At 41.2% G+C, this 57,671-nt stretch carries 56 protein-coding genes (1 of these 56 running past the window's edge); 47 read left to right on the forward strand and 9 right to left on the reverse strand.

Translation table 11 applies throughout. The annotated features are described in order from the left end of the window. Positions 1–161: 161 nt before the first annotated feature. Positions 162–527 carry a rhodanese-like domain-containing protein gene (locus tag WFH04_RS06125; protein ID WP_381479908.1) on the reverse strand — a complete coding sequence of 122 codons (366 nt, stop codon included), beginning with the start codon at positions 525–527 and terminating at the stop codon, positions 162–164. A gap of 290 nt (positions 528–817) precedes the next feature. Between WFH04_RS06125 and WFH04_RS06130 the strand changes: the two genes are divergently transcribed. The 3 genes from WFH04_RS06130 (at position 818) to WFH04_RS06140 (ending at position 5,572) form a co-directional block, all read left to right on the forward strand. Beyond that, the gene (locus WFH04_RS06130; protein ID WP_336823182.1) at positions 818–1,654 is read left to right on the forward strand and encodes a lipoate--protein ligase family protein; all 837 of its coding nucleotides are present in this window, start codon (positions 818–820) and stop codon (positions 1,652–1,654) included. Positions 1,655–1,835: 181 nt separating this feature from the next. Continuing rightward, positions 1,836–4,403: a vitamin B12-dependent ribonucleotide reductase gene (locus WFH04_RS06135; RefSeq protein WP_336823183.1), complete on the forward strand. Its 2,568-nt coding sequence runs from the start codon at positions 1,836–1,838 to the stop codon at positions 4,401–4,403. Positions 4,404–4,531: 128 nt separating this feature from the next. Beyond that, entirely contained in the window at positions 4,532–5,572 is a 1,041-nt protein-coding gene (locus tag WFH04_RS06140) for a serine hydrolase domain-containing protein (protein ID WP_336823184.1), read from the forward strand. A 129-nt stretch (positions 5,573–5,701) separates the two neighbouring features. Here the strand turns inward: WFH04_RS06140 and WFH04_RS06145 are convergent, their stop codons facing one another. Beyond that, on the reverse strand, positions 5,702–6,685 hold the full coding sequence (locus WFH04_RS06145) for a DUF1385 domain-containing protein (RefSeq protein WP_336823185.1): 984 nt from the start codon (positions 6,683–6,685) through the stop codon (positions 5,702–5,704). A gap of 193 nt (positions 6,686–6,878) precedes the next feature. Here WFH04_RS06145 and WFH04_RS06150 point away from each other — a divergent pair, with 193 nt between their 5' ends. The 26 genes from WFH04_RS06150 to WFH04_RS06275 all read left to right on the forward strand — a co-directional run bounded on the left by WFH04_RS06150 (position 6,879) and on the right by WFH04_RS06275 (position 28,847). After that, positions 6,879–7,304: a hypothetical protein gene (locus tag WFH04_RS06150; protein ID WP_336823186.1), complete on the forward strand. Its 426-nt coding sequence runs from the start codon at positions 6,879–6,881 to the stop codon at positions 7,302–7,304. Positions 7,305–7,366: 62 nt separating this feature from the next. After that, positions 7,367–7,813 (forward strand): type II 3-dehydroquinate dehydratase, encoded by a 447-nt coding sequence (gene aroQ / locus WFH04_RS06155; protein WP_381479906.1) that lies wholly within the window; start codon positions 7,367–7,369, stop codon positions 7,811–7,813. Then, entirely contained in the window at positions 7,810–8,868 is a 1,059-nt protein-coding gene (locus tag WFH04_RS06160) for a M24 family metallopeptidase (RefSeq protein WP_336823188.1), read from the forward strand. The genes aroQ and WFH04_RS06160 overlap by 4 nt, the downstream gene beginning before the upstream one ends. A 21-nt stretch (positions 8,869–8,889) precedes the next feature. Then, the gene (efp, locus tag WFH04_RS06165; RefSeq protein ID WP_336823189.1) at positions 8,890–9,447 is read left to right on the forward strand and encodes an elongation factor P; all 558 of its coding nucleotides are present in this window, start codon (positions 8,890–8,892) and stop codon (positions 9,445–9,447) included. Positions 9,448–9,701: 254 nt separating this feature from the next. Further along, entirely contained in the window at positions 9,702–9,911 is a 210-nt protein-coding gene (locus WFH04_RS06170) for a SpoIIIAC/SpoIIIAD family protein (RefSeq protein ID WP_336823190.1), read from the forward strand. After that, positions 9,890–10,288, forward strand: a complete 399-nt coding sequence (locus tag WFH04_RS06175; RefSeq protein WP_336823191.1) for a SpoIIIAC/SpoIIIAD family protein — start codon at positions 9,890–9,892, stop codon at positions 10,286–10,288. The genes WFH04_RS06170 and WFH04_RS06175 overlap by 22 nt, the downstream gene beginning before the upstream one ends. 15 nt (positions 10,289–10,303) lie before the next feature. Continuing rightward, complete coding sequence (locus WFH04_RS06180; RefSeq protein WP_336823192.1) at positions 10,304–11,203, forward strand: stage III sporulation protein AE; 900 nt, start codon at positions 10,304–10,306, stop codon at positions 11,201–11,203. Positions 11,204–11,212: 9 nt separating this feature from the next. Then, positions 11,213–11,380, forward strand: coding sequence for a hypothetical protein (locus tag WFH04_RS06185; protein ID WP_336823193.1), 168 nt, complete (start codon positions 11,213–11,215; stop codon positions 11,378–11,380). Positions 11,381–11,442: 62 nt separating this feature from the next. Beyond that, positions 11,443–11,865: a hypothetical protein gene (locus tag WFH04_RS06190; RefSeq protein ID WP_336823194.1), complete on the forward strand. Its 423-nt coding sequence runs from the start codon at positions 11,443–11,445 to the stop codon at positions 11,863–11,865. Beyond that, complete coding sequence (locus WFH04_RS06195; RefSeq protein WP_336823195.1) at positions 11,852–12,397, forward strand: SpoIIIAH-like family protein; 546 nt, start codon at positions 11,852–11,854, stop codon at positions 12,395–12,397. The genes WFH04_RS06190 and WFH04_RS06195 overlap by 14 nt, the downstream gene beginning before the upstream one ends. Before the next feature lie 158 nt (positions 12,398–12,555). Beyond that, positions 12,556–13,083: an acetyl-CoA carboxylase biotin carboxyl carrier protein gene (gene accB, locus WFH04_RS06200; protein ID WP_336823196.1), complete on the forward strand. Its 528-nt coding sequence runs from the start codon at positions 12,556–12,558 to the stop codon at positions 13,081–13,083. Between the two features lie 13 nt (positions 13,084–13,096). Continuing rightward, the gene (accC, locus tag WFH04_RS06205) at positions 13,097–14,443 is read left to right on the forward strand and encodes an acetyl-CoA carboxylase biotin carboxylase subunit (RefSeq protein WP_336823197.1); all 1,347 of its coding nucleotides are present in this window, start codon (positions 13,097–13,099) and stop codon (positions 14,441–14,443) included. 74 nt (positions 14,444–14,517) lie between these two features. Beyond that, on the forward strand, positions 14,518–14,886 hold the full coding sequence (locus WFH04_RS06210) for an Asp23/Gls24 family envelope stress response protein (RefSeq protein ID WP_336823261.1): 369 nt from the start codon (positions 14,518–14,520) through the stop codon (positions 14,884–14,886). A 95-nt stretch (positions 14,887–14,981) separates the two neighbouring features. Then, entirely contained in the window at positions 14,982–15,362 is a 381-nt protein-coding gene (gene nusB, locus WFH04_RS06215; RefSeq protein WP_336823198.1) for a transcription antitermination factor NusB, read from the forward strand. 23 nt (positions 15,363–15,385) lie between these two features. Then, a complete protein-coding gene (gene folD, locus WFH04_RS06220) occupies positions 15,386–16,261 on the forward strand; it encodes a bifunctional methylenetetrahydrofolate dehydrogenase/methenyltetrahydrofolate cyclohydrolase FolD (protein WP_336823199.1) in 876 nt (291 codons plus the stop codon). Between the two features lie 78 nt (positions 16,262–16,339). Then, positions 16,340–17,695, forward strand: a complete 1,356-nt coding sequence (xseA, locus tag WFH04_RS06225; RefSeq protein ID WP_336823200.1) for an exodeoxyribonuclease VII large subunit — start codon at positions 16,340–16,342, stop codon at positions 17,693–17,695. After that, positions 17,696–17,938: an exodeoxyribonuclease VII small subunit gene (locus WFH04_RS06230; RefSeq protein ID WP_336823201.1), complete on the forward strand. Its 243-nt coding sequence runs from the start codon at positions 17,696–17,698 to the stop codon at positions 17,936–17,938. It abuts the gene before it with no gap. Continuing rightward, a complete protein-coding gene (locus tag WFH04_RS06235; RefSeq protein WP_336823202.1) occupies positions 17,931–18,815 on the forward strand; it encodes a polyprenyl synthetase family protein in 885 nt (294 codons plus the stop codon). The genes WFH04_RS06230 and WFH04_RS06235 overlap by 8 nt, the downstream gene beginning before the upstream one ends. A 189-nt stretch (positions 18,816–19,004) precedes the next feature. Next, the gene (gene dxs, locus WFH04_RS06240; RefSeq protein ID WP_336823203.1) at positions 19,005–20,906 is read left to right on the forward strand and encodes a 1-deoxy-D-xylulose-5-phosphate synthase; all 1,902 of its coding nucleotides are present in this window, start codon (positions 19,005–19,007) and stop codon (positions 20,904–20,906) included. Then, a complete protein-coding gene (locus tag WFH04_RS06245; RefSeq protein ID WP_336823204.1) occupies positions 20,903–21,724 on the forward strand; it encodes a TlyA family RNA methyltransferase in 822 nt (273 codons plus the stop codon). Before dxs ends, WFH04_RS06245 begins: the two co-directional genes overlap by 4 nt. A 75-nt stretch (positions 21,725–21,799) precedes the next feature. Further along, positions 21,800–22,249, forward strand: a complete 450-nt coding sequence (ahrC, locus tag WFH04_RS06250; RefSeq protein ID WP_336823205.1) for a transcriptional regulator AhrC/ArgR — start codon at positions 21,800–21,802, stop codon at positions 22,247–22,249. A 194-nt stretch (positions 22,250–22,443) separates the two neighbouring features. Beyond that, complete coding sequence (gene recN / locus WFH04_RS06255; RefSeq protein WP_336823206.1) at positions 22,444–24,144, forward strand: DNA repair protein RecN; 1,701 nt, start codon at positions 22,444–22,446, stop codon at positions 24,142–24,144. Between the two features lie 309 nt (positions 24,145–24,453). After that, the gene (locus WFH04_RS06260) at positions 24,454–25,416 is read left to right on the forward strand and encodes a SpoIVB peptidase S55 domain-containing protein (RefSeq protein ID WP_336823207.1); all 963 of its coding nucleotides are present in this window, start codon (positions 24,454–24,456) and stop codon (positions 25,414–25,416) included. Between the two features lie 224 nt (positions 25,417–25,640). After that, positions 25,641–26,429 carry a sporulation transcription factor Spo0A gene (spo0A, locus tag WFH04_RS06265; RefSeq protein WP_336823208.1) on the forward strand — a complete coding sequence of 263 codons (789 nt, stop codon included), beginning with the start codon at positions 25,641–25,643 and terminating at the stop codon, positions 26,427–26,429. Positions 26,430–26,587: 158 nt separating this feature from the next. Continuing rightward, a complete protein-coding gene (locus WFH04_RS06270; protein ID WP_336823209.1) occupies positions 26,588–28,153 on the forward strand; it encodes a FapA family protein in 1,566 nt (521 codons plus the stop codon). Next, entirely contained in the window at positions 28,137–28,847 is a 711-nt protein-coding gene (locus WFH04_RS06275) for a glycerophosphodiester phosphodiesterase (RefSeq protein ID WP_336823262.1), read from the forward strand. Before WFH04_RS06270 ends, WFH04_RS06275 begins: the two co-directional genes overlap by 17 nt. Positions 28,848–28,927: 80 nt before the next feature. Here WFH04_RS06275 and WFH04_RS06280 read toward each other — a convergent pair whose 3' ends face one another. Continuing rightward, on the reverse strand, positions 28,928–29,164 hold the full coding sequence (locus WFH04_RS06280) for a DUF2627 domain-containing protein (RefSeq protein ID WP_336823210.1): 237 nt from the start codon (positions 29,162–29,164) through the stop codon (positions 28,928–28,930). A gap of 127 nt (positions 29,165–29,291) precedes the next feature. On the opposite strand from WFH04_RS06280, the gene WFH04_RS06285 reads away from it, so the two are divergent. The 11 genes from WFH04_RS06285 (at position 29,292) to meaB (ending at position 44,616) form a co-directional block, all read left to right on the forward strand. Further along, positions 29,292–31,319 carry a sigma 54-interacting transcriptional regulator gene (locus tag WFH04_RS06285; RefSeq protein ID WP_336823211.1) on the forward strand — a complete coding sequence of 676 codons (2,028 nt, stop codon included), beginning with the start codon at positions 29,292–29,294 and terminating at the stop codon, positions 31,317–31,319. 14 nt (positions 31,320–31,333) lie between these two features. Beyond that, a complete protein-coding gene (gene yqiS / locus WFH04_RS06290) occupies positions 31,334–32,248 on the forward strand; it encodes a phosphate butyryltransferase (protein WP_336823212.1) in 915 nt (304 codons plus the stop codon). A 36-nt stretch (positions 32,249–32,284) separates the two neighbouring features. Then, a complete protein-coding gene (gene bcd / locus WFH04_RS06295) occupies positions 32,285–33,382 on the forward strand; it encodes a branched-chain amino acid dehydrogenase (protein WP_336823213.1) in 1,098 nt (365 codons plus the stop codon). A 20-nt stretch (positions 33,383–33,402) separates the two neighbouring features. Continuing rightward, complete coding sequence (gene buk, locus WFH04_RS06300; protein WP_336823214.1) at positions 33,403–34,485, forward strand: butyrate kinase; 1,083 nt, start codon at positions 33,403–33,405, stop codon at positions 34,483–34,485. A 28-nt stretch (positions 34,486–34,513) separates the two neighbouring features. Then, positions 34,514–35,941, forward strand: a complete 1,428-nt coding sequence (lpdA, locus tag WFH04_RS06305; RefSeq protein WP_336823215.1) for a dihydrolipoyl dehydrogenase — start codon at positions 34,514–34,516, stop codon at positions 35,939–35,941. A gap of 43 nt (positions 35,942–35,984) precedes the next feature. Further along, complete coding sequence (locus tag WFH04_RS06310) at positions 35,985–36,992, forward strand: thiamine pyrophosphate-dependent dehydrogenase E1 component subunit alpha (RefSeq protein ID WP_336823216.1); 1,008 nt, start codon at positions 35,985–35,987, stop codon at positions 36,990–36,992. After that, the gene (locus tag WFH04_RS06315) at positions 36,992–37,975 is read left to right on the forward strand and encodes an alpha-ketoacid dehydrogenase subunit beta (protein WP_336823217.1); all 984 of its coding nucleotides are present in this window, start codon (positions 36,992–36,994) and stop codon (positions 37,973–37,975) included. The genes WFH04_RS06310 and WFH04_RS06315 overlap by 1 nt, the downstream gene beginning before the upstream one ends. Before the next feature lie 223 nt (positions 37,976–38,198). After that, positions 38,199–39,509: a dihydrolipoamide acetyltransferase family protein gene (locus WFH04_RS06320; protein ID WP_336823218.1), complete on the forward strand. Its 1,311-nt coding sequence runs from the start codon at positions 38,199–38,201 to the stop codon at positions 39,507–39,509. Positions 39,510–39,729: 220 nt separating this feature from the next. After that, complete coding sequence (locus WFH04_RS06325) at positions 39,730–41,391, forward strand: methylmalonyl-CoA mutase family protein (protein ID WP_336823219.1); 1,662 nt, start codon at positions 39,730–39,732, stop codon at positions 41,389–41,391. Further along, positions 41,384–43,537 (forward strand): methylmalonyl-CoA mutase, encoded by a 2,154-nt coding sequence (gene scpA / locus WFH04_RS06330; RefSeq protein WP_336823220.1) that lies wholly within the window; start codon positions 41,384–41,386, stop codon positions 43,535–43,537. Before WFH04_RS06325 ends, scpA begins: the two co-directional genes overlap by 8 nt. Before the next feature lie 32 nt (positions 43,538–43,569). Continuing rightward, positions 43,570–44,616 (forward strand): methylmalonyl Co-A mutase-associated GTPase MeaB, encoded by a 1,047-nt coding sequence (meaB, locus tag WFH04_RS06335; protein ID WP_336823263.1) that lies wholly within the window; start codon positions 43,570–43,572, stop codon positions 44,614–44,616. Positions 44,617–44,664: 48 nt separating this feature from the next. Here the strand turns inward: meaB and WFH04_RS06340 are convergent, their stop codons facing one another. Then, positions 44,665–46,113 (reverse strand): DUF6612 family protein, encoded by a 1,449-nt coding sequence (locus WFH04_RS06340; protein ID WP_336823221.1) that lies wholly within the window; start codon positions 46,111–46,113, stop codon positions 44,665–44,667. Positions 46,114–46,332: 219 nt separating this feature from the next. Here WFH04_RS06340 and WFH04_RS06345 point away from each other — a divergent pair, with 219 nt between their 5' ends. After that, on the forward strand, positions 46,333–46,773 hold the full coding sequence (locus WFH04_RS06345; RefSeq protein ID WP_336823222.1) for a BrxA/BrxB family bacilliredoxin: 441 nt from the start codon (positions 46,333–46,335) through the stop codon (positions 46,771–46,773). 74 nt (positions 46,774–46,847) lie between these two features. Here the strand turns inward: WFH04_RS06345 and prli42 are convergent, their stop codons facing one another. Next, positions 46,848–46,943 carry a stressosome-associated protein Prli42 gene (gene prli42, locus WFH04_RS06350; protein ID WP_336823223.1) on the reverse strand — a complete coding sequence of 32 codons (96 nt, stop codon included), beginning with the start codon at positions 46,941–46,943 and terminating at the stop codon, positions 46,848–46,850. A gap of 114 nt (positions 46,944–47,057) precedes the next feature. Here prli42 and mce point away from each other — a divergent pair, with 114 nt between their 5' ends. The 6 genes from mce to rnz all read left to right on the forward strand — a co-directional run bounded on the left by mce (position 47,058) and on the right by rnz (position 53,041). Next, positions 47,058–47,462: a methylmalonyl-CoA epimerase gene (gene mce / locus WFH04_RS06355; protein WP_336823224.1), complete on the forward strand. Its 405-nt coding sequence runs from the start codon at positions 47,058–47,060 to the stop codon at positions 47,460–47,462. Position 47,463: 1 nt separating this feature from the next. Then, a complete protein-coding gene (locus WFH04_RS06360; protein WP_336823225.1) occupies positions 47,464–49,011 on the forward strand; it encodes an acyl-CoA carboxylase subunit beta in 1,548 nt (515 codons plus the stop codon). Positions 49,012–49,098: 87 nt separating this feature from the next. Further along, on the forward strand, positions 49,099–50,229 hold the full coding sequence (locus WFH04_RS06365) for a M20/M25/M40 family metallo-hydrolase (protein ID WP_408020173.1): 1,131 nt from the start codon (positions 49,099–49,101) through the stop codon (positions 50,227–50,229). Between the two features lie 13 nt (positions 50,230–50,242). Next, a complete protein-coding gene (locus tag WFH04_RS06370; protein WP_336823227.1) occupies positions 50,243–50,719 on the forward strand; it encodes a chemotaxis protein CheW in 477 nt (158 codons plus the stop codon). Positions 50,720–50,902: 183 nt separating this feature from the next. Continuing rightward, positions 50,903–52,093 (forward strand): DNA polymerase IV, encoded by a 1,191-nt coding sequence (locus WFH04_RS06375; RefSeq protein ID WP_336823228.1) that lies wholly within the window; start codon positions 50,903–50,905, stop codon positions 52,091–52,093. 9 nt (positions 52,094–52,102) lie between these two features. Next, on the forward strand, positions 52,103–53,041 hold the full coding sequence (gene rnz, locus WFH04_RS06380; RefSeq protein WP_336823229.1) for a ribonuclease Z: 939 nt from the start codon (positions 52,103–52,105) through the stop codon (positions 53,039–53,041). 45 nt (positions 53,042–53,086) lie between these two features. Here the strand turns inward: rnz and namA are convergent, their stop codons facing one another. The 4 genes from namA to WFH04_RS06400 form a co-directional block, all read right to left on the reverse strand. Then, on the reverse strand, positions 53,087–54,106 hold the full coding sequence (gene namA / locus WFH04_RS06385; protein ID WP_336823230.1) for an NADPH dehydrogenase NamA: 1,020 nt from the start codon (positions 54,104–54,106) through the stop codon (positions 53,087–53,089). A gap of 198 nt (positions 54,107–54,304) precedes the next feature. Next, on the reverse strand, positions 54,305–55,114 hold the full coding sequence (gene proC, locus WFH04_RS06390) for a pyrroline-5-carboxylate reductase (protein WP_336823231.1): 810 nt from the start codon (positions 55,112–55,114) through the stop codon (positions 54,305–54,307). Positions 55,115–55,477: 363 nt separating this feature from the next. After that, positions 55,478–56,587, reverse strand: coding sequence for a TFIIB-type zinc ribbon-containing protein (locus tag WFH04_RS06395; protein WP_336823232.1), 1,110 nt, complete (start codon positions 56,585–56,587; stop codon positions 55,478–55,480). A gap of 13 nt (positions 56,588–56,600) precedes the next feature. Further along, positions 56,601–57,671: the 3' portion of an SPFH domain-containing protein gene (locus tag WFH04_RS06400; RefSeq protein WP_336823233.1), read on the reverse strand. It continues 69 nt past the right edge of the window; the window shows 1,071 of its 1,140 coding nt (coding positions 70–1,140); its start codon lies beyond the right edge, outside the window; the stop codon is at positions 56,601–56,603.

Below are 57,671 nucleotides of genomic sequence, written 5' to 3' on the forward strand. Positions count from 1 at the left end.
CCGCGAGCTACTTTCAGTATTGAATGAGAAAAATACAAGAACAGGTGGCGAAAAACGATTCGTTTTTCGCCACCTGTTCTATTTTAGGGACTTATTGGACAGCCTCTTTTTAGTAGAGTGCCTTGTTTTTCAGTGTCCTCAATTTTATAGAGGCCTTTTTTTCATTTGCTTTTTACTTTGCCTGTCCATGTACGGAAGCCGCCTTGCAACTGGAATAGCTGTGAATAATTGCGTTTCTTTAAGTATAGAGCTGCACGCGAACTTTTACCGCCATTTTGGTCATACAAGTATACAGGTTTATCAGGTCGGATCTCTTTGTAACGTTGGCGGAATTGCGAATAAGGAATATTTCTTGCGCCTAAAATATGGCCAGATTCAAATTCTTTCGGTTCTCGAACGTCAATGAGCTGCGCCTTACGATACCCTTCAATAAACTGTTCTTGCGTTAAATTTGTTACTGCTTTACGGACGCGCAGCATCGTAATGACGAAGTACAAAATCAATGCGATGAGTGCGACGCCTAAGATAATCAAATTCGGATTCACAACGACTTTCCCCTTTCCATCTTCTTATTCATTATAAAGAATGGAAGAACGTTCTTCAATGAGAATGATGTGTGTTTTCATGCAAAATACTGATTGCTCGTAACTGATAAGTAGGTTTCACATGTTAGGAAAAGAGCAGGGTTTCTTTTTGATACTGATAAGTAGGCAATCAGAATGAAAGAGAAAAAGTCAATACTTATTGCGCGTTTGGAATTATGGTACTATGAAAACTATGTTATTCTTTATCGGCTGTTATGGAAGGGGGAATCGTAATGACGAAAAGGATTTGGCACTTTATTAATTCGGGAAAACGTTCGCCTTCATACAATATGGCGCTTGATGAAGCGCTATTGGATTGGCATAGTAAAGGTGAAATAGGCCCTGTTCTAAGATTTTATGAATGGGAGCCAGCTACGCTATCGATCGGTTATTTCCAAAGTGTTGACAAAGAGATTGATATGTCATCCGTGAAAGAACATGGTTTAGGATTCGTGCGGCGACCAACGGGAGGAAGAGGAGTGTTGCACGAGGATGAACTGACTTATAGTGTCATAGTCTCCGAAGCATATCCTGATATGCCGGAAACGGTGACAGAAGCCTACCGAGTCATTTCAGGGGGACTGCTGAAAGGCTTTCAAAACTTAGGGCTACAAGCAGAATTTTCAGTGCCGGCTTCCAAAGAGCAAGCTGATCGATTAAAAAAACCTAAAAGTGCTGTTTGTTTTGATGCACCAAGCTGGTATGAACTTGTCGTTGAAGGGAAAAAAGTAGCTGGCAGTGCACAGACACGTCAAAAAGGTGTCATCTTGCAGCACGGCGCTATTTTATTAAGCTTGGATGAAGACAAATTGATATCTTTATTCAAGTTTGATTCTGCAGAAGCCCGAGAACGAATGAGAATGAACTTGCCCCAAAAAGCTGTAGCAATCGATCGACTTGTTGAGCGTGAAGTTTCGATAGAAGAGTGTATTTCGGCATTCTCGAAAGGTTTCGAACAGGCGTTGGAGATCGAGCTTTCTCCAATGGAATTGACAGCAGAGCAAGAGGCAATTGTTAAAGAAATTGAAGAAAGTAAATATGCAAATAAAGACTGGACATTTAAAAAATAAAGGTTAGCACTTTCGATCTATTTTTTCATGCGAAATCGGATAATCGCGGCATTCGTCAAAATCTGTAAAAACGGATACAGTTGAATGAAGTTTCAATATGTAGTAGATTAGGTAATGTACATAATACAACATGTTGTGTTTGGTAAGAATTTATCTTGAAATAAATAAGGAGGATGCGAGAATGGTTATTGTTTCAAACGAGCAAACACCATCATTGGACAAGCAGCAATTGAATGCGGATATAAAGGAGTTTCCGCAAGTGCATCCCATCACAGATAACATGAAGATTACACATAGCGGAGTGTCCCGTCTCGTGATGATTGATCGATATTCATTTAAGGACACTGAAAAGAAGACGCTAAAAGTAGGCGATTTTGTCGTCTTAACCGTAAAAGAAGATCCGAAATTTCCAGCGAGGGGATTAGGATACGTTAAAGCAATCGATAAAGCGAGTGGCAAAGCGGACATTTGGATTGAAGAAGCATACCGTTCTTCAATCGATGATCCGGAAGAGCAAGAAAAGGGTGTTGTCAGAAGATCATTAGACGTCATTGAGAAGCCGTTAGAAGTGTTTTATGAGCAAATCGCAAAGCGGAATGCTACTGGTTTAGCTGCCGCTGAAAAGACGGAAGAAAAACGGCAAGAATCGTTCGAGCGTTTTTATGAGCAATTGGCAAAATTGAATTTCATTCCGGCAGGTCGTGTCCTTTATGGCGCAGGTTCGGAAACTGAAGTGACGTTCTTCAATTGCTATGTGATGCCATTCGTTCCCGATTCTCGTGAAGGCATTTCCGATCACCGCAAACAAGTGATGGAAATTATGAGCCGCGGAGGCGGTGTCGGAACGAACGGTTCAACATTGAGACCGCGGAACACACTTGCGCGTGGTGTAAATGGAAAGTCATCGGGGTCAGTATCATGGCTTGACGATATTGCTAAGCTGACACACCTTGTGGAACAAGGGGGCAGCCGCCGCGGAGCACAAATGATCATGTTAGCTGATTGGCATCCTGATATTTGCGAATTTATCATCTCGAAAATGCAAAATCCGAGAATTCTTCGCTATCTTCTTGAAAATACGGATGAAGAGCTTATCCAAAAACTTGCCAACGAAAAACTTAAGTTTACGCCGCTTACTGCGCAAGAAGAAGCGATGTATCAAGGGATTTTGAATTACAGATCAATCCCTGGCATGGGCGGTTTCAACGAAGCAATTTTGCGAGATGCGGAAATGAAATTGCGAGATGGCGGAACGTATTCTGTCCATAATCCGGAATTCTTAACAGGTGCGAATATTTCCGTAACATTGACGGATGAATTCATGAAAGCTGTTGAAGAAGATGGTGATTATGAACTGCGTTTTCCAGCAGTTGAAAAGTATACACCTGAAGAAATGGCTTTTTATAACGAAGAGTGGCATAACGTTGGAGATGTTCGTGAATGGGAAAAGATGGGCTATGAAGTCCGTGTTTACCGAAAAATAAAAGCGCGCGCTTTATGGGATCTTATTAATATTTGCGCTACTTATTCAGCTGAACCAGGTATTTTCTTTATTGACAATGCAAACAATGAAACGAATGCGAAAGCATATGGCCAAAAGGTTGTTGCAACAAATCCTTGCGGCGAACAGCCATTAGCGCCTTATTCAGTATGTAACTTGGCGGCAGTGAATCTTGCGGAGTTCGCAAACAAAGAGATGAAAACGGTCAATTACGAAAAGCTGAAAGAAACGGTTCGCGTAGGGGTAAGAATGCAAGACAATGTTATCGATTCGACACCGTACTTCCTTGAGGAAAATAAAGTACAGGCACTTGGTGAAAGACGGATCGGTTTAGGCGTCATGGGCCTTGCGGATTTACTCATTTATTGTGAGAAGGAATATGGCTCCAAAGAAGGCAATGAGCTCGTTGATAAAGTGTTCGAAACGATAGCAACAACTGCCTATCGGGAATCAATCGAACTAGCAAAAGAAAAAGGTAGCTTCCCATTCTTGATTGGTAAAACGGATGAGGAAACCGCTGCTTTAAGACAAGCATTCATTAACACTGGCTATATGAAGCGGATGCCTGAAGATATCCGCACTGCCATTTTGGAACACGGTATTCGCAACTCTCACCTACTTACAGTGGCGCCGACTGGCTCGACTGGTACGATGGTTGGAGTCAGCACTGGACTTGAACCGTATTTTTCATTCACCTATTATCGAAGCGGACGTCTTGGTAAATTCATTGAAGTGAAAGCCGGTATTGTAGAGGAGTACTTGGAAAGTAATCCTCAAGCTGATCCAGATCAATTGCCGGATTGGTTCGTCTCTTCTATGAGTTTATCTCCAGAAGCCCATGCAGACGTACAATGTATTATTCAGCGATGGATTGACAGCTCCATTTCGAAAACCGTAAATGCTCCGCGTGGCTATTCAGTAAAACAGGTCGAAAGCGTCTATGAGCGTTTATATAAAGGTGGAGCGAAAGGCGGAACTGTCTATGTTGACGGCAGCCGTGACTCCCAAGTCCTTACACTGAAAGCTGAAGAGAATACGATGGAGCCTGAAACAGAGATGACGGAAGAGTTCATCGAACAACGGAAAGTCGTCTTAATTGATACAATTCAAGATCTCCGTTCAACAAACGTAACGATCGGATCTGAAGTCGGCAACACTTGCCCCGTTTGTAGGCAGGGTACTGTGAAAGAAATCGGTGGGTGCAATACTTGTACAAATTGTAATGCTCAACTGAAATGCGGATTATAAGAATAAAACATACAGCACCTTGAAGGTTGCTCAAACGGTATCCAAACTGAAGTAATTTCTAGTTTGGATACCGTTTTTTATTATGATAAATTAAGAATAAAAAGAAATTATGAAGGGGAAGAAATGGGATGATGGGAATTAGGAAAGGTGACATTTTTCAAGAACTCAATTCATATACAGAAAAAATAAAACAAGAAAAGTCTTCCTCTGGAGCTGCTCTACTCATTATGAAAGACGATAAAATTGTTCATGAATGGTATTCTGGCTATCATCATTTTGGGAATGAAGCGAGGAAAATTGATAGTTTATCACGATTTAATGTTTATTCTGTTCGTGTAACTTATATCAGTTTAGCGATCTCCATCGCCGCTCAAGAAGGATATTTAAGTTTAGATGATAAAATATGCGATTATTTGCTTGAATATGATCAAGATCTTCTTGGTGAGACGACAATAAGACATTTATTGTCCCGTTCTTCGGGGTTGAAATTTGCCAATAAAGAGGTGCGTCGACTATTTGAGTTAGGAACAAATATCGAGGGGAAGGGGAAAAATCCAGACATAATTGCAAAAATTTTATACAAAGCTACTGGCAAAAGTGTAAGTGAATTGCTTACCGAAAGAGTATTCAAGCCACTAAATTGGACGAGTACTAGTTGGGTCACAGAAGGAGACAATCGATTAGTATGTGATATTCATTCGCCCGATCATCACGCTACATTACGAATTGGTTCAAATAGAGGGGATGAAAGAAATTTATATGTAAATGCAAGGGAATTGGCATTTTGGGGTAATTTGCACCTAAATAAAGGAAAAGTTCGCGGAAAGCAAGTGCTTCCGGGAAAAGTTTTTGATCGTGTGACATCGATACAAAGCCCGGTTGCTTGGCCGAATGATCTACCGAAATTCGGTTCGTTCTGGTGGGTTAAAGACGGTGAGGTACGTTATCCATATAATGAGTTGGGGGCTCATATTCCGAAAGGATCTTATCAAATTTTAGGGGCGTCTGGATGTTCTTGTTTAGTCATACCGCAATACAATGCAGTCGCTGTTAGAATGTACAATCGTTTGTATACAAATGATCTTTCTACTTTTAATTATATTGATGATATCCATAAATTTGGCAGTTTAATTGTTTCAAGTTTAAATAAGCTTGCTGCAAGCGATTAAAATAATAAAAGATTTATTGATGCATTGCGTAAGCAAGTACGGCTTCGTATCGTCGAACGTTCTAAGGCAAGCGTTCGAAAAAGAAAACGCTCGGAAAAGTATTCACCCGAGCGTTTTCATCATGGCTTATTAATTCACTGATACAGTTGTTTGAGTGGCTGCGTTATCTGCAGCTTTCAAAATTTCAACGTTTTCAATACCTACCTCTTCAATTTCAAGCAGTTTATTGAAGGAGGCGATTGCCACTTCGACTTGCTTGTCTTCGGGCTCTTTTGTCGTCAATAACTGTAGCCATAATCCAGGATAGCCTAAATACTTTAATACCGGAATATTGCGTAAGCTATTTGTAAATTGAAGAACTTCAAAAGACACACCGATCACAACTGGGATGAGCAAGATACGATTCACAATTCGAAGCCAGAATGGGTCAGCAGGTACTAAGAAATAAATGAACATACCTACAATAACAGTAAACAGGAGGAAACTGCTTCCACAACGGTAATGTAATCTTGATTGCGCCTGAACGTTTTCGACAGTTAAGGGCAAGCCATTTTCATAAGCGTTGATCACTTTATGCTCTGCTCCATGATATTTAAAAACACGTTTAATGAGCGGTGTCATAGATATTAACGAAATGTAGGAGAGCAACAAGAGTAACTTGAAGAAGCTTTCCAACAGAATTTGGGCTGTTTTGCCAGGTGCCATAAATTCCAATGCTTGTGCTAAAAAGACGGGCACTAATGTAAAAGCGAACTTACCGAATAGGAATGATAGCACTCCAACTGCTGCAACGCCAATAATCATTGAAAGTTTTGAAGGTTCCTCAGAGACTTGCTCTTCTTCCTCGCCTGGCATGATATCATATCTTTCGCTGGCGAACGTCAAATGCTTTGAGCCAATTCCAGCGGATTCAATTAATGCTACAACCCCTCGTACGAAAGGTATTTTTTTTAACTTGGAAGTGACAGGTTTATGTTCTTTAGGTACATAATAATAATCAAGGGAATCATCTTTTCTTCTAATGGCCGTCACAGTATGATTACGGCTGCCGAACATGACGCCTTCAATTAACGCTTGCCCTCCATAAGCAGGTGGCTGCTGTTTTTTACTCATCCATCAATCAACACCTTCGCTAGTTTAATAAAAAATATTTTATTATAAGATCGCCTGTCAAAAAATTGCAGTCTTGCAAAACGATCTTGTCGTTTCTTTATCCATCTATTGTACAAAAAAAACAGGCATTCCTCCACCCATTAGGTTTAAAAAAACATGAATTTCCCGACACTTTCAGCAGGAGGGATATATATTGAATAAAACAATGTTTTTAACAGCTTTATTTGCAGCTATTTTCACAACAATCTCCTTAAAGTTCTTGCACTTTTTCAATTTTATACATTGGTCCCCTATTGGATGGTTGAAATTTTGGACTGGAAAAGGGTGGATGAATGAGTATGGAAAATGGGCATTATTATTTCTCGTACTCTTCGTTGTATGTTTTGTTTTTTATGCGATTTCAAAATGGACTACAGCAATACCGCCAATGGTGACTGCAATTGCAATTAGCCTTATTATTACAGCGGCGGTTGACTGGACAATTGGAATGCCACATACTTTGAAAGAAGGAATTAAAGCATTTTCAATCCCCTTTTTTTCAATTAATGCGATCGTCAGTCTTTTTATAATCGGAACAGCCGTTTATATGAAGAAACTTTCTGCAGATCAACAGAAATAGGTTGCGGCAACGGTACTATATGATAAAATGGGAAAGAAAATGGTGAGGGGAATGGTGTGGTGGTGAAATTGCTTGTTCTGAATGGACCAAATTTGAATCGGCTTGGAAAAAGGGAAGTAGGAATCTATGGAGTAGAAACATTGGCGGATGTTGAGCAGCATCTAATAGACATCGCATCTGAACGGCTTGTTGATCTCGCGTTTTTTCAATCAAATATCGAAGGTGAATTGATTGATAAAATTCATGAAGCAGCCGATGAGAAGTTCGATGGCATTATCTTCAACCCGGGGGCGTTTACACATTACAGCATTGCATTGCGAGACGCCGTCGCTGCAGTGGATGTGCCCGTTATCGAAGTCCATATTTCAAATATACATAGTCGTGAACCGTTCAGACAAACATCCGTTATCGCGCCGGTTTGCATTGGACAAATGTCCGGCTTCGGCACTGGTGGATATGAACTTGCACTCCAAGCTTTCCTTCTCAGAAGAAATGGGGTAAAGCTATGAAACTGACAAAATTACGTGAAGCGTTAAAAGAGTTAGGGCTTGATGCATTATTAGTGACAAATCCTTATAATCGCCGATATATTACAGGTTTCACAGGTAGCTCCGGCGTTGCAATCATTTCTGAAAATGATGCAGTTTTCATTACAGATTTTCGCTATACTGAGCAGGCAGCAGACCAAGTGAAAGGTTTCAAAATCGTTCAACATGAAAAGACGATCATCGAGGAAGTTGCCAAACAAGTGGAGGCCATGAAAATCAGCACACTTGGCTTTGAGAAAGATCATGTTTCCTACGGCTTGTATGAAATGTACAAGGAAAAAGTGTCAGCAGAATTGAAAGCGGTAGCTGGCATTATTGAAAAGATTCGTCTCATTAAGACACCGGAAGAAATTGAAGTGTTAAAGCACGCTGCGAAAATTGCAGATGATGCGTTTACACATATTTGCACGTTTATTAAACCGGGTGTGACAGAGCTCGAAGTTTCAAATGAACTGGAAATGTATATGCGTAAATTGGGAGCGACTTCATCTTCCTTTGACATTATCGTCGCTTCGGGAGAGCGGGGCGCTTTGCCGCATGGCGTTGCCTCCGATAAAGTAATCCAATCTGGCGAACTTGTGACACTCGACTATGGAGCGCTTTACAATGGTTATATTTCGGATATTACACGAACGGTTGCAGTAGGTGAGCCTTCTGAAAAGTTAAAAGAAATATACGAAGTGACCAGAGCTGCCCAACAATTGGCTTTAGAACAGATCAAACCGGGTATGACTGGTATAGAGGCAGATGCAATTGCTCGTGACTATATTAAGTCAAAGGGCTACGGTGAAGCGTTTGGGCATTCAACTGGTCATGGGATCGGTCTTGAAGTTCATGAAGGACCTGCTTTGTCATTCCGTTCAGAAACTGTATTGGAACCGAATATGGCCGTTACGGTTGAACCAGGCATTTACTTACCCGGCATTGGCGGTGTCCGTATCGAAGACGACATCCTAATTACGGAAGATGGCAACGCAAGACTCACCCATTCACCAAAAGAATTAATTATCCTATAAGGATTAAACGGAGGAAACAGCATGATTTCAGTAAACGATTTTAAAACAGGTCTTACGATTGAATTTGAAGGCGATATTTGGCGTGTCATTGATTTCCAACACGTTAAACCAGGGAAAGGAGCGGCGTTCGTCCGTTCCAAACTGCGTAATCTTCGCACGGGAAATGTAAATGAAAAAACGTTCCGTGCGGGCGAGAAAGTCGAAAAAGCGCAAATCGACAACCGCCGCATGCAATACTTGTATGCTAATGGCGATGATCATGTATTCATGGACAATGAAACATACGAGCAAATCGAATTACCTTCAACTCAAATTGAAGAGGAATTAAAATATTTGAAAGAAAATATGGAAGTACACATCATTTCTTTCAAGTCCGAAGTATTAGGTGTAGAGCTTCCTGCGACAGTCGTCTTGGAAGTTGCTGAAACAGAGCCAGGTATTAAAGGAGATACTGCGAGTGGCGGTTCAAAACCAGCTAAAATGGAAACTGGGCTTGTCGTTCAAGTGCCATTCTTTGTTAATGTAGGCGATAAACTGATCATTAATACTGAAGAAGGCGAATACGTATCAAGAGCTTAATATGAACATGCTTATGAGCACATTTTGTAGCCCGAATAGGGATTGCAAAGTGTGCTTTTTTTCTATTGGTTGAAACCAGTAGCTTTTGTTCATTCTTTAGCATTACTACAATACTGCTTTCACAATAACCGGGCTTAGTAAACCAATATCTCATGTAGATTCTACATTACGAAATAAACAATTATAAATAAGCCCTGTGTTTGTATATTATTTCGGATAGATACATAGATTGTGACATGGAGGAGGCACCCGAATTGGAATTGAGTGATCTATTGAGAATTGCTGGCATCGGGTTAGTAATTGGTTTTCTACATGTGTTTTTCGAATCGACGGGGAAAAAGGAGTTTTCGTTTTTTCTTTTCTTTATTGCCTATATTTATATTGCCGCTGAGATGCTCCGCTTCTTAAGGATTTTCTTCACGGAAATTACGGAATTCTTTCAGTGGCTATCTTTGGCGTTCTGATGCTTACACTTTTTCATCTTATTGTCATCTATCTTGTGCTGCTGCTTATCTCCTTTGCGTCGAAAAATTTGCATCCTATGTTATACGCTGCTGTTTTTTTCTTCTTTCTCGCTTATATGACTGTAACAATCGTACTTCCTTTCGGCAAAACCTTCATGCAACTATTTGCGCCTTTTCCAAAGCCGTATCCACAACTACTGATCGGCAGCGTATTTCTATTCTATTTATCAGAAATGATCGCTGGCCACATTGCAGAAGCGGGTTATGGATCAATTGCTGCAGTTGCACGGTTAGCAATTAAAATTGCTATTTTATCGTTATGGTTGCCGCAACTGTCGGAGATGATCGATGCACTTTCAAAACTAATTATTAAATGATCGGATGAGAATCCAATGTTCGACTTTATTGAACCAATTATTAGTACAGTTCTACATAGTTTCCTCATCGTGGTCATTGCCACACTGATGGTGCTGATCATCGATTTTCTCGTTCCTTCATTCAACAAATGGACGAGGCTCATTCTATTTCTGATCGTACTCACAGTCGTCTTGCAGCCAGCAATTGAACAATTGATGGAAATTCGTTCCATTACACAATCGATTGCTGCATTATTTGTTTCCATTTATCCAATATTGACAGCAAGCATCTTAGCAGCGGGCGGAACTTTCAATATGCTGAATTTCCAACCTGCAATGCTGCTATTTGCAAACGGTGCAATCGTACTTTCGGATATCGTTTTAATACCGCTTCTCTCGGCCGCATTGCTTTTTGACATCGTATCGCGATTCCAGCCGGAAATGCCTTTTACAAAATTGGCGGATTTACTTAGGTCCTCTCTATTAGGAGTTGTTTCTGCTATAGTTGCGGCCTATTCCATTTTTATTACGACAGGAGGGACAATCTCCTGGGCATTGTCTGGTGTCACAAGCGAACCCTTAAAGGAATTAATCCGTCAAAACGTTCCATTCATAGGCTCCTTTGTAACAGATAGTTTGGGGGCAATCGGCCGTTATTCATCAGGCGCGAGCGTTTTTATCGGAGGGTGGCTCATTGTAACGATCTGGTCAGTTGCTTTGCTGCCAACACTTAAAACATTGCTGATTGGATTTCTATATCGCTGGACGGCTGCACTGATTGAACCATTCGCAAATGAAGATGTAACTGGCGTGCTTGATGATATCGGGAAAACGCTATTTACATTATGCGCCGTATCATTTTTAGTTGCGTTCGCATTCATTTATACGGCATTGTTTTCCATTATTTTAATTAAATTGATCACTACAGTGAAATGAGGAAAACGCTTGGTTGGATTTTTAACAGGTGTTTTGATGATTGCAATCTTATCTGTAGTTCTCATGCTATTGTTGCCAGAAGAGATGGAAACGGATATGATGCCGATTTTTAAGTTGACGATGGGAATTTGGATCATTCATTCAATCGCATCGATTTTTGGTCATAGCCTGTTCTAAACAAGCATACTATGCATCATAGATGATAAGGACCATATCCGGCTCGAAGGAATGAAATGATGATGCAAAAACCAAAACGAAAAACTCAATTATTCCTCTTAGGCACTTTTATCGTGCTCTTCATCATTTTCATGAATACGACGCTTGGTTCAATTGGGGGGGAGAAAGGAAAAGGAGTGGAGAGCCGGGAAGCTGCGGCATTGGAAGAAGCATTAATGAAAATTGAAGGGATAGGGGAAGTGCATATTTACTTCCACTATGACCAAGCAGAAGGGGCAAGCCTATCAAACTATTTTACATCATCTTCATCGGCTGCCAAAAAGGAAAATTCGTTGAAAGGCATGTTAGTCGTTGCGGAAGGCGTAGAAAATCCAAAAGTACAAAATGAACTGAAACGAATGCTTTCGGCAGTACTCCAATTGCCTGAACATCGGATTCAAATCCAAAAAATGAAGAACAGGGGGCAACAACTTGAAAGCGAATAAGCGAACTGTTTGGTTTTTAACATTACTTAGTCTCGTAGCTGTTATTTCGATCTTCTATTTGAGAAAGGAAGCACCAATGCAACTCGATGGGATGGCCATTTTTGGGGATAAAAACAAGGAAGAGACAATTTTAAAGGAAACTTCTTCGGATGGAAGTAAAACGACATCGGTATTTGCAGATTCTGTAAGATTCGAAGAAATGCGAATGGAAGCGCGTAATGAACGAAGCCAAATGAGAGATCAATTGACAAATAAAATTTCTTCTCCTGATATAACTGCGGAAGAAAAAAAGGCAGCGTATGAAGAAATGGATGAGCTTATAAAGCGAGAATCTGCAGAGGCATTAATGGAGCTTCATATTAAAGAATTAGGCTATCCGGATGCGTTCGTCCGTAAAGATAATGGAAAAGTTGATGTTACTGTATTATCGGTTGATGAAGGCCATTCTGCCAAAATGGCAGATGAAATCACACAATATATAATGACAAGCTGGGAAGATGCTCGCGAGGTACAAGTTGTATTTATGGAATAAAAACGTAATGAAAGGCCCAAAATGGGTCTTTTTCTCTTTATTAGCAAGTGGAATTGGGATTTTTACGCTGTTTTCCCTGTTATCTATTTCAAAATGCGCGAAAAACGTCTAAAATAGAAGCGAGGGAACTATATCATATTGAGTCAGGAGAATCGTTCATGTTAAAAATCCAAGAAATTAGAGAAATAATTAAACTAATCGATCAATCCTCTATTGAAAAATTTACATTTGAGTCAGAAGGAACAAAAATTAAATTGGAGAAAGCGGACAGCAAAGCTGCGGTTGTAGAAACAGCTAAACAAGCCGCAGCTCCTATCCAAGAACAAGTGCAAGCACCTGTAGCAGAAACTCCGAAACAAGAGGCGCCTACACCTGCTCAAGCTCCAGCGAAAGCGGAAGAAGCTGCACCTGTACAGGATTCTGCGCCTGCCCAAGAGGATGCTTCCTTGCATAAAATTACATCTCCGATGGTCGGAACATTCTACAAGGCTTCTTCCCCGGATGTACCTCCGTATGTACAAAAAGGAGATACAGTGAAACCGGATTCAGTAGTTTGCATCGTAGAGGCGATGAAGCTATTTAATGAAATTGAAGCAGAAGTTTCTGGAGAAATCGTCGAGGTATTAGTGGAAGACGGTCAATTGGTTGAATATGGACAACCTCTCTTCCTCGTGAAACAAAACTGAGGAGGGTGACAAGATGAAAAAAGTATTAGTTGCAAATCGCGGAGAAATTGCGGTGCGCATTATCCGTGCATGTAAGGAAGAAGGAATTGAAACGGTTGCGGTGTATTCTGAAGCAGACCGTGAAGCGATGCATGTGGAGCTCGCTGACGAAGCATATTGCATTGGTCCGAAACTTTCAAAAGACAGCTATTTGAACTTCTCGAACATTATTAGTATCGCGAAGTTGACAGGCTGTGATGGCATCCATCCTGGATACGGCTTTTTAGCTGAAAATGAAAGCTTTGCAGAATTATGTGAAGAAGTAAATATTGAATTTATCGGTCCGACAGCTGATGCCATTTCGAAGATGGGCACGAAAGATGTTGCGAGAGAAACGATGAAACAAGCCGGCGTTCCAATTGTACCGGGATCAGATGGTATCGTTGCGGATGAGGTGGAAGGCTTGAAAGTTGCGAAGGAAATTGGTTTTCCAGTCATAATTAAAGCGACAGCTGGCGGAGGCGGAAAAGGTATCCGTGTCGCGCGTGACGAAGAAGAGCTTATTAAGGGCATCAAAATTACCCAAAAAGAAGCTGCAGCAGCATTCGGAAATCCTGGGGTATATCTTGAAAAGTACATTGAAGTTTTCCGCCATGTGGAAGTACAAGTATTGGCCGATAAATTCGGCAATACGATTCATCTCGGAGAACGCGACTGTTCCATCCAACGGAGAATGCAAAAATTGGTCGAAGAAGCCCCTTCTCCTGCATTGACGCCAAAATTGCGCAAAGAAATGGGAGAAGCTGCTGTAAAAGCCGCTGAAGCTGTAAATTACAGAGGTGCGGGCACAGTAGAGTTTATATTCGATCATATAAATGAAAAATTTTACTTCATGGAAATGAATACACGTATTCAAGTCGAACATCCTGTTACAGAAATGATTACGGGCATCGATTTGATTAAACAACAGTTGAAAGTTGCCGCAGGGGAGAAATTGGCATATCGCCAAAAGGATATTCAGTTCAACGGTTGGGCGATCGAATGCCGTATAAATGCTGAAAATCCTGCGAAAAACTTCATGCCATCTCCGGGAAAAGTGACGATGTATATGCCTCCTGGCGGATTTGGCGTTCGAGTCGATTCAGCGATGTATACGGGTTATAGCATCCCGCCGTTTTACGATTCCATGGTTGCCAAACTGATCGTACATGCTGATACAAGAGAGGAAGCTGTCGCGCGCATGAAACGGGCGCTTGATGAATTTATTATCGAAGGAGTCGATACGACAGTGCCGTTCCATTTAAGTTTAATGGATCATGAAGTTTTTAAGTCCGGAGAATTTGATACGAAGTTTTTGGAGAAATATCAAGTGATGCACTAAGTGTGAAATCGAGAACGTTATGGAAAAGGAGGAGAAGTAGATTGGCCGAAAAGGAAAATCCATCATTTGTCGGTATGGATTCGTCTAAAAACGCCGTCTTGGGTCGTGTCCAATTGGCGCCTGAAGTTCTTGAAGTGATTATCGGCATAGCGACGAACGAAGTGGAAGGCGTTGCCGCTACAAAAGGCAACTTTGCTACTGGCGTCGCTGAAAAGTTTGGTAAAGTGTTTCACGGTAAAGGCGTTAAGACGGATTGGGTCGATGAAGGCCTCGTCATAGATGTTTATTGCGTAGTTCAGTATGGGTTTTCTATCCCTGCTGTCGCAACGGAAATCCAAAAGCAGGTCCGTCACGCCGTCTACCATATGACTTCTCTCGAAACGAAAGAAGTAAATGTCCATATAACAGGGATTGAATTCGATTCGTTGAGTGACACTGAATGATTATAGAAGCATCGTCCATTATTGGATGATGCTTTTCTTATCGTGAATATGCTATGATAAAGCCCGAGAGACACAGTTGTGGAGGAGAAAAACGAATGAAGCGAAGAGAAGCACGCGAAAAGGCGGTTCAAACACTATTTCAGCTTGACCGTACTGAAATGTCAATAGATGAGGCAATTACGTATATTATAGAATCGCCAATAGATCCATTCTATGAAAGATTGGTGAAGGGGACTGTCAACCATAAAGAGGAAATTGACAAGACGCTTGAAGACAAGCTTGAACATTGGTCATTGGAAAGACTTCCGAAAATCGAAAGAACGGTTTTAAGACTAGCAGTATACGAATTGCTATTTGAAGATGAAATTCCGCATAGTGTTGTTTTGAATGAAGCAGTTGAGCTTTGCAAACGATTTGGCGATGAAAAATCTGGACGTTTTGTCAATGGGGTTTTATCCAAATTTGAACAAAAATAAATAAATTATAGGAGGAATTGAGGATGACAGCTAAGTTGATTGATGGTGTGGCAATCGGTAAGGAATTGAGATCGGAAATCAACGATGGAGTAAGGAAATTGCTAGAGAAAGGATGTCAGCCTGGACTTGCGGTTATTCTTGTCGGCAATAATCCCGCTTCGCATACTTATGTTCGAAACAAAGAAAAATCAAGCATAGAAGTCGGCATGAAATCCGAAGTAATTCGCCTTTCAGAAGAGGTGACAGAGGCAGAACTTTTGAAGCAAATTGAAAGTTTAAATGCAGATGATACAATTCACGGCATTTTAGTCCAACTTCCTTTGCCAAAGCATATTGATGAGGATCTTGTCATCCAAGCAATTGATCCTAAAAAAGACGTAGATGGCTTTCATCCAGTAAATGTAGGTAAAATGCTTATCGGCCAACAAACTTTTTTGCCTTGCACACCATATGGCATTATGGAGTTGCTTGATCGCTCCGGTGTGGATATAGCTGGTAAACATGCTGTCGTTATTGGAAGAAGCAATATTGTCGGTAAACCGATGGGACAACTGCTCCTACAAAAGGATGCAACCGTAACCTATTGCCATTCAAAAACGAAGGATCTGTCTTCAATTACTAAGCAAGCAGATGTTATCGTTGCAGCAATTGGCAAAAGCAAATTCATTACTGACGAACATATAAAAGAAGGAGCTGTCGTCATTGATGTCGGCATGAATCGTGATGAAAATGGAAAATTATGCGGAGATGTCGACACAGAAAAAGCGAAAGCCGTAGCAGCTGCCATTACACCTGTCCCTGGAGGGGTCGGTCCGATGACAATTACAATGCTACTGAAAAACACGTTAAGAAGTGCTGAAATGGCTGTAACTGAAGGAAGATGTAGCAAAAAAGCATAATGATTCTGTCGACATAAAAAATCAACGCTGTTTTTCAATAGAGAGACAGCGTTCATAGTCAGGCCGGGGGTGAAACTGTTGCAACCAGATTCCTATTTATCTGTCCAAGCATTAACAAAATACATAAGAAGAAAATTCGATGCCGACCCGCATTTGCGCAATGTGTTCGTTAAAGGTGAACTTTCAAACTTGAAAGTTCACCCGAGCGGGCATATTTACTTTACGTTAAAGGACGATAAAAGCAGAATTCAATCTGCTATGTTCAGATCGGCTGCAAGCAATTTGAAATTTAAGTTAGAAGATGGAATGAACGTCCTCATTACGGGCGATGTCAATGTCTATGAAGCGAGCGGCCAATACCAGTTGTATGTTCAGACGATGCAACCTGATGGTGTTGGAGCGCTTTATTTAGCGTTTGAACAGTTAAAAGCAGAGCTATCTAAAGAAGGATTGTTTAATGAAAAATTTAAACAGCCACTCCCTCTGTTGCCCCAAAAAATCGGTGTTGTTACCGCACAATCAGGAGCGGCGATACAGGATATTTGTTCTACGATTGGAAGGCGCTATCCGTTGGCAGAAATCATTTTATTTCCCGCCATTGTCCAAGGCCCCCAGGCAGCGCCATCCATCGTCCGTGCAATCCAAATGGCAGAATCAGTAAATTCCATCGATGTATTAATTGTAGGACGTGGTGGGGGATCGATTGAGGATTTGTGGGCATTCAATGAAGAATCCGTCGCAAGAGCGATTTTTTCTTGCCGAATTCCTATTATTAGTGCGGTCGGCCACGAGACGGATACGACCATTGCCGACTTTGTTGCAGATCGTCGAGCTCCGACCCCTACAGCAGCTGCCGAAATGGCGGTTCCATCGAAGGAAGAGCTATTTGAAAGAATTTTGGAGCGAAAACGTTCATTGTATACATCCTTTTCAAATCAAATTAAAATAGAACGTAAACGGCTAAATAGTTTTGAACAATCTTATCCGCTTCAATTTCCGGAAAGGCTATATCGGCCATTTACAGAAAGATTAAGTAATCTTGACGACCGATTGACAAGAAGCCGCTCCGAATTAACGACGAATCGGAGGGCGGAGCATGAAAGGCTGAATCGTTTGCTAACCTATTATTCACCTATACAGCGTATCAAGGAAGGAAGCAATATGACAGCATTGCTGACCGAAAGATTGACGCGCGCGACTCACAATGAGCTGCGAATTTATAAAGACCAATTTGGCTCGGTTGTCAGGACGCTAAAAGCTTTGAATCCGCTCGAAGTGATGGAAAGAGGGTTTTCCATCGTTTACAAAAACGATAAAGTCGTGAGCAGTGCAGCAGCATTCCAAAAGGGCGATCCAATCGACATCCGCATGCCCGATGGAACTTTAAGAGCGGAAGTCAAGTCAGTTAACGTATATGACGAGGGGGAAGAATAGATGGATAAAGAAACACTTCGTTTTGAAGAAGCCATGTCCAACTTAGAACAAATCGTCCAAAAGCTTGAAACTGGAGATGTTCCGTTGGAAGAGGCCATCACATTATATAAAAAAGGTATGGAGCTGTCCGCTTATTGTCACGGAAAACTGCAGGATGCGGAACAACAGCTGATCTCGATCATCGATAAGGATGGTAACAAAACTCCTTTCGATCCAGCGAAAGGATTAGAAAACAATGAGTGAAAAACTAAAACAATTTATTGATAAAAATATACCGATCATCGATAGTGAAATGAATAGAATTGTACAATCATTGCAAATGCCCAAGTCGTTAAAAGATGCAATGCTTTATTCAATAAACGCCGGCGGTAAGAGAATAAGACCTTTACTAGTACTTTCTGTTTTAGAAGATTTAAACGCAACTTCAAAGGATGCATTAAAAGTAGCTTCGGCAATAGAGCTCGTTCATACGTATTCACTCATCCATGACGATCTTCCGTGCATGGATGATGACGATTTCAGAAGAGGGAAACCGACGAACCATAAAGTATTCGGCGAAGCGACAGCTGTCTTAGCAGGAGATGCAATGCTTACACTATCATTTCAATTAATGGCATCTTTGGACAACACATCGCCAGAAAAGGCAGTCAGGTTAGCCAAGCTACTGGCAGACGCAGCAGGGGCAACCGGCATGGTAGGAGGCCAAATCTTAGATATGGAAGGGGAAACTACCCGGCTGAACTTGGAGCAATTGGAGAATGTCCATATGCATAAGACAGGTGCACTTCTTTCATTCAGTATTGAGGCAGGGGCAATTTTAGCGGATGCAGATGAGGATGTTTTTGGCTATTTGAAGGAATATGCAAAACATATCGGTCTTGCGTTCCAAATAAAAGATGATATTTTAGATGTCACTTCAACGACGGAAGCGTTAGGAAAAACGGCTAATAGCGATGCATCGAGCCATAAATCAACATATCCTGCTTTGTTAGGCTTGGAAGGAGCCGAACAGCAACTATTGAAATACCATGACCTATCGATTAAAAATCTGTCATTTTTAAAGAAAGAGCAACCATTATTGGAGTTGTTTGCTAATTATATTATGGGAAGACTTGCATAAAGAAAAATGTTTCTGCTATGCTCCTTAAACGCTACTAACAATTCGCCTTAGAAGTAGCCTTTTCATTGAAAAAAATGAATTTTCTCCTAAAAGCTTGCTGAAAGATTTTGTATTAAAGTTCCTTCTTGCTATAATGTAAGCTACAAGGATGCGAATTAGGCAATTAATTTATGAAGGTGCGTGATGACGATGGATCTCAACCAAATTACAAGTCCATCTTTTCTTAAAAAGCTCGATAAGAAACAATTGGAACAATTATCTCGAGAAATCCGTAAATTCCTGATCGAGAACCTTTCCGTTACTGGCGGTCATATCGGCCCGAACTTAGGGGTAGTGGAATTGACGATCGCATTGCATAAAACATTTGATAGTCCGACTGATAAATTCATCTTTGACGTAGGCCATCAGGCATATGTACATAAGATTTTAACAGGACGGGCAGGACAGTTTAACACACTTCGTCAATACAAAGGGCTAAGCGGCTTTCCTAAAATGCTTGAAAGTGAACATGATGTATGGGAAACCGGCCATAGCTCTACGTCATTATCAGCTGCAATGGGGATGGCAGCAGCAAGGGATATGAAAGGTGAAAAGAACTACATCGTCCCAATAATTGGGGATGGAGCGCTAACTGGCGGAATGGCACTTGAAGCATTAAATCATATTGGTCATATGAAAACGAATATGACGGTTATATTAAATGATAATGAAATGTCAATTGCCCCGAATGTCGGTGCTCTTCATTCTGTTTTAGGCAAACTGCGCACCGCCGGCAAATACAATTCTGCTAAAGATGAATTGGAATATATTTTAAAGAAGATCCCAGCAGTCGGTGGAAAAATGGCGGCAGCTGCAGAGCGGCTTAAAGATAGTTTAAAATATCTTGTTGTTTCTGGTGTATTCTTTGAAGAATTGGGCTTCACTTATTTAGGACCAATTGATGGTCATGACTTTTATGATTTAGAGCGTAATCTTCAATACGCCAAAAAAATGGAAGGACCTGTCTTGCTCCACGTCATTACGAAAAAAGGAAAAGGATATCGACCTGCTGAAGACGACAAAATTGGAGCTTGGCATGGTACGGGTCCATATAAAATTGAAACAGGAGATTTTGTGAAGTCCCCAACTATTGCCCCATCATGGAGTGGACTTGTTGCTGAAACGGTGCGTAAAATTGCCCGTGAAGATAAAAGAGTTGCTGCAATAACACCAGCAATGCCGGTCGGCTCCAAATTGGAAAATTTTGCAGCAGAATTTCCAAATCGATTTTTTGATGTCGGTATAGCAGAACAACATGCTGCTACAATGGCTGCTGGACTCGCAACACAAGGCATGAAACCGTTCTTGGCAATTTATTCAACGTTTTTACAACGTGCTTATGACCAAATGCTCCACGATATTACAAGGCAAAATTTAAATGTTTTTATTGGCATTGACAGAGCGGGATTAGTCGGAGCTGATGGTGAAACACATCAAGGAGTCTTCGATATCGCTTTCCTACGTCATATGCCAAACTTAGTAATCATGATGCCAAAAGATGAAAATGAAGGACAACATATGGTGAAAACAGCATTATCTTATGATGACGGGCCTATTGCGATGCGATACCCGAGAGGCAATGGACTCGGTGTGCCAATGGACGAGCAGTTGAAAAGGATACCGATCGGAACATGGGAAGTTCTTAGGGAAGGGACTGACGGAACAATTCTTACATTTGGAACTACCATTCCGATGGCATTACAGGCTGCTGAAAGGCTATCTCTAAAAGGAATGCAAGTCAAAGTAGTCAATGCACGATTCATAAAGCCATTGGACAATATAATGCTTCGTGAATTGTTTGCAGATGGAAAACCGATCGTCACAGTAGAAGAGGCTGTTTTAGCGGGTGGATTCGGAAGCGCTGTCATTGAATATGCTCATGATGTGATGGAGACTGTGCCACCAATACATCGACTTGGCATTCCAGACGAATTTATCGAACATGGCAGCGTTGATAAACTGCTCGAAGAAATCGATTTAACGGTAGATTACCTTGAACGAGACATGGAAGAAATGATCCGTAAGCATGCGGTCGAAAGGGAAATTGTATGACGAATGGGCAACAAAAAGAGCGGGTCGATGTATTATTAGTGCAACGTGGACTTGCTGAAACCCGCGAACAGGCTAAACGGTCCATTATGGCAGGCATCGTTTATTCTGCTGAAACAAGACTGGACAAGCCTGGTGAAAAAATAAAAATTGATGCTCCGCTGACGGTAAAAGGCATAGCTATGAAATATGTTAGCCGAGGCGGGTTAAAACTTGAAAAAGCGCTTGGAGTGTTTGATGTCTCTGTCGAAAATAAAATTGTCTTGGACATCGGTTCGTCAACTGGCGGATTTACAGACTGTGCATTGCAAAATGGTGCAAAGCATTGTTATGCATTGGATGTTGGAACGAATCAATTGGCCTGGAAAATACGACAGGATGAGCGTGTAACAGTTATGGAAAGAACGAATTTCCGGCATGCGACGTCTGATATGTTTAAGGATGGGAAACCTCAATTTGCAACGATTGACGTCTCCTTTATTTCTCTAAAATTAATTTTGCCTCCGCTTAAACAAATAATTGAACAGAATGGCGATGTCATCGCTTTAGTGAAACCGCAATTTGAAGCAGGCAAAGAGAACGTCGGTAAAAAAGGGATCGTCAGGGACCGAAATGTTCATATCGATGTTTTGCTGAAAATATCGGAAGCTGCAATTCATGAAGGTTTTTCAGTAAAAGGGATTTCATTTTCCCCGGTTACAGGCGGAGAAGGAAATATTGAATTTCTATTCCATTTAAAATCAGATGAAAGCCCGGAACAACCATTTGACAAAACAGCGTTCACTCAGTTAGTTGATGAAGCGTACGCTGCGTTACACTAAATTTCACTTTGCAGACAAACCGATATGGGTGTTAGAAAAGTGACAAATTGATAAATTAACATCGGAGTGATTGTATTGAATAAAGGACAAAGGCATTTAAGAATTCGCGATATCATTACGAATGAGGAAGTCGAAACGCAAGATCAGCTAGTCGATAAATTAAAGAAAGCGGGAGTGGATGTTACGCAAGCAACAGTCTCCCGCGACATAAAAGAATTGCACCTCATTAAAGTGCCATTGTCTGACGGCCGCTATAAATACAGTCTTCCGCCTGTCCATCGTTTCAATACGGAAGAAAAGCTCCGGCGTATGCTGACAGACGCTTTCGTAAGCATTGACAGTGCCAGTCACTTTATCATCTTAAAGACTTTGCCTGGAAATGCACATGCAGTAGGCTCACTTCTTGATAACTTAGGATGGGATGAAATGCTCGGTACAATATGTGGTGATGATACGTGCATGATTATATGCAGGGATGAAAACCTTACTACTCAAGTGAAGTCCCGCCTGCTGGAGATGCTGTAAATAGATTCAGCGGCGGTTCCTCGCATCTATATGCAGCTCGATAGGAATGAAGAACAATTAGTGCTTTCCTGCTTTTGAAAACCATTTATCTGTCTGGTGATCGGCTTGTGCAAACGTATATATTTATAATTTCGATGCATTCTAGTGAGTCACATATAGTAATAAGGTTGTGAAGAAACGAGGTGACCAATAGTTTGTTAGCTGAACTCTCAATAAGAAATTTTGCCATTATCGAACAGCTTTCGATTACATTTGATGATGGGCTAACAGTACTGACTGGTGAAACAGGGGCAGGGAAATCGATTATTATTGATGCCGTACAGCTTCTTGCGGGAGGAAGAGGATCGCAGGAGTTTATTCGACATGGTGAAAAGAAAGCTGAGCTTGAGGGCATGTTTACGATTGACGATGATGAGCATCCGGTATTCCAAAGACTTGAAGAATTGGGAATAGAAACAGAGGATGGCACGCTCATTCTTCGCAGAGATATAAATGCTTCAGGCAAAACGACATGCCGAGTAAATGGGAAATTAGTGACAATTGCTATCTTAAGAGAAATTGGTTCTCAATTAATCGATATTCATGGCCAACATGATAACCAAGAATTAATGCAAGAGAAGCGGCATATTCATTTATTGGATCAATTTGCCGGTGAAACCTTCTTGCAATCTTATAAAAATTATATTGACATATATGACCGTTATTCAAAATTAAAGCGTAAGCTAATGACCGCTAATGAAAACGAGCAACAAGTAGCGCAAAGAATTGATTTATATTCGTTCCAGTTAAGAGAAATCGATGAAGCCCAATTAACGATTGGGGAAGAGGAACAATTAGAAGAAGAGAAGATGAAACTTCAGCATTATAATCGATTATTTGAAAGGCTGAATACTGCTTATGAATCCATTAGCGGGGATATGCATGCGCTAGACTGGGTTGGCTCTGCAATGAGTGACTTGGAAGATGCTGCGTCAATCGATAAAGAATTGACAGCTCAATCCGAATTAGTTGCGAATTGTTTTTACGTTCTTCAAGATACGGCTCATGAATTGAAAAATAAAATTGATCGGATGGAATTTGATCCGTCGCGTCTATCATACGTTGAAGACAGGCTGGCACAGCTTCTCACATTAAAAAGAAAATATGGGGCAACGATAGAAGATATCCTTCTGTACCGCGAAAAAATTGCGGAGGACCTTGATCGGCTAATGAATCGTGATGAACGACTTGCTCAAGAACAAGAGCGATTCATACAGCTTCAAAAAGATTTGGAAGTCGAAGCGAATGAACTTTCGATAATCCGAAAAGAGGCAGCTAAGCATTTGGAAGTGGCGATCATGCAACAGCTAAAGGAATTACATATGGAAAAATCCACCTTTAAAGTGGCGGTCGAAAGAAAAGTGGCAAATCAATTTGATCTAAATGGTTTTGATGATGTGACATTTCTTATTTCAACGAATTTGGGAGAGCCATTGAAGCCGCTTGTGAAAATAGCTTCCGGTGGGGAATTGTCAAGAATTATGTTGGCTTTGAAAACAATTTTTTCAAAGCATCAAGGGATCACATCGATTATATTTGACGAAGTGGATACAGGTGTAAGTGGTCGCGTTGCCCAGTCGATTGCCGAACGAATTGCAATGATTGCAACCAATTCGCAAGTTTTATGCATATCGCATTTGCCGCAAGTCGCAGCAATGGCGGATCATCATTTTTTGATTAAAAAAGAAGTGAAAAAAGATCGTACGACAACATCTGTATGTGATATAACAGGAATTGAACGTACTGAAGAACTATCAAGAATGCTGTCGGGAACTGAAATAACACCTTTAACATTGCAGCATGCAGAAGAATTATTATCCATGGCAGAGGAACGTAAAGCTGATTTTCGGTCATAATTTTAGTTTTAACGCATACATATCAATTATGCGCTCCAGACTGTAGACAAAGTACTTTTTTAACTTTGTCTACAGTCATTTTTCGTTTGAGTAAAAAAATGAACTCTGTAACTTGACCAGAAGCGCTTGACGTCTTAAAAAAAATTCGCTGTTTCCTAAACATTATTTGAGCATCGTCCGATACAGGTAAGGTTTACGGAGTAGTAGCGCGTATACATATCAAGTATGCGTTTTTTTGCTTGAAAGTACCTTTCATAAGTTTGCGCTGAACGGACATACCAATAGTACATTTCATCGAGGAGGTGAACTATGGGATGGAGTAGACGTCTGGCGTTTACCGTTTCGTGTGCCGTATTTTTGATTTTTTCATCCTTTACTTCAGCTGCATTTGCTGAGGAGGATACGCTTATTCCAATGGGACATTCCATCGGGATTCAAATGGAGTTGTCCGGCGTATTTGTAACGAATGACGTATTGATCTATGAAGGCCAATGGCTGAAAGCGGGCGATGGAGTCAAAAAAATTGACGAACAATCCATCCATACATTACGTGAATTCGAACAAACGCTACAGGAGAAAAAAGAACGATTTCATTTAACAATCGATCGTAATGGTGAAACTTTGCAGTTTGACGTAAAAAGTGAAACTGTAAAAAGGCTGCTTCCGTTTTTAAAAGACCGCACGGAAGGAACCGGTACGCTGACGTATGTCGATCCACATTCAGGGACATACGGCGCACTTGGCCATCAAATTGTCGATAGTTCCTTGAAATCACCCCCTTCTTTTCGCGAAGGCGCCATTTATCTTTCGGAAATTGAACAAATTAAAAAGAGTGAACCAGGCTCACCAGGTTATAAAATATCTTCCATCGTAAATAACAACGAATATCTTGGTACGATTAAGACGAACGGCATATACGGCATTTTCGGCATGTGGAACGATGCTTATAAGAAAGTGTTAGCCGAACCGTTGAAGATTATGCAGCCAAGTGAATTGCAAACAGGTGATGCAGAAATCTTTACTACGGTAAAAGGTACGGAAGTCGAGTCATTCTCCATCCGAATTACACAAGTCGAGGAAGAGCAATTCCAATTCATTTTGACAGATCCTAAACTATTGGAAACAACAGGCGGCATTTTACAAGGAATGAGCGGAAGTCCTGTCATCCAAAATGGAAAGTTTGTCGGAGCTGTCACTCACATGTTTGTGGATGAACCGAAAAAAGGAGCAGGTCTGTTCCTAATTACGATGAGAAATGGTGAAAAACAGTAAGGAAGAAAAGACTGTTCCATCCGGTATGAGCAGACGGATGGAGCAGTCTTTTTATGTCGATCTTCTGTTGATTGCTGCATAGTTCGTCGAACGTTGACGAAACTATCCTCCATAAGATGTATTTTTAAATATAAGAAAGGGTTTTACAGATAGATGTCGAATTTTTCCTATACGCTGCAAATCAATACGACTAATGCATGAAAATGACCGTAGGGGGAAAAAGAATGGAGAAATTGAAAATTGCAATTGCAGATGACAATAAGGAACTTGTAAAAATGATGGGGGTCTATTTCGAGCAGCATCCGGAACTTGAAGTGATTTGGACAGCTCATAATGGTCGGGTATGCTTAAGCCAATTGAAAGAAGAAATGCCAGATGTGCTTCTTTTAGATATTATTATGCCACATTTAGATGGAATTGCAGTTTTGGAAACGATAAAAGATGATTCAAGTCTTTCCGATTTACAAATTATTATGCTGACAGCTTTCGGTCAGGAAGATGTTATGGCTCAAGCTGGAGGGCTTGGTGCGTCTTATTTTATGCTGAAGCCTTTTGAATTCGATCGGCTCGTCACTCAAATCTTCCAAGTGGCTGGAAAGCAAAAGCAAACGAAGCCGCCAGTGAAAAACAATCAAACTGAGGAGGTTGGTCTCAGTCAAAGAGCTTTGGACACAACAATTACGTCCATTATTAAAGAAATCGGTGTCCCTGCTCATATTAAGGGGTATGCCTTCCTCCGTGAAGCCATCCAGATGGTCTACACAGATGTCGATCTATTAGGATCGGTAACAAAAGTTTTATATCCCGATATCGCAAAAAAGTATAACACGACGCCTTCAAGGGTAGAGCGCGCCATCAGACACGCAATTGAAGTTGCATGGAATCGAGGAAATTATGACGTTATCTCGAAAACTTTTGGCTACACAGTGCATCATTTAAAAAGCAAGCCTACAAATAGTGAGTTTATAGCTATGATAGCTGATAAGATTCGCTTGGAACATATGGCGAGTTAATTCTCTGAATAACCAAATAATCGGCTATCAGGTAAAAATCCTGGTGGCCTTTTTCATTACCCCTGACTTTTCACCTATTTAAGCATTACAGCTATTAAATTTCTGATAATAATACTATAATGAAAGAGCGCAACTGAAAGAGTGAAGGGGTGTTGGCTTTGCTAGTCCAAAATGATTATTTTGATTTATATGTGAGTGGAAACGATGTATTGTTAAAGTTAAAAAAAGCGGGATATCAGCTTAAGTCATTTGACCAAATTACGAAGGAAAATCCGCGAATAAAGATCAGTTCTTTCCCTGCACTTAGGAAAGCGCTTACAGATGTAGGGAATGAAAATTCGATCGGCTCTTATTTACCAGTCATTGAACTACATATATCTCAAGATAAACTGACAGCAGAAATAACATTTAATGTAACTATGGAAGATTTTGAATTAAATAGAGACCAATATATAAAAGATGCAGAAAAACTGTTGGATGATTATGGTGTCGTTTATGGCAGAAAATCTTTGTCTTCAATGAAATTGCTGCCTTTATCTACTGTTATAGTAGCTGAAGGGAAAAAACCGCAAAAAGGTGAAGATGCAAAAATTACATATATCGAAAAACCTGAGCGAAAACCTGTTATAAGGGAAGACGGAATAGCTGATTATTATGAAATGAATTTCGTTACACATATTAAAGAAGGTCAATGGTTAGGAGAAAAGATTCCACCGACAGACGGCATTCCTGGCAGCGATGTATTTGGGAATACAATTGAAGCGCAGCGGGGAGCCGACTCGAAACTTACATATGACCGAAAATCTGTTGTGGAAGTTGAGGAACAGGGAAAGACTGTATTAAAGGCAATGTTTGGAGGAGCATTGGAATTTTTGCCAGGGGATATTGTCAGTGTAGGACAGCATTTAATTATTAATGGAGATGTTGGGCCAGAAACAGGTTCCATAAAATTTGAAGGAGCTGTAACGGTTTATGGAACAGTATTGGCGGGTTATTCAGTTAACGCAGTCGGCGACATTTCGATTGAAGGAAATGAAAGCGTTACGAATGCGAAAGAGATTTGTTCTTCTGAAGGTGATTTATATATAAAAGGCGGCGTCTTCGGCGGAGGTACAACAATAATCGAAGCGCGCGGCGATATTTTTATAAAACATGCAAATAACTGCAAACTTTTCGCGCAAAATATTCATGTCGGCTTCTATATGTTAGGAGCAGATGCAGTAGCGGAACGTATATTTGTTGATAAAAATAAAGGCAAAATCATTGGCGGACATATTGAAGCATTATATCGAATAGAATGCGGATATGCAGGAAACCAGCATGAGAGAATGACTCATCTTCATGCCAAAGGAGTGAATAAAGACTTGATTTACTCTGAAATACAGCAAATGGCTCAAGAATTGAAAGATGTACAAACTACAGTGAGCCATTTGGAACAACAGCTATTGAAAATAGAACAGTTAGGAGCATCCCTTCGAGGAGAACAAGAAGCGGCATATGAAAAACTGAAAGAGACTGTCCAACTAAGCAAAGATAAAATAGTTGAACTTGATCAAGAAATTCAAGCGGGAATGTATAAAATTAGAACAGCAGTACGCCCGCAAATAGAAATATCAAAGGAAGCTTATCCAGGTGTAATTATTCAAATAGGCGATCAATCCACTTCGTTAAATAAAGAAACAAAGGGCGTTTTTGAAGTTGTCGATCATGTCCTTAATGTCTAGACCAATTGTTTTTGCACATAGGGGGGCATCTGCGTACAAATATGAGAATACGATGGATGCTTTTCAGAAAGCGTATGATATGGGAGCAGACGGAATCGAATTGGATGTTCAATTAACTGCAGATGGAGTCCCTGTCGTCATTCATGATTTGAATATGTTTAGAGTAGCGGGTGTGAAGCAAAATATAACGGATATCCATTCATCTGAACTACAGCAGTTAAAAGTTGGAAAAAAGTTTTGGCGAATACTTTTCGGTCACCCGATCCCAACGCTCATTGATGCAATTTTGTTTTGTGAAATGCATCATATGGCGTTGAACATAGAGTTGAAAGAAAGTGTTGCAGAAAATAGAAATTCGATTAAGGAAATAATTGAAAAGGCGTCGATAATAGGAGAACTGCATATATCTTCTTTCGATTACACTTTATTGGAGAACGTGAAGGAAATTGATCAAAAAGTTGAAACTGCTTTGCTTATGAGAAAAAAAGCGGTTGATTGGAATAATTTAAGTAAATATATAGCTGCGGATGGGTTTAATTTCCATAAACGTTTATGGAAGGAACCGTATCTTGGCAATATGGTCAACACGGGAAAAAAGTTGCGAGTCTATGGAGTTACGGGCCATGAGGAAATAGCGAAAAATCCTCCCGCGTTTGTAGATGGATGGATCACTGACTATCCTAACCGCTTCTAAAGCATAAAATAAATAACTGTAAAAGAAGCAGGCGAAGGTTTAATATCTCTTCGCCTGCTTTTCCTATGTCCCGCAATTCATTATTTCTCTTTGAAACGTTCTTGCACTCTACCTTTTCGACGGTCGCGCCGAAGAAGGAAGCCTGCAAAAAAAGCGATTCCGGCACTGAACATAATCAGTCCAACGATGAACTGAAGCCAGATGAACGGAAAAGGGCTAAACAAAATACCAAAAAGTGAATCCCGCATTAGCTTTATGCCGCCTGCTGTAATGAGTATCGGGATTAAAAGAACGATGAAAGCCGCCATTCGAGCCATTTATATCAATCTCCTTAACGTTTTTAATTTTACCTGCTTAACAATGATTGTCAAGAAGTGTGCAATCGTGTATGATAAATATAGATTTGCAAAAGATTGCATGTTATTTAAAGGAGAATGAATATCCTTGCAAAATGTTCTCATTGTCGGGGCAGGCTCGGGTGGAACAACGATTCTGAACCTATTTCTGAAATTGAAATCCATGAATGTCAAAGCAATTGTCGACAAGGATGAACAAGCTCCCGGTTTGCAAATTGCAAGGGAGCATGGTATTTGCACCGGTACGGATTGGAAAGCCTTTTTACGTTCAGACATTCACATTGTCTTTGATGTTACAGGAGATGACACTGTCTTTTCCAATATTATGGAGAATATTCCACCGAACACATTGCTCATTCCAGGGTCGGTAGCGAATGTCATTGTCAGCCTTTTGAAAGAGAATGGCAAATCTATGCAACGCATACAAAATGAAATAGAACGCCAACGCCTTATTTTTAATTCGGTAGACGAGGGGATGATCGGAATAGGTCCTGAAGGCAACATTGACTTTATCAATGAAAGCGCTTGCAGGATGTTGGAAGTTTCTGATAATGAAGCAATCGGGAAACTTATTACCGATGTAATCCCTCAAAGCAAGCTTGTTCGAGTACTGGAATCTGGCACAATTGAATTGAATGAAGAGCTAATTCTACCGAATGGTACAAAAGTAGTCACTTCCCGATATCCGTTGGCATCAAAAGATAATACGATTATTGGTGCGTTTGCAGTTTTTAAAGATGTTACTGAAGTGACCAAATTAGCAGAAGAAATAACCGGCTTAAAGCAAGTGAAAACGATGTTAGAAGCAATCATTCAATCAAGTGACGATGCCATTTCCGTCGTTGATGAAAATGGGATTGGTGTGCTAGTGAACAGAGCATATACGAGAATGACTGGGCTCACACAAGACGAAATCATTGGAAAACCTGCTACAGTTGACATTAATGAAGGCGAAAGCATTCATATGAAAGTGTTGGAAACGAAACAACCAGTACGCGGTGTCAATATGAAAATTGGGGAAGATAATCGAGATGTCATCGTCAATGTTGCGCCGATTATCGTCAATAATCAATTAAAAGGCAGTGTCGGTGTAATTCATGACATAACCGAAATACGTAAGCTGATGAAAGAATTGGATTGGGCAAAAGAAATAATCCGACAACTGGAAGCGACCTATACATTCGCGGATATCCACGGCAATTCCGCAGACATCCATCTATCGATAGAGCAGGCAAAATTAGCTGCTAAATCGGATATTGCAGTATTGTTGCGAGGTGAGGCCGGTACAGGAAAAGAACTGTTTGCAAACGCAATACATAGCGCAAGCGAAAGAAAATCGGGTAAATTCATTCGAGTTAATTGCGGTGCGATCGATTCTTCATTAATGGAAAAAGAACTATTTGGAGAAGGAGAAGTAACCGGTGATCGGATCGGTTTATTGAAAGAAGCAATAAACGGTACGCTCTTTTTAGATGAAGTGACAGCGCTTACAAAACCAGTGCAAATCCGACTATTTGATTATATAAACGGAGGACGCAATGCCCAATTAGAAAGTCAACGGCATGATCATGCACATGTAAGGATTATCGCGGCAACTTCTAAAAATTTAGAGAGAGCAATTCACGAAGGTTCTTTCAATGAGGAACTATACTATGCGCTAAATCGGTTGTCCATCCATATACCACCGCTGCGTAGCCGCAAATCAGACATAATGGAAATTGTCAATCATTTGCTCGTTAAGTTAAATCAGGAATTCGGCATGAATGTGGAAGCATTGTCAGCTGCTGCTAAGGAAAGACTACGCCAACATGATTGGCCAGGAAATGTCCGTGAATTAGAAAACGTTCTTAGCCGTGCGATGATCTATATGAAACCCAATTCTGTTATTATTGATGAGGAAGATATTAAACGTTCATTGCAGACAATCGGTACAAATTCAGAAGATAACGTGCTTCCCGAAAAGAGCTCGCTTACGTCCATTATGGATGATTACGAAAAATCTATATTGGAAAAAGCATTGGAAGAGCATGATGGCAATAAATCCTTAACAGCTAACCGGCTCGGCATTTCATTACGTTCCTTGTATTATAAAATGGAGAAGCACAAACTTATATAGAAGAAGGTGTTGTCATGACAACTTTGGATGAACTGATTGAAAAGTCCTCCATGAAAGATCCGCCAATCGTAGCTGTTGCGTCTGCCGCAGATCGTGAAGTGCTTGAAGCGATTGAAATAGCAGTGCAAAAAGGGATAGCACACTTTCTACTGTTCGCTCAAGAGGCGGAACTACAACAACTCATAACAGAAAAGTTCCCACGACTGTTAAACCAGCACGGGGTATCCTTCCGAAACACGACAACAGTTGAGGAAGCTGCGGAGCATGCTGTCAAAGCTGTATCGACTGGAGAAGCGCATGTGTTAATGAAAGGGAATTTACCGACAGCAGTTATTTTAAAAGCGGTGTTAAATAAACAATATGGCTTGCGGACGAATAGTATCTTGTCACATGTTGCTGCTTTTGAAGTACAAGGGTACGACAAGTTGTTATTCGTAACGGATGCTGCCATGAATATTGCACCTGATCTTGAAGCGAAAGCGCAAATTATTCAAAATGCGGTTTCTGTCGCAAAGGCTTGCGGCGTAGAAATGCCAATTGTCGCTCCGCTCTGTGCAGTTGAAACAGTCAATCCGGCAATGCAGCCAACGATTGACGCTGCAGCGCTTGTCGCAATGAACAATAGGGGACAAATAAAGGATTGCATAGTTGACGGTCCATTGGCTCTTGATAATGCCATTTCTTTAGAAGCTGCTGAGCAAAAAGGGATCCGCAACGGTACGGCAGGCAAAGCAGACATTTTAGCAGTACCGAATATAGAAGCGGGCAATATTCTTTATAAATCGCTTATGTATTTCGCGGGAGCTAAAGTAGGAGCAGTAATTGCCGGTGCAAAAGCACCAATTGTGCTAACGTCTAGGGCGGATAGCGCAGAAAGCAAATTGTATTCACTCGCGGTTGCAATTCAAACAGCTTCATTATCAAAATAAAAAATAATTTGTATGAATTATAGGAGGAATAACAACATGGAAATCTTTAAATATATGGAAACTCACGATTACGAACAACTTGTCATTTGCCAAGACAAAACTTCTGGATTGAAAGCAATCATCGCAATTCACGATACGACTTTGGGCCCTGCTTTAGGTGGGACACGTATGTGGACGTATGCAAGTGAAGAAGAAGCGATTGAAGATGCTCTCCGCCTTGCGAAAGGTATGACGTACAAAAACGCAGCTGCTGGTCTAAACTTAGGGGGCGGTAAAACCGTTATTATCGGTGATCCGAAGAAAGATAAAAACGAAGAAATGTTCCGGGCGTTCGGTCGTTACATCGAAGGCTTGAACGGCAGATACATTACAGCGGAAGATGTAGGCACGACGGAAGAAGACATGGACTTAATCCACTTGGAAACAGATTATGTAACAGGCGTCTCTGCAGAATTTGGTTCTTCAGGAAATCCGTCCCCAGTAACAGCTTACGGTGTATATAAAGGCATGAAAGCAGCTGCAAAAGAAGCATTCGGTGATGATTCTTTAAAGGGCAAAACTGTTGCTGTCCAAGGAGTCGGAAATGTCGCATATACACTTTGCGAATACTTGCACGAAGAAGGCGCGAAATTGATCGTGACGGACATTAACAAAGATGCTGTTCGCCGTGCAGTAGAAGCTTTCGGAGCAATTGCAGTCGAAGCTGATGAAATTTACTCACAAGATGCAGATATTTTTGCACCATGTGCACTTGGAGCAATTATTAACGATGAAACGATTCCACAATTAAAATGCAAAGTCATTGCAGGATCTGCGAATAACCAACTAAAAGACCCTGAACACGGAGATCGCATCCATGAAATGGGCATCGTTTACGCACCTGATTATGTCATCAATTCCGGTGGTGTAATTAATGTCGCAGATGAACTAGCTGGCTACAATCGCGAGCGCGCAATGAAACGCGTAGCAGGTATTTACGACACGATCGAACAAATCTTTGCAATTTCAAAACGTGATAATATTCCTTCCTATGTTGCGGCAGACCGTCTAGCGGAAGAAAGGATTGCACGTGTAGCAAAATCAAGAGGCCAATTTTTACAAAATGCAAAAAGCGTACTTTCACGCAAAAAATAATACAGTCGGGAGGGATAATCTTGCACGATCAAATCTATAAAATTTTGATCATTAATCCAGGATCCACATCGACGAAAATTGGTGTGTTCAACAACGAAACACTCATCCTTGAAAGCACATTGAGACATTCTTCGGAGGAGCTTGCGGATTATCCCGCTGTCATTGATCAATACCACTTCAGGAAAAAGGCAATTTTATCAACGCTTGAAAAAGAAGGAATTCGGTTGGATGAATTGTCGGCTGTATGTGGTAGAGGCGGCCTTCTGCGACCGATTTCTGGCGGCACTTATGAAGTGAATGAAGCTATGTTGAAAGATTTGCGAAAAGGGTATTCAGGCCAGCATGCCTCAAACTTAGGTGGCATTATAGCAAATGAAATTGCCATTGAGTTAGGTGTAAAAGCATTCATCGTCGACCCTGTTGTCGTCGATGAATTGCAGCCGATTGCACGTATTTCTGGGTTTTCGCACATTGATCGTAAATCGATCTTTCACGCATTAAATCAAAAAGCAGTAGCAAGGCGATACGCCAAACAGATCGAAAAACGTTACGACGAATTAAGGTTGATTGTCGTGCATATGGGCGGAGGGATTACTGTAGGCTGCCATGAATACGGTAAAGTGATCGATGTGAACAATGGTTTGCATGGAGATGGCCCGTTCAGCCCTGAGCGAGCAGGAACTGTCCCAGCCGGCGATTTAATCGATTTATGCTTTTCAGGTAAATACTACCGTGATGAAATCATGTCGATGTTAGTAGGCTCTGGCGGGCTTGTCGGCTACTTAGGGACAAATGACGCAGTGAAGGTAGAAAAGAGAATTGAAAACGGCGATGAAAATGCAAAGCTATTATACGAAGCTATGGCGTACCAAGTAGCAAAAGAGATTGGCAGCGCCTCAGCTGTATTATCTGGGAAAGTCGATGCAATTCTTTTGACGGGCGGTCTTGCTTACGGAAAAGGCTTCATCGAATCAATCAAATCGAGGATTGATTGGATTGCCGATGTACATACCTATCCGGGAGAAGATGAATTGCAAGCATTATCGGAAGGCGCATTGCGTGTTTTAACCGGAGAAGAACAAGCAAAAATCTATCCGGCTTGATCGGATAGCGTGAAGGAGGCCATATAGGATGGCTCAAGAATATGATGTAGTTATTTTAGGCGGAGGTACAGGAGGTTATGTAGCTGCTATCCGTGCAGCTCAATTAGGTTTGAAAACCGCTTTGGTTGAAAAGGATGCGTTAGGTGGAACATGTCTCCATAGAGGTTGCATCCCGAGTAAAGCGCTATTAAAAAGCGCCGAAGTGTATCAACTGGCAAAAGAAAAGGCATCGTATTTCGGGGTTGAGACTTCGGGTGCTTCTTTGAATTTCGCAAGGGTGCAACAACGGAAAACAGAAATTGTCGAACAACTCCATAAAGGCGTTACAGCGCTTATGAAAAAAGGGAAAATCGACGTTTATGAAGGATTAGGGAGAATGTTAGGTCCATCGATCTTCTCACCAATGCCAGGTACCATCTCTGTTGAAATGAACAACGGAGAAGAAAATGAAATGTTAGTTTTAAAAAATCTGATCATCGCAACAGGGTCCCGTCCACGCACTTTGGAAGGACTTAAGATCGATGAACATCAAATCCTTTCATCTGACGGCGCACTTGCAATGGAACAATTACCAAAGTCAATGGTTATTGTCGGAGGCGGTGTTATCGGAATTGAATGGGCTTCGATGCTAAATGATTTTGGCGTTGAGGTGACGGTCATTGAATACGCTGACCGAATTTTGCCTACTGAAGATGCAGATGTTTCAAAGGAAATGAAAAAACTGCTTACGAAAAAAGGCATCAAATTTGCAGTCAATGCTAAAGTATTGCCTGAAACCCTAGTTAAAACAGATGAATCCGTCACGATCTCCGCTGAAATCAATGGAGAGAAGAAGGAATTCAGTGCAGAAAAAATGTTAGTGTCTGTAGGGCGACAAGCGAATACTGAAGGTATCGGGATTGAAAACACTGAAATTGAAATTGACCGCGGCTTCATTCAAACAAAGGCTACTTTCCAAACGAAAGAAAGCCATATTTATGCGATCGGTGATTGTATTGGTGGACTACAATTAGCTCATGTCGCTTCACATGAAGGGATTGCGGCTGTAGAACATATTGCAGGTATCGACCGTGAACCGATCAATTATACAAATGTATCCAGATGCATTTACTCCAGTCCTGAAGCGGCCAGTGTTGGTTTAACGGAAGCACAGGCGAAGGATAAAGGATTCAATGTAAAAGTTGGCAAGTTTCCGTTTGCAGCAATTGGCAAAGCGTTGGTGAATGGAAATTCTGATGGATTTGTTAAAATAATCGCCGACAAAGAAACAGACGATCTTTTAGGGATCCATATGATCGGCAGCCATGTAACTGATTTAATCTCAGAAGCTGGTCTTGCAATGGTCTTAGATGCAACACCTTGGGAGGTAGCGTCCACTATTCATCCGCATCCATCATTGTCTGAGGTGATAGGTGAAGCGGCACTTGCCGTTGATGGCATTGCCATTCATATGTAAGATGTTGTTGTAATTTTTAACCTATATGAAGGGGGATTAAAAAATGGCCCAAACACGTCATGAAGAACTTGGATTAACAAATGATGATGTATTGCAAATATACGAGACAATGGTCATGGCACGTCGCTTGGATGAGCGGATGTGGTTATTGAACAGAGCGGGGAAAATCCCATTTGTCATATCCTGTCAAGGGCAGGAAGCAGCTCAGGCAGGTGCTGCTTATGCACTTAATAAAGAGAAGGATTGGATTGCCCCTTACTACCGCGATATGGGTGTTGTATTGCATTTTGGCATGACACCGAAAGAATTGATGCTATCCGCATTCGCAAAAGCGGAAGATCCGAACTCTGGTGGCCGTCAAATGCCAGGGCATTTCGGACAGCGTAAAAATCGTATTTTGACAGGCTCTTCACCGGTAACAACTCAATTACCGCACGCAGTTGGTGTAGCATTGGCTGCAAAAATGAAAAAAGAGGATTTCATCACTTTTGTAACTTTAGGGGAAGGCTCTTCAAACCAAGGAGATTTCCATGAAGGGATGAACTTTGCAGGCGTTCATAAATTGCCTACTGTTGTCATGGTTGAAAACAATAAATATGCCATTTCAGTCCCTCTTGAAAAACAATTGGCATGTGAACATGTTTCAGAGCGCGCTGTTGGATATGGTATGCCTGGTGTAACAGTGGATGGAACAGATCCACTTGAAGTTTATAAAGTCGTTAAAGAGGCAGCTGATCGTGCGCGCAGCGGCGAAGGCCCGAGCTTAGTAGAAGCAGTTTGCTATCGGCTGACCGCACACTCGTCTGACGATGACCATCGTTTATACCGTGATGCAGAAGAGCTTGAACAAGAAAGAAAATTAGACCCGATTCCTAAATTTGCCGCATATTTAAAAGAAGTCGGCGTTTTAAGCGACGAATCGGAAAAAGAAATGGATGATCGCATTATGGCGATCGTCAATGAAGCGACAGAATATGCGGAACAAGCACCGTATGCTGAACCGGAATACGCGCTTCGCCATGTCTATAAAGAGGAAGAGGTGGGCGAATAATGGCTGTTATGTCCTATATCGATGCGATTACATTAGCTATGAAAGAAGAAATGGAACGTGATGAAAACGTATTCGTCTTAGGGGAGGACGTTGGTCGAAAAGGCGGTGTCTTCAAGGCGACAACCGGATTATACGACCAGTTTGGGGAGTATCGCGCACTTGATACGCCACTTGCAGAATCAGCGATTGCCGGTGTTGGAATTGGCGCAGCCATGTACGGCATGCGTCCGATCGCAGAAATGCAATTTGCAGATTTCATCATGCCTGCTGTCAACCAAATTGTTTCTGAAGCGGCAAAAATCCGCTATCGTTCGAACAATGACTGGTCATGCCCAATTGTCATTCGTGCACCATTCGGAGGCGGAATCCACGGAGCGCTTTACCATTCACAATCAGTTGAATCAATGTTCGCAAGCACCCCTGGATTAAAAATTATCATCCCATCTACACCATATGATGCTAAAGGGTTATTGAAAGCGGCAATTCGTGATGATGATCCGGTGTTATTTTTTGAACACAAACGTGCATACCGTCTCATTAAAGGTGAAGTGCCTGAAGATGATTACGTATTGCCGATCGGAAAAGCGGATGTGAAACGTGAAGGAGACGATATTACGATCATTACCTATGGTTTATGTGTCCATTTCGCATTGCAAGCGGCAGAGAGACTTGCTGAAGACGGAATTTCAGCTCACGTTTTAGACTTGCGAACGGTTTATCCGTTAGATAAAGAGGCAATCGTTGAAGCCGCATCCAAAACAGGAAAAGTATTGCTTGTGACGGAGGACAACTTAGAAGGAAGCATCATGAGCGAAGTGTCTGCCATCATTGCCGAGCATTGCCTGTTTGAATTAGATGCACCGATTAAGCGGTTGGCAGGACCAGATGTTCCTGCAATGCCTTACGCACCGACAATGGAGAAATTTTTCATGGTCAATCCGGAAAAAGTTGAAAAGGCTGCAAGGGAGCTCGCAGAATTTTAATGCGTCAAGCGAAGGGATTGTCCCATGGCAATATGACAATTTGTTTGGCTGGAAAGCCCTCTAACAACCAATCGCCTAAGATTACGGAGATAGGGTATGCTAAATCATTATGATGCATAGGCGATGGTTCGCTTCCGATGCAAAACCTGTAGGACATACATCAATTCAAAATCTGGACGCAATTATGCTAAGGCATAATTGATTCGGAGAGGTGGTAAAGAGAATGGCAATTGAAAATATTGAAATGCCCAAATTAGGGGAAAGTGTCACCGAAGGAACGATCGAGAAATGGCTCGTTAAAGTAGGGGATACTGTAAATAAGTACGATCCTTTAGCAGAAGTGAATACAGATAAAGTGACTGCTGAAATTCCATCGTCCTTTTCAGGAAAAATTACTGAGATCATCGTAAATGAAGGCGAAACGGTCGAAGTAGGCGTCATCGTTTGCAAAATCGAAGTAGAGGGTGGAGCAGCTTCGGCTGAGCAGGCAGAAGCATCGCCAGTGAAAGACGAACCGGCTAACGAGATGCCTGCCGCTGGATCTCAAAAACCTGCTTCTCCACTTAAAAAACAAAATGGCGGTGCTCGCTATTCACCTGCAGTTATGCGTTTGGCTCAAGAACATGGCATTGATTTGGCGTTAGTATCAGGTTCAGGACGTGATGGAAGGATTACTCGCAAGGATTTGATGTCAATTATTGAAAGCGGTACTATTCCGACAGCTGCTGAACAGCCAAAACAAGCGGTATCAGCTCCGAAGCAATCGGTTGAAACAGCGCCGAAAGCTGCGCCAACGCACAAATCCGAACCGGTACATGTTGAGTCGGCAGCTGGTGATATCGAGATTCCGGTAACGGGCGTCCGTCGTGCAATTGCGAATAATATGCTTAAATCTAAACATGAAGCACCGCACGCATGGACAATGATTGAAGTCGATGTTACAAACATGGTGCAATATCGTGATTCATTGAAAAATGAGTTCAAACAAAAAGAAGGCTTCAATTTAACTTATTTTGCTTTCTTTGTAAAAGCTGTTGCACAAGCATTGAAAGAATTCCCTATGATGAATTCAATGTGGGCTGGAGATAAAATCATCCAAAAGAAAGACATTAACATTTCAATTGCAGTCGCAACAGAAGATGCTCTTTTCGTACCAGTCATTAAACATGCCGATGAAAAAACGATTAAAGGGATCGCTCGTGAAATTAATGAATTGGCTGCAAAAGTACGTTCAGGCAAGTTGAAGTCGGATGAAATGGCAGGCGGCACTTTCACTGTCAATAACACCGGATCATTCGGTTCAGTGCAATCAATGGGTATTATCAATTACCCACAAGCTGCTATTTTGCAAGTCGAGTCAATCGTCAAACGCCCTGTCATAATGCAAGGCGGAATGATTGCTGCACGCGATATGGTTAATCTTTGCTTATCTCTTGATCATCGCGTATTGGACGGCTTAGTTGCCGGTCGCTTCCTATCGCGCGTCAAAGAAATCTTAGAACAGACAACCGCTGAAAACACATCTGTTTATTAATGAAAAAAGCAGCCTTTTGCATAGTGGCTGCTTTCTTTCATTTACGAAGCACAAGCTCTTTTATTCATTAGTCATACTTATTTTCACTTTCAATCAAATGCATGTTTCGATACACTAATTATATAAACAATTGCATTTTTACATAAATACGTTTCATTTCGATCATATCGTAGTAATTTTACATTTTCTGAAAGGGGCATGGCAAATGGGAGTGGGTAAAATGAAACAAATTACGTTTGAAAAATCAGATTATGAACAATGGAAAGAGTTGGCTGTTCAATCTCTTAAAGGAAAGCCGTTTGATACATTAATTACCACAACAATAGAAGACATTGATATACAGCCGCTTTATATAGAAGGAGGAAATGCAAACTTCTCTTCAATTATTCGGGAGCAAAAAACTAATGCGGGATGGACGATAGCGCAGGGGACATATGCGTCGAACGGCGCCGAATGGGTGTTTAAAGTTCAAGAAAGCATTGAAAAAGGAAACGAAGCAATCGTTTATGATGGATGGAAACAGATGGAGTGGGATGAGACATCTTTGGAAAAGGCATCCGAGCTATTTACAAAATATCCAATTCATTTCATCAATATTAGAAAAGACGATCCAATTCTGCACGTGTTTAATCGTATCCCTGAAATGAATCGTAAAAGTGTAAATGGTTTCATTCAAACGGAACAATGGAATTACGCAGATAAATTTCCTAATCTTCGGAAGGCTGGCGCTGATCTATGGGACATACACCATGAAGGGGCAGATGCGGTGACAGAACTTTCAATTGCTTTGGCAAAAGCGGCACACCTATCAAATGATGCAGAGTCATTTGAAATGTTTGCGGCCAATTTTTATGTCCGATTTGCAATTGATACCCATTTCTTCATGGAAATTGCGAAGCTTCGTGCGTTCCGTGTTCTTTTCCATGCATTTGCGGAAGCATATGGAGTAAAGAACTACCCTCCTGTACAAATTGCAGCAGTAACTTCATTGCGATCATTCTCCAAGCTCGATCCGTACAACAACTTACTGCGTGCAGGCAATGAAGCATTTGCAGCCGTATTAGGCGGCGCGGATATAATTACCGTTCATCCTCATGACGTGTTAACTGGCCCGACAAACAGTTCAATCCGCTATAGCCGCAATATTCAACTAATATTGAAAGAAGAAACGCATGTCGGCAAAGTTGCGGATCCGGCAGGCGGTTCCTATTTTATCGAACAGCTTACGAAAGAGTTAGTTGAAAAAGCATGGGAGCTATTTATTGACATTGAACAGAACGGCGGCTTAAATGCTTTCATTGCAAGCGGTCGATTGGCTGAACAGATGGACAAACGCAAGGCGGAAACAGCAACTGCGAAAAAAGCTTTGATTGGCATAAATGTATATGCGGATTCGGTTGCGGAAATTGCTGAAGATTGGAGCGGCATAAAAGCATTTGAACGCATTGCATCACCATTTGAAATGCTGCACAAACAGACAGCATACGACCAGCCTAAAACAGTCTTGTTAAATTTCGGCACGTTGAAAGATTATAAACCTCGTGCTGATTACGTTACGGGGTTCTTGTCAACGGGAGGCATACAATGCGAATGGAGTCCGTCATTTGTGAACGCTGCTGAAGCAATTGATTGGATTCATGGAAAACAGGTCGATTATGCAATTATATGTGCAAAAGATGACATTGCCCAAACCGTTGTAAATGATTTTTTAAATAGACTGCCTGAAGAAATGATAGTAGATGTCGCAGGGAAATTTGACAACAATGTAACAAATAGCTGGACGGCAAAAGGATTAAACGGATTCATATACAAAGGTCAAAATATCCTCAATAAAATTGAAAGCATTTTGAATAAGTGGAAAGGGGAAGCAGATCATGAATAAACCGGACTTCAGCAAAATCAACTTTGATAAATTGAAGACGACTAAGCAGCCCGAGAAAAATGTGCAACCTTTTCTTACAAATGAAGGTATTGAACTAAAAGCTGCTTATACGGAAAAGGATCGAGAACAGCTTTCTCACCTCGATGATATGCCCGGGATTGAGCCATATACAAGAGGACCATACCCGACAATGTACGTGACGCGCCCTTGGACCGTACGACAATATGCTGGATTTTCTACTGCAGAAGAAAGTAACGCCTTTTATCGCAGAAACTTGTCAATGGGGCAGAAAGGACTCTCTGTCGCTTTTGATTTAGCGACACATCGTGGTTATGATTCCGATCATCCGAGAGTGACTGGGGATGTCGGTAAAGCAGGCGTTGCTATCGATTCGGTTGAAGATATGAAAATTTTGTTTGATGGCATTCCGCTTGATCAAATGTCTGTTTCGATGACAATGAACGGTGCTGTTCTTCCGATTATGGCGTTTTATATTATAGCTGCAGAAGAACAAGGAGTATCACCTGAACAGTTATCAGGTACGATACAGAATGATATATTAAAAGAATATATGGTAAGGAATACGTATATTTTTCCGCCTGAAATGTCCATGCGGATTATTGCAGATATTTTTGAGTACACATCAAACAATATGCCGAAGTTCAATTCAATTTCCATATCGGGCTACCATATGCAAGAAGCCGGAGCTACAGCAGATATCGAATTGGCTTATACATTGGCAGATGGGCTTGAATATGTACGGACCGGTTTAAAAGCGGGTATTGATATCGATTCATTTGCACCTCGACTATCTTTCTTTTGGGCGATCGGAATGAATTATTTCATGGAAATCGCGAAGATGCGTGCAGCTCGCAAAATTTGGGCTCAAATGATGCAAGCATTCGAACCGAAAAACCCGAAGTCGTTAGCGCTTAGAACGCATTCACAAACATCGGGCTGGAGCTTGACAGAGCAAGATCCATTTAACAATGTAACGCGCACGTTAATCGAGGCAAATGCTGCGGCGATGGGACATACACAGTCATTGCACACAAATGCGCTTGACGAAGCAATTGCACTTCCAACAGACTTCTCGGCAAAAATTGCAAGAAATACACAATTGTTTTTGCAAGAAGAGACGATGATGACAAAAACGATTGACCCTTGGGGAGGCTCCTACTATGTTGAGAAGCTGACTGCACAATTGACTGAAAAAGCGTGGGCATTAATTGAAGAAGTCGAAGAATTGGGAGGCATGGCCAAAGCAATCGAAACCGGATTGCCGAAAATGAAAATTGAGGAAGCAGCCGCTAAACGGCAAGCAAAAATTGATTCGAAATCAGAAACAATTGTCGGTGTCAATCAATATCGGTTGGATCGAGAAGAACCGATTGACATTTTAGATATTGATAATACTGTTGTTAGGCAAAAACAGATTGAGCGCATAAATGAAATGAAATCAAAGCGCGATGAGAAAGAAGTGGAAAAAACATTACAAGCAATTACTACAGCTGCCAAATCGGGGAATGGTAATTTGCTTGCGCTTTCCATTGATGCTGCAAGGGCAAGGGCAACAATCGGAGAAATTTCCGATGCCATTGAAAAAGTATCAGGAAGACATAAAGCAGTCATTCGTTCTGTTAGCGGAGTTTATAGCTCAAATTTCTCAAATGCAGAAGAGATCGAAGTAGTTAAACAAATGGCTGAGGAGTTTCAGGAAAATGAAGGTCGCCGGCCACGTATTATGATTGCGAAAATGGGTCAAGACGGACATGACCGAGGTGCGAAGGTGATCGCTTCATCATTCGCGGATCTTGGTTTCGACGTAGATATAGGACCGCTTTTCCAAACACCTGAGGAAACCGCTTTACAAGCCGCGGAAAATGACGTACATGTCATTGGGGTAAGCTCTTTAGCAGCTGGCCATAAAACGTTAGTTCCAGCATTGCGAGATGAGTTGAAGAAAATTGGAAGGGAAGATATTTTAATTGTCGTTGGCGGCGTCATTCCCGCACAGGATTATGAATTTTTGCGTGCGAACGGTGCTTCTTCCATCTTCGGACCTGGAACGGTTATTCCAGTTGCTGCACAAAAAGTGATTGAGGATATTTATGTGTCATTAGGTTACGAGGAAGTGATCGAGTGAATAAAAAAGATCGTTTTCAAAACGACAGTGCAATGAGTGTTAAAGATGGCATTGAATCAATCCACGATGGCATGACCTTTTCCCGTCGTAAACGATTTGTGAAAAAGGTGAAAGACAATCAGATTGATCGTTTATATGAAGAAATTTCGAATGGATCACGCCTTCACTTATCGAAAGCGATCACTTTACTGGAAAGTACGTCGGATGCAGATAAAGCTGCGGGCCAGCAATTGCTTCAAAAACTTCTTCCCAAAACAGGAAATAGCATTCGCATTGGAATAACGGGTGTTCCTGGTGCTGGGAAAAGTACTTTCATAGAGGCGTTTGGTTTGAAATTGGCAGAGGCGGGCCATAAAGTTGCGGTATTGGCGATCGATCCAAGTTCAACGATTACGGGAGGAAGCATTTTAGGGGATAAGACAAGAATGGAAGTATTAGCAAGGCATCCAAATGCTTTTATCCGACCATCCCCTTCCTCAGGTACGTTAGGCGGCGTGCATAAAAAAACTCGGGAAACAATGTTGCTCTGCGAGGCGGCAGGCTTTGACATTTTGCTTATCGAAACAGTAGGTGTCGGGCAAAGCGAAACAGTCGTCAGAGGTATGGTTGATATGTTTTTACTATTAGTGCTGACCGGAGCAGGGGATGAGTTGCAAGGCATGAAAAAAGGAATTATGGAATTAGCAGACGCTATTATCGTCCACAAAGCCGATGGAGACAATTTGAAATTGGCGAAAAAGACCGTTAAAGAGTTTAAACAATTGCTTCATTTCTTGCAACCGGCGACGATTGGATGGACATCGACTGTAATGCCGGTTTCCTCTTTGGAACGTACTGGGCTGGATACTGTTTGGGAAACGATCCTTTCATTTCAACGGAAAATGACTGAAAGCGGAGTTTGGGAGCAAAGGAGACGGTCACAGACGACTGATTGGTTCCATTCAATGATACGCGACCGATTAATTGATTCTTTCTTTGCTGATCAAAGAAAGAAAGAGCAAGTCAAGACTCTTGAAAAGCAATTGAATGAGGGCAATGTAACAGTAGCAAATGCAGTTGAAAAATTGTTCAATTCATAAAAAAACGCTGTTTCACAGTGCGCAAGCACGTGTGAAACAGCATTTTTATTAAGCAGCTTCTTGTTCGAATTCCGCTTCTAAAGCTTCCAAATACTCTTCAAAGTCTATAGCGCTATTAATGACCTCTGCAGGAATTTTGATTTCTTTTACTTGATTGTAATCGCTGAACGTTCCTTCGATTACTTGTTTAAGAGTTATCGTTTCACCGTCGACTGTGATTGTCATTTGTGTATTTCCTGTAGTGGAAATCGGGAAGAATGTATCTTTATCGATCGTAGTGACGATAAAGAAATTTTCGATATTGAACTGAATCATATCAAGAATTGATTCTAAATCGATTTCTTCTTCAATGATGACATCCTCTTCAGTTGCCTCATCAGTGACATCCTCTTCAGTTGCTTCTTCAGATGTGTTCTCTTCAACCGCTTCTGATGCATCTTCTGACTCATCCGCGACAGCTTGTTCAGCTTGTTCATCTTCTTCAACAGCTTCTACTTTTTCATCTTCAAGCACAACTTCTGCAGCTTCTTCTGTAGCTTCTTCAGAAGTTCCTTCTGTCGTCTCAACAGAAATCATGTCAGCAGGCAGCATATCTGAAATCAATGACATTGCTTCCTTCATAATTTCGCTGAACTCATCGTTTGAAATCGTTTGTGTCATGACGTACACATCATCATATTCAAAAACATGGATGCCTTTCATTGTTGCTTTTAAAAGCTCCATTTGTGCCGTCGGATCGATTTGCATTAGAGATTCATCAAATAGCATTTCCGTCATTTCTGAAGGATATTTTACCCATTGGTCACCATCATTTTGGAAATAGCCTTCTTCTGTTAGATAAGTTTCTGAATTTATAGCTTCATCTAACTCATCTGCTTTCATAGAAAGGCTTTGCTTCATGTGCAATGCAATCGGTTTATCCGTCATTTTCATGTCCATATCCATTTTCATCGTTATTGGACCTTCTTCAAAACCGGACATTTCTTGGTCGATTTTCATTTTAGCCGAAAAACTATTTAAATCAGCTGCGGCAGTTTTTTCCAAGAATGCTTCAACATCTTGAACACGGTTTGTTGTTACATTAACAGATTGCTCATCTTCAGAAACTGTCACTTCAAATTCTTCTAATGATGATAAGAATTCACCAGATACATAGTTTCCGTAGTTTTTCAAAGTTAGTGGGAATGGAGTATCCGCTTTTTCACCGTTTACTGAAATAACTCCATTTGCAGCATCGAATTCTACTGTTACGTAAGAGTTCGTTGCACTAACTTTACCGGCTGCATCTTTTGAAACTAAAAATCCAGCTTCACTAAATAGATTTTCTACCGGAATTAGCACGTCACCGTGTGACATGAAAGGTTGTTCATAGCCTTCCACTTCCGTGCCGTCTATGAATAGTTTCATAGAATCAGTTTTGGCAAATGTTGTACCGCTTGGCCATACGAATGACAGAGCGAACACGAATGCCAATGCCCATGTTGCAAATTTTTTCAACTGCAAAACCCCCTAAAAAATTTTTGAATCTACCCGCAAATAGTGCGAGCATACAAACATACGAAAGAAATTGGAAAAGGTTTCATCTTTCAAGGAAATTTTATAAAATTTTTTTCGTATTTGGAGAATTTCTTATAAGTTTAGATTGGGAAACGCACCTTTTGCAACTGTCTGTAGCAACTGATATGATGGAATTATAAATGGAAAGGGGCCAATAGCATGACGATGGATTTCAATTTTTATATGGAAGATATTACGAAGACAGCGCGTTCAGAAATGGAAGCAAGTGGATATGAACAATTAACAACACCTGAAGCTGTAGATGAAGCTTTTAAACGTTCAGGAACGACATTGGTCATGATTAATTCGGTTTGTGGTTGTGCAGGAGGAATTGCACGGCCAGCAGCGGCTCATGCCATTCATTACGATAAAAGACCAGATCATTTAGTGACCGTTTTTGCGGGTCAGGATAAAGAAGCGACTGCGCAAGCACGGATGCATTTCGGAGAAGATCATTTGCCTTCATCCCCATCATTTGCTTTATTGAAAGATGGCAAGCTTGTCGCTGAAGTTGGCCGCTATGAAATTGAAGGACATGATCCGATGTCAGTTGTAGTCAACTTGCAAAGCAAATTTGAGGAGTTTTGTGAAGAAGTATAAAAGTGATCTCAACATAGGGATTGCTTCCCTGTTCAAAAAGAAAAAACAGTCCAACCTGGGACTGTTTTTTCTTTTTAAAACAAGACGCTAAGGCCAATCATGATACTGGATACGACCATTGCTGCAACCATTAAATAAACAACGACTTTTTGGAATTTTTTATTGCTCATCAGGCAGATCTCCTTACCTTACTAGATATATCTATTTTAACAGAAACAATGAATTTCTCAAGGTGTAGCGGATTTGTATTGAAACCGTTACAATAGGAGAAAGGGGGGAGAAAGATGAAAAAGATCGATCATATCGGCATCGCTGTCAAGAACATCGATTCTGCACTCGCATATTACATAAATACACTTGGGCTCAAATTATTGGGGATTGAAGAAGTTAAGAGCCAACATGTAAAGGTAGCTTTCATCGATGCGGGAAATATTAAAATTGAATTATTGGAACCTCTTGGATCAGAAGGGGCAGTTGCAAAATATATAGAAAAACGTGGAGAAGGAATTCACCATGTTGCTTTCGGTGTATCCAATATCCGCAATCGGATGGAAGAACTGAAAAAGAATGGCGTCCAACTTTTGCAAGAAGAGCCAAAACTGGGAGCTGGAGGAGCCGAAGTGGCATTTCTCCATCCGAAATCATCTTTCGGAGTGCTCTATGAACTATGCGACAAAGGGGATGTTTAATTTGGATATTTACGACAAAATCAATGAGTTATATGATAAAAAAAGAGAAATAGAATTAGGCGGTGGAGATGAGCGCATTAGTAGGCAGCATGAGAAAGGAAAGTTAACAGCCCGAGAAAGAATCGATTTACTAGTCGATGAAGGCTCGTTCGTAGAGTTAAATCCTTTCGTCGTTCATCGTACGCGCGACTTTGGCATGGACAAGCAAATTGGACCTGGCGATGGTGTAGTCACTGGCTACGGAAAAATTGATGGGCGTCCAGTTTACTTATTTTCGCAGGATTTCACAGTATTTGGCGGAGCATTAGGTGAAATGCATGCAATGAAAATTGCGAATGTCATGGATCTTGCAGCTAAAAATGGAGCGCCATTTATCGGTTTGAACGATTCAGGAGGCGCACGCATCCAGGAAGGCGTCGTTTCTTTGGATGGATATGGAGAAATCTTTTACAGAAATGCAATCTACTCTGGCGTCATTCCACAAATTTCCGTCATATTAGGACCATGTGCTGGTGGTGCGGTTTATTCACCAGCAATTACTGATTTCGTTTTCATGACAGATGAGACGAGCCAAATGTTCATTACGGGGCCAAAAGTGATCGAAACTGTAACTGGAGAGAAAATTTCATCTGAAGATTTAGGTGGTTCAAAAGTACATAATCGTATAAGCGGCAATGCACATTTTCGAGGAAAAGATGAAGAGACCGTTTTAGAGCAAGTGCGTCAGCTACTGACCTATTTACCACAAAACAGTAAAGAAAAGGCACCGATCCTCGCAGTTGATCGAGAAGACGATTACCGTCCCGATCTAACAGACATCGTACCATTTGAAACGATCCGCCCGTACGATGTTCGAAAAGTAATTGAGCAAGTAGTTGATGAACACTCATTTATGGAAGTACAAGCAGAATTCGCAAAAAACGCAGTCGTTGGGTTTGCACGCATGAACGGGGAATCGGTCGGCTTAATTTGCAACCAGCCTAAAGTGATGGCTGGCGGACTTGATATTGATTCATCCGATAAAATTGGACGCTTCATCCGTACTTGTGATGCTTTCAATATTCCGTTAATCACTTTCGAAGACGTAACCGGTTTTTTCCCTGGCGTAAAGCAAGAACATGGAGGCATTATCCGCCACGGTGCGAAAATCCTCTATGCTTACTCAGAAGCGACTGTTCCTAAAATTACGGTTATATTGAGAAAGGCCTTCGGAGGTGCATACGTTGCTCTTAACTCAAAAGCGATCGGTGCAGATATCGTTTATGCATGGCCGAATGCTGAAATCGCAGTAATGGGTGCGGAAGGGGCTGCGAACATTATCTTTTCCCGGGAAATCGCACAAAGCGACAATCCGGAGAAAACGCGGTCGGAAAAAATCGAAGAATATCGCACGAAATTTTCAAATCCTTATGTAGCAGCATCACACGGTATGGTAGATGATGTAATTGATCCGCGAGAAACACGAATAAAACTATTGCAAGCGTTGGAAATGATGAGAAATAAAGAGGAAACACGGCCACATAAAAAGCATGGAAATATTCCGCTTTAATTACGTATGTATCGAGTAAGTTGTAAACAAGTCGGTTTATTACAGATCGTAAACCGCAATGATAGATTGAAATTCATTTTGGAAGGAATGGTTGAATTGAATGAAGACCGATTGCTCGAAGAATTTTTTGAACTAGTGAAAATTGATTCTGAAACAATACATGAAGATGGAATTGTAGATGTTTTAAAGGAAAAGATGGAGGCGTTAGGCTTTTCAGTTTTCGAAGATGATACAAAAGAGATAACAGGCCATGGAGCAGGCAACTTGATTGCAACAAAAAAAGGAACGATCAAGGATGCTGATCCGATATACTTTACATGCCATATGGATACAGTTGTTCCTGGAAAAGGCATTCAACCAGAAATTCGGGAAGATGGCTATATTTATTCGGATGGCACGACGATTTTAGGAGCGGATGATAAAGCAGGCATCGCTGCTCTATTTGAAATGGCGAAAGTCATTAATGAAAAAGGCATTGAGCATGGGGATATTCAATTCATCATTACTGCAGGGGAAGAAAGCGGATTAGTCGGAGCGAAAGCGATGGACGCTTCACATATCCAAGCGAAATATGGCTATGCAGTGGATAGTGATGGAAAAGTAGGAGGCATTGTAACTTCAGCACCATATCAAGCAAAGCTTTGGACGACTATCCACGGCAAGACTGCACACGCCGGAGTTGCTCCTGAAAAAGGTGTTTCCGCCATCAATATTGCGGCGAAATCCATTTCTGCAATGACATTAGGCAGAATTGACAGCGAAACTACAGCGAACATAGGACGTTTTGAAGGTGGTCAAGCTACAAATATCGTATGCGATGAGGTCCATATTTTATCTGAAGCTCGTTCGATTAACCGTGATAAATTGGATAAGCAAATTAACCATATGGTTGAAACATTTTCAACTACAGCGGAATCTATGGGCGGTAAAGCGGAGACAGAAGTGAAGCTTATGTATCCGGGATTCAGTTTTGGCGAGGAGGCCGAAGTCGTGCAAACCGCGATGCACGCTATCCGCAACGTTGGCAGAGAGCCCGAGTTGATGACGAGCGGTGGTGGAAGTGACGGCAATGTCTTTAACGGTGCAGGCATTCCAACTGTTACCCTTTCCGTCGGTTATGAGGAAATTCATACAAAAAATGAACGTATGCCTGTAGAAGAGCTTACTAAATTGACCGAACTTTTAATTGAGATTGTCAAAGTTGTCGCAAAGAAATGAAGGAGGTTTTGACATGAGTGATATAAAAGCGGTAATTGTTCAATGTGGGTCCGAGGAATATGCGTTGGAAGTAGAAAAAGTCGTTTCGATTGAAAAGCTGGAGAAAATTAATCCAATACCGCATCTTCCCGAATATATGTTAGGTCTTATGAAAATAAGAGGAGAACTAGTGCCGGTGCTTGATTTCCAGCAAATTCTATATAGTAATACCATTCGGGAAAAGGAAAATGCTAAAGTAGTTGTCGTTCAAACTGAAAGTCTTCATATCGGCTTATTAGTATTGGATGCTAAGGAAATAATCGATATACCTGAAAGCAAATTGACTTCGTCAGGCTTGATGGCGTATTCAAAAACTCCATATTTTACTACAATTGCCAATTTAGAAGAACGGATGATTACAGTAGTGAACCCCGAAATTCTTTCACAGACATTAACAGGGATGGATGCAATTAGCGAATACGTCAAAGAGCAAGAAATGGTAGAGCAATAATTTATCTTTTTTCGTTGAGGACTTCTGCATGATAAATAGGGGACCATGCAATTTTCAGTTACCGAGGATCGATTTCTGATCAGTTTCATGAGATGCCATAACGCAGTATTCAAGCGTTAATACAAGCTGTGACGGATGGTAGAGAACCATCCGTCTTTCAACGTATCGGGAGGAGAGGTAGAATTGTTAGATAAAACAGAAAAAACAGCCAAAGTCATTTTGCATCTTGATATGAACAGTTTTTTCGCATCAGTCGAACAATCCTATAATCCTTCATTAAAAGGAATCCCGATGGCAGTTGCAGGAAATCCAAAAGAAAGGCGCGGAATACTTGTCACATGTTCATATGAAGCAAGAGCTTTAGGCATATACACGACAATGACTGTTGGCGAAGCGAAGCGCATTTGCCCAGAAATCGTAATTGTTCCGCCGGATCGCGAAAAATATCGAATTGCATCAGATGCGGTATTTTCCATTTTACGAACATATACTGAGCTCGTTGAACCTGTATCGATAGATGAAGCGTATATTGATATAACGGACATAGGCGGTTTAACGAATGCGGTAGGAATTGCAGAACAAATGCAACAGCGCATTTTACGCGAATTGGATTTGCCTTGTTCCATCGGTATAGCGCCCAATAAATTTTTAGCGAAAACAGCTTCGGATATGAAAAAACCGTTAGGCATTACAATATTGAGGAAGCGGCAAATCCCTGATCTAATTTGGCCTCTTCCTGTTATCGAGATGCATGGGGTTGGACAAAGCACGGAAAAAAGGCTTCATGAAATTGGTATTTTCACGATTGGAGAGCTCGCCAATGCAGATGAGGCAAAGATAAAGATTGCGCTTGGAAAAAATGGATTGCGCCTTAGACAGCGTGCTAACGGCATTGATACAAGACCCGTTGATCCAGATGCTGCCGATGAAAGAAAGAGCGTTGGCAGTTCTACGACATTGCCAATAGATGAGACGGAGTTAAATGGTTGCCTGGAAGTATTTCGACAACTTTCTAAAAGCGTTGCGAAAAGGCTAAACCGCCGTCAATTAGCAGGCACTTCCGTCATGATTCAAATAAGAACATCTGATTGGAGAAATCAGACGAGAAGCAGGACTGTTTTAAATCCACTCTACAAGGAAACAGATATTTATAAAGAAGCTGCACAGTTGTTTAAATTGCACTGGGATGGAGAGCCTGTCAGACTGTTAGGCATTACAGTCTCAAATTTAATTTCAACAGCAAATTTGTACGAGCAACTTTCTATTGATACATTTGAAAAGTATGCTGCAGATGAAAAAATGGAGAAAATAGTGAAGCAATTAGAACAGCGCTTCGGTCCGAATTCAATTTTTAGAGGCATGAAAGAAAGGTAGGCATCAATCATGGAAATAGTTTTTTTAGGTACAGGAGCAGGAATGCCTTCCAAACAGAGGAACACCTCCTCATTAGTACTCAATTTATCGGCCGAGGAAGGAGGCTATTGGCTTTTCGACTGTGGGGAAGCAACTCAGCATCAGCTATTGCACACAACAATAAAGCCTCGAAAGATTAATAAAATTTTTATCACTCATCTTCACGGTGACCATATTTTCGGTCTGCCGGGTTTTTTAGGATCCCGATCCTTTTTAGGTGGGGACGAGCCGCTGACAATTTATGGACCGAAAGGAATCGAAGAATGGATCATTACTTCATTGAAACTTTCCAAAACGCATTTAACGTATACTTTGCACTTCGTTGAATTAAAGGAAGGTTTCCTTTTTGAAGATGAGCATTTTAAAGTAGAAACGAAAGAGTTGCAGCATGTCATTTCTTGTTTTGGTTTTCGCATTGAACAAAAACCGTTAAAAGGTAAGCTGTTAATTGAAAAAGCAATAGAAGCTGGTGTTCCAAAAGGTCCGCTTTTACAAAAATTAAAAGACGGACATGATATTGTATTGGATAATGGAAAAACGGTTTATAGCAAGGACGTAACTGGAGAGCCGCAAACAGGATTTACTGTAGCCATTTTAGGCGACACCCGTTTTTGTGAGGCTGCTGTTGAGTTGTCGAAGGAAGCGGATGTCGTCATCCATGAAGCCACTTTCGATTTAAAAACGGGAGACTTGGCAAAAGAATACGGTCATTCGACGATTGGTGATGCTGCAAATGTCGCAAAAAAAGCAGGCGCTCATTCGCTTATCGCTAACCATATTAGCGCTCGTTTCTTGCCTTATCATATCGCTCACTTAGAACAGTCGGGACGAGAGATTTTTCAAAACCTCCACATAGCAGAGGATTTCTCACATTTTGAATGGAAAGACGACAAATTAATAAAAAAATAAAACTGCCGCTTATAAAATAATAGCGGCAGTTTTGGGTTCGACATACTAAAATGTCCAGCCTCGATCATACTGTTTCGGCGAATCGATGCTCACTCCTAATTCTTTCGCAGCATCGTAAGGCCAGTATGGATGACGCAGCAATTCCCGCGCAAGCAAAACGAGGTCAGCCCGACCGTTTTTCAATATTTCTTCAGCTTGAATTCCTGTAGTGATCAATCCGACAGCGCCAGTAGGAATAGCTGCTTCATGCCGAATCAATTCTGCAAAAGGCACTTGGTAGCCAGGAAATGCATCAATTTTTGCGGGTACTACAGCACCAGAGCTAACATCTATAAGATCAACGCCTTGCGTCTTCATCCATCTTACCATTTCAACGTACAAAGATGGGGTCATTCCACCGTCAGCGTAATCTTCTGCTGAAATACGGACAAAAAGGGGACCGTTCCAAACCGACCTAACTGCGTCAATGATTTCACGCAAAATTCTATAACGATTTTCTGCCGGTCCACCGTACTCGTCCGTCCTTTTATTCGATAAAGGAGATAAGAATTCATTGATCAGATAACCGTGAGCCGCATGCAATTCCAAAATATCAAACCCGGCATTCTTTGCACGAACAGCTGCATTTTTGAATGCTTCTACCGTTTTCTTAATATCATCCAACGTCATTTCAACGGGTGTCTTATATTGGTCATTAAAAGGAATGGCACTTGGTGCATAAATATTGCCTTCAACCGTTGCTTTCCGTCCCGCATGGGCAAGCTGAATCGCGGTTTTTGCATCGTTCTTTTTCATTAAACGGACAACTTCCGATAAACCTTCCACATGATCATCGCTCCAAATTCCGAGATCCTGGGAAGATATTCTACCTTCAGGCAATACTGCGGTTGCTTCGACAATAATTAACCCTACTTGACCGACAGCCCGTGTTGCATAATGCACCTTATGCCAGTCTTCAACTTTTCCATCTTCATTATAGCTGGAATACATGCACATCGGCGCCATTACAATTCTATTTTTTAATTTTACATCTCGAATTGTATAAGGTGAAAATAACATGGACATTTAAAAATCCTCCAATCAGTTGCTAATCGCATTTGTTTTACTCAACTTTACTTACTGCCTCATAAATACGGATAATACAGTCCATTTAGTCATGGATTCGTTGGGAGAGCTAAAGCGTAAGCAAATTATTAGTTTCCCCGAGTATATCAAAATACATGCGAAAGCTGAGAAAATCTGCTTCAGCACTAAATGAGTAAATTATGACAAAGCCCCTAATTCACGCGATCTTCCTTCAGCGCTATCTATGCATTCCGCAATTGTTTGTTTGAATTTTCGTGTTTCCAATGCATTCAATCCAGCTTCCGTAGTTCCGCCTGGGCTTGTAACATTTTGTCTTAAAGTAATTGGGTCTTCTCCAGTCATTTTTAACATGGATGCTGCACCGTCCAAAGTTTGGATGATCAATTCACGTGCGATTTCTTTCGATAGCCCTTTATCAATTGCCGCTTCCTCTAAAGCTTCGACTAAATAATAAACGTATGCAGGACCGCTTCCTGATAATGCTGTAACAGCGTGCAAATCTTCCTCTCGAACTTCTTTGACAATCCCAATGGAAGAAAGCAATTGGATAAATTGATCTTTGCATCGCTGATCTACTTTGCTGTTCATTGCAATACCACTTGCAGATTTACCGATAGTAGCGGAAGTGTTTGGCATAGAGCGGGCGATAGGGCGCATGCCTAATCCTTGTTCTATCGTTTTGATTGGAGTTCCGGCAATGACAGACAATGCTGCTGTGTGATCATTCAAATGTGGAGCAATTTCAGCCATGGCTTGCCGGATATCTTTCGGTTTAGTTGCAAGCACGATCATATCAGCAAATTTTAATGCCTTTCGTTCAGGGCAGACGATCGATATTCCGTAGCGACTTTGCATGTAATCGAGTCGATCATCGTCTGATTTATTCATGACATAAATTCTTTTCGCATCTTCAGTATTGCGAACGACCATTCCTGCAATTATCGCTTCTGCCATTGACCCGGCACCTACAAATACAATCGTCTCCATATTGACCCATCCTCTCTTAATATCACATTGAATAAATGTAAAATAAAAAAGCGCTTTCGCCCTATAAACATCAGGACGAAAACGCTTGTTTCCGCGGTACCACCTAAATTTGCCAGCTTTACTGACACACCTATCGTCTTTCTTATCGCGAAAGGGACGGCTATGTTTCCATAGCTGCTCCGAAGTAGGTTCATCGTGGGAGAGGGAAGTGCGGCTCTCAGCCGGTGACCGCATTCTCTTATTTCCTTCACCATGACTACTCGTCTTCTTCAACGCATTGCCGTTGCTATAGGGATCAGATCTCCACTAACAATGTAAGGAAATTATGTCATGTAGTCTGAAAAAAGTCAACATTCAAAAGGACTATAAGAAATCTTGGAACAGAATGAATGCACCAACTGCAAGAATAGTAAGTAATGTGACAAATGCGACTTTCCAAAAACTTATCGGAGCTTTTCCACTAACTTTTCCTGTTTGGCCGTTCACTAAAAAGCGATATACTTTATTATTAAATGTAAAAGACGAAATCCAAAGCGGCAGTAAAATATGCTTGAATGTGATTTCATTATATTCGGTATTTATTCTTACAATCCGCACTTCATCTCCGATTTCTTTTCGTAATATACCTGAACGAATTCTTGAGTCAATAATACTGCGTGCTTCCGACCATCCTTCTTTTAATGGGATCGAATATCGTTCCGCTAAAAATCCAGATAAATATTCTGTTTTGTAATCCGTCAGCTCTTTTAAATGAAATGGTTCTACCTGATCGATCAAACCAGAGGCGACATTGCGGGATGCTTTCACTAACACGTCATCATGGAATTTATGGTAGCGGCCATTTTGCGTTCTCCATCGGATTTTTCGGACCCTTTCCGTCACTTGGACCGGTTTCCCATCTTTATATACGGTTCTTGTTTCCGTCACATAATAATATGTTCCGATTTTAACGGTATACACAGAGCGCGTGTCAGAGTCGAACGTCCAATAGGGAATATAAGCACCACTCAGTTTTTCAAGTTCATATTCTTTTTTCAAACGATTCGGAGCAAAATGTCTTTTCAAAATCCATTTTTTGAATTTATCGATTGCTTCTTCCTTTGCTATTTGGAAAGGGAGGACGAGTGCTGGTTTAATGCCTGCATCATGCTCCGTTACAGATATATGTGAGGAGCCGCAAAATGAGCAAAAATCCGCTACTTTATTTTTATCCAGCACTGTTTCGGCGCCACAGTTATCGCATTTAAAAACACGTTTTTCCTCATTCCAAACATGATCCGCATGATCAAGGGCACTTAAATAATCATGTTCTATCGCATTGTCCAAAGATGCTTCTATTTCTTCCTCAGTGCCACAGAAAGGACATTTCATGCCTTTGGAAGCAGGATCGTAAACAGTATTTCCGCCGCATGAAGAACATTGGTTTACTTCCGTTTCTTCTACAGTTTTCAAGTCAGGGTCCATTTCCTTCATCGAGCCGGCCTCCTTACACGTCTAGCCCCGCACCGCATTCACCGCAAAATTTTGCTGCTGGGTTATTAACCGCACTACAAGCGGTACATTTCTTTTCAGTAATATGTTTTGTGCCACATTCGCCACAAAATTTGGAGCCTTCTGTAATTTCTGCTTTGCAATGAATACAAGGCACCTTTTTTTGCTGTACAGATTGTCCGCATTCTGGACAGAATTTTGCCGATGTACGAATATTCGCTTGGCAATGAGGGCATGCCATTTTTTCTTCCGCTTGAGATGCTGTAGTTTGTTGGCTAGTAGTAAAAGCATTTGCCATCGCATTACCGATCGCCGCACCTGCGCCAAGACCGACGCCTGCACCTGCCATACCGCCACCTTCATTTTTAGCTGCGTCACGCAAAGCTTCAGCTGCTTGCCATTGTGTATATTGGTTCATATCACCTAAAACGCCCATCGTTGTTCGTTTATCCATCGCTTGCTCAACTTCTTTAGGAAGAGAAAGGTTTTCTATATAAAGCGACGTAATTTCAAAGCCGAATTGTGCAAATCGATCACGCATTTTTTCAAGGCCTTGTGAGCTTAGTTCGTCATAAAACATTGCAAGATCGAGTGCAGCTACTTGAGATTCCGCAAAAAGATCCGTCAAACCGGACATAATCATTTTTTTTAGATGACTATCAATGTTGCTCGTATCAAATGAAGAATTTGTTCCAAACAATTCCTTCATGAAAACAGCTGGATCTGCAACACGGTATGAATAGACACCATACCCCCGCAATCTAATCATGCCGAAATCTGGATCGCGCATCATGATAGGGTTTGAAGTTCCCCATTTTTGATCGATGAACTGCTTTGTATTGACAAAGTAAACTTCTGCTTTGAAAGGAGAATTGAAACCCGTTTTCCAAGATTTCAATTTTGTCAAAACTGGCATGTTTTGCGTATAGAGCACGTGATGGCCTGGACCAAAAACATCTGCAATTTCCCCTTCATTCACAAAAACCGCAGCCTGGGACTCGCGGACTATTAAACTTGCACCCATTTTAATTTCGTTGCCTTGCACAGGAAAGCGATACACCATTTT

The sequence above is a fragment of the Sporosarcina sp. USHLN248 genome (genome assembly GCF_037144575.1).
Taxonomy (GTDB): domain Bacteria; phylum Bacillota; class Bacilli; order Bacillales_A; family Planococcaceae; genus Sporosarcina; species Sporosarcina contaminans.

Excerpts from the sequence above, each read along its gene's own strand:
- WFH04_RS06395 (WP_336823232.1), bottom strand. The coding sequence starts at position 56,587 with ATGAAGGAAATGGACCCTGACTTGAAAACTGTAGAAGAAACGGAAGTA.
- WFH04_RS06190 (WP_336823194.1), top strand. The coding sequence starts at position 11,443 with ATGCAAAAACCAAAACGAAAAACTCAATTATTCCTCTTAGGCACTTTT.
- proC (WP_336823231.1), bottom strand. The coding sequence starts at position 55,114 with ATGGAGACGATTGTATTTGTAGGTGCCGGGTCAATGGCAGAAGCGATA.
- spo0A (WP_336823208.1), top strand. The coding sequence starts at position 25,641 with ATGGAGAAATTGAAAATTGCAATTGCAGATGACAATAAGGAACTTGTA.
- WFH04_RS06320 (WP_336823218.1), top strand. The coding sequence starts at position 38,199 with ATGGCAATTGAAAATATTGAAATGCCCAAATTAGGGGAAAGTGTCACC.
- WFH04_RS06325 (WP_336823219.1), top strand. The coding sequence starts at position 39,730 with ATGAAACAAATTACGTTTGAAAAATCAGATTATGAACAATGGAAAGAG.
- rnz (WP_336823229.1), top strand. The coding sequence starts at position 52,103 with ATGGAAATAGTTTTTTTAGGTACAGGAGCAGGAATGCCTTCCAAACAG.
- accC (WP_336823197.1), top strand. The coding sequence starts at position 13,097 with ATGAAAAAAGTATTAGTTGCAAATCGCGGAGAAATTGCGGTGCGCATT.
- WFH04_RS06180 (WP_336823192.1), top strand. The coding sequence starts at position 10,304 with ATGTTCGACTTTATTGAACCAATTATTAGTACAGTTCTACATAGTTTC.
- WFH04_RS06365 (WP_408020173.1), top strand. The coding sequence starts at position 49,099 with ATGGTTGAATTGAATGAAGACCGATTGCTCGAAGAATTTTTTGAACTA.
- WFH04_RS06130 (WP_336823182.1), top strand. The coding sequence starts at position 818 with ATGACGAAAAGGATTTGGCACTTTATTAATTCGGGAAAACGTTCGCCT.
- WFH04_RS06275 (WP_336823262.1), top strand. The coding sequence starts at position 28,137 with ATGTCCTTAATGTCTAGACCAATTGTTTTTGCACATAGGGGGGCATCT.
- WFH04_RS06145 (WP_336823185.1), bottom strand. The coding sequence starts at position 6,685 with ATGAGTAAAAAACAGCAGCCACCTGCTTATGGAGGGCAAGCGTTAATT.
- WFH04_RS06160 (WP_336823188.1), top strand. The coding sequence starts at position 7,810 with ATGAAACTGACAAAATTACGTGAAGCGTTAAAAGAGTTAGGGCTTGAT.
- dxs (WP_336823203.1), top strand. The coding sequence starts at position 19,005 with ATGGATCTCAACCAAATTACAAGTCCATCTTTTCTTAAAAAGCTCGAT.
- bcd (WP_336823213.1), top strand. The coding sequence starts at position 32,285 with ATGGAAATCTTTAAATATATGGAAACTCACGATTACGAACAACTTGTC.
- WFH04_RS06345 (WP_336823222.1), top strand. The coding sequence starts at position 46,333 with ATGACGATGGATTTCAATTTTTATATGGAAGATATTACGAAGACAGCG.
- accB (WP_336823196.1), top strand. The coding sequence starts at position 12,556 with ATGTTAAAAATCCAAGAAATTAGAGAAATAATTAAACTAATCGATCAA.
- WFH04_RS06230 (WP_336823201.1), top strand. The coding sequence starts at position 17,696 with ATGGATAAAGAAACACTTCGTTTTGAAGAAGCCATGTCCAACTTAGAA.
- nusB (WP_336823198.1), top strand. The coding sequence starts at position 14,982 with ATGAAGCGAAGAGAAGCACGCGAAAAGGCGGTTCAAACACTATTTCAG.
- WFH04_RS06245 (WP_336823204.1), top strand. The coding sequence starts at position 20,903 with ATGACGAATGGGCAACAAAAAGAGCGGGTCGATGTATTATTAGTGCAA.
- WFH04_RS06135 (WP_336823183.1), top strand. The coding sequence starts at position 1,836 with ATGGTTATTGTTTCAAACGAGCAAACACCATCATTGGACAAGCAGCAA.
- lpdA (WP_336823215.1), top strand. The coding sequence starts at position 34,514 with ATGGCTCAAGAATATGATGTAGTTATTTTAGGCGGAGGTACAGGAGGT.
- scpA (WP_336823220.1), top strand. The coding sequence starts at position 41,384 with ATGAATAAACCGGACTTCAGCAAAATCAACTTTGATAAATTGAAGACG.
- meaB (WP_336823263.1), top strand. The coding sequence starts at position 43,570 with ATGAGTGTTAAAGATGGCATTGAATCAATCCACGATGGCATGACCTTT.
- WFH04_RS06310 (WP_336823216.1), top strand. The coding sequence starts at position 35,985 with ATGGCCCAAACACGTCATGAAGAACTTGGATTAACAAATGATGATGTA.
- WFH04_RS06210 (WP_336823261.1), top strand. The coding sequence starts at position 14,518 with ATGGATTCGTCTAAAAACGCCGTCTTGGGTCGTGTCCAATTGGCGCCT.
- WFH04_RS06260 (WP_336823207.1), top strand. The coding sequence starts at position 24,454 with ATGGGATGGAGTAGACGTCTGGCGTTTACCGTTTCGTGTGCCGTATTT.
- WFH04_RS06140 (WP_336823184.1), top strand. The coding sequence starts at position 4,532 with ATGATGGGAATTAGGAAAGGTGACATTTTTCAAGAACTCAATTCATAT.
- WFH04_RS06280 (WP_336823210.1), bottom strand. The coding sequence starts at position 29,164 with ATGGCTCGAATGGCGGCTTTCATCGTTCTTTTAATCCCGATACTCATT.
- yqiS (WP_336823212.1), top strand. The coding sequence starts at position 31,334 with ATGACAACTTTGGATGAACTGATTGAAAAGTCCTCCATGAAAGATCCG.
- mce (WP_336823224.1), top strand. The coding sequence starts at position 47,058 with ATGAAAAAGATCGATCATATCGGCATCGCTGTCAAGAACATCGATTCT.
- WFH04_RS06235 (WP_336823202.1), top strand. The coding sequence starts at position 17,931 with ATGAGTGAAAAACTAAAACAATTTATTGATAAAAATATACCGATCATC.
- efp (WP_336823189.1), top strand. The coding sequence starts at position 8,890 with ATGATTTCAGTAAACGATTTTAAAACAGGTCTTACGATTGAATTTGAA.
- WFH04_RS06315 (WP_336823217.1), top strand. The coding sequence starts at position 36,992 with ATGGCTGTTATGTCCTATATCGATGCGATTACATTAGCTATGAAAGAA.
- namA (WP_336823230.1), bottom strand. The coding sequence starts at position 54,106 with ATGTCCATGTTATTTTCACCTTATACAATTCGAGATGTAAAATTAAAA.
- folD (WP_336823199.1), top strand. The coding sequence starts at position 15,386 with ATGACAGCTAAGTTGATTGATGGTGTGGCAATCGGTAAGGAATTGAGA.
- WFH04_RS06370 (WP_336823227.1), top strand. The coding sequence starts at position 50,243 with ATGAGTGATATAAAAGCGGTAATTGTTCAATGTGGGTCCGAGGAATAT.
- prli42 (WP_336823223.1), bottom strand. The coding sequence starts at position 46,943 with ATGAGCAATAAAAAATTCCAAAAAGTCGTTGTTTATTTAATGGTTGCA.